The following is a 57,671-nucleotide window of genomic DNA, read 5'->3' as shown; positions in this document are numbered from 1 at the left end:
CAGCTCTGTCTTTAGACAATCTCATGTTTAAATCAGCAGAACCTGTATTATCAGTATGTCCCGCTAGTTTAAGGCTGAAGTTTTTAGTTACAAGCAGATTAGCAACACGATCCAGTGTAGGGAAAGATTTAGGTCTGATTGTAGATTTACCTAAATCAAATTCTAAGTTTTTAATTGCATCAGCAACAATACGACGATCAGATTCAGTGATGATTACTTTTTCATTCACTACCGGCGCAGGAACTTTAAGCGGACATCCGGCTCCATCTACCACCACACCTGAAGGTGTACCAGGACATTTATCCAATTTATCCGCAACACCATCACCATCAGTATCTTTTAACAAGTCGCTCATTTCAGTTCTCAACTTAGCATTTTCAGCTTTCTGAGCATCTAAATCACTTTTCAATGAAGAAGCCAATTGTTTAGCCTGTAATGCTTCATCATAAGTAGCAGCTACAGGATTATGGAATGCCAGTTGTTTTCCTTTACCTAAAGCGAATTCTAAACCTGCATGTGCATAATTGAATTTATCACTATTGTTGTTTCGGTATGTACCATCAAGGTTGTCACCATCAACAAAATAGATAGACCATCCTAAATCAAAATTAACTTTATCAGAGATCTTGAATTTAGCACCAAGACCTACAGGTATGATTAATTCACTGATTGTTTTATCATCAGCAGTGTAGTTAGCTAAATTAGCATCAGTACTACCTACTTTAGGTTTATAACCAGCTAAACCAGCACCAGCAGATGCATATAACTGTACATTATCCTGTTTTCTGAACATGCTGATATTAAACAAATTCACCTGAGCATTTAAACTACCTGCATAACTCAGGTCAGTTTCAAAAGCTCCTGCTCCGCCGGCTACAGTTGAACCACTTTCGAATGGTTCCGAATTATCACCCTTCAATTTACCTCTGATCCCGTCTAATCGTAAAGAGAAGTAGGGCGTAAGTTGTTTTTTAACGTAAATCCCGTATCCTAAACCGCTTTTCCAGTTGGAGAAGTCATTTTTTCCACCCAATGGTGAAATAGGACTAAGCACACCAGCATTAACGCCGATAGACCAGGTACTGAAAGAAGTTGAAGCTGGTGGTGTTACTGGCGCCTGAGCTTGTGCGGCTCCACCGATAAATAGAGCTGCTAAAGCTACTGGCAGGCATTTGAATAATTGTTGTTTCATAATATGAGCTTAATGTAAATTCTACTGGTAATTTTTTTTATACCTAAGCAATTTCTATACCAAGTTGTAATGCATGTATAAACACAGATTAAGCACCAGTTAACAATCAAAATGTATATATATTGATCCAAGAAACCGTTCATAATTATATACAGTGATAAATATGAAGCCATAAAAAAAGCCTGACCATTTTGATCAGGCGAATTTCACTCAGGAATTCCTACTGTTGCTCAGATCTATAATCTTCCGCATCTTTATATATCTTTTCAATCCTGTCAGAATTCTTTTCAAGGATAACCTTTCGCTTCAAACTTAATTTCGGGGTCAGTTCTCCCCCGTCAATGCTCCATTCTTTCGATAACAGCGCAAAACGTTTCACCTGCTCCCATTTACCAAAATCAACTGAGCCATGTTCAATCTCCTGATTAAATTTCTCTATAACCTGTTTATCAGCGATTATTTCTTCATTGGAAGTATAACTGATCCCTTTTTTAGCACACCAGCTTTTTAATGTCTCAAAATTGGGTACGATTAAAGCCGCAGGAAACTTTCTGTTTTCACCCAAAACCATAATCTGTTCAATTAATGGCGACTCCTTATATTTATTTTCCAGCATCTGGGGTGCTACATATTTTCCACCCGCGGTTTTAAAAATCTCCTTCTTCCTGTCCGTTATCTTCAGGAATTTACCATCTATTAACTCACCTATATCTCCCGTATGGAACCATCCTTCTGCATCGATCGTTTCCGCAGTCAGATCATCACGGTCATAATAACCTTTCATCACATTATGCCCCCTGGTAAGCACCTCACCATCTGCAGCAATTTTAACTTCTACTCCGTCAATCGCCGGACCTACTGTACCGAACATTGTATTTTCAAAATGATTCACTGTAATAACTGGTGAAGTCTCGGTTAAACCATATCCTTCAAAGACAGGCATCCCCGCAGCCCAAAAGATTCTGGCGAGACGTGGATTCAATGCTGCACCGCCTGATACAATCACAATGATTTCGCCACCCAAAGCCTCTTTCCATTTTTTGAATACCAGTTTTCTGGCAATACTTAATTTAAAATTATATAACCAGCTGTTATTAATCTCATACTTTTCTGCAAGCGCTACAGACCAGAAAAAGATTCCTCTCTTAACACCGGTCAGGGCTTTCCCCTTCTCCATGATCTTGTCATATACCTTTTCCAATAACCTCGGAACAGTAGAAAAACCATTAGGCTTCACAAATTGGATATCCGCAACAATCGTCTCCATACTCTCCGCATAATATAAGGATGCATCGGTGTACATATAGAGATAAGTAATCATTCTTTCAAAAATATGTGACAATGGCAAAAAGCTCAGTACTTTCTTCACGTCATGCGGAAAGATTACTGCCGAGTTCTTAAAATTCTGAACCAGGTTATTATGCGTCAGCATCACTCCCTTGGGCGTACCGGTTGTACCAGACGTATAAATCAGCGTTAGTACATCCTCCGGCGTCACTGCAGCACGGTAAGTTTCCAGATCAGTGGCAGCATCTTTTGCACCAGCTTCAACAAGACTCATCCAGTGCTCAGCGCCACTTACCTCATTGAATGTATAAATTTTAATGGCTGGATTCACAACAGCACATACTGCTTTCACTTTTTCATAGAGCTTATCATCAGCAACAAATACAACACTGATTCCCGCATTCTCTATGATGAATTTGATATCATGCTCTGCCAGAGTTGGATATAAAGGCACCTGATAACCACCAAACTGTGTGACAGCAAAGTCTGTGATGTTCCATTCAGGTCTGTTATGAGACATCACCGCTATTTTGGATCCCTTTGCCATTCCCAAACCAATCAAACCCTTGCTCAGATGATCTACCGTATCAGAAAATTGCTGCGTACTGTACTTAATCCACGTTCCGTTGTTCTTGCCGCTAATAAACTCTTCCTTAGGAAATTTATCTAAATTGTATTTGAGCAGATCAAATACTCTGGTTACAGTTACAGGCATATATGAGTGATTTTATTTGGTTATATATTTACATTAACAACAAATTGACCTGAAATGTGTTGCTTCCCAAAGCTAACAAATTAAAATTTTGTAATGAAACCAATTTAGGGCTGATTCCATAAGGACTGATGGTATCTTGATTACACTATTCAATTTATGGGATTAATTTAGCTCATGACAGCGTTTACCTTTCCTTCACCCCCAAGTATAGAAAAGCTGAACTTATAAGTGAACCAAATAAATAGACGATGTTAAACCATCCGGTCACCTACATGCCGCACCCTGGATTTATCTTTCCAAAATATAACAGAAACAAGAGAAGGCAGAACGGCAGGTGGATAGTGGGACGAGCATAGGACATTGGTTTGTTACAGCGTGGTGCAAACGATCTGAATCCGGCGCAACTCCGTCCAGTTTTGACTAGTTAAATCACATGGAGTTACACCTCAGCTACGTTTTAGCTGAGGTGTAGTCATTAAAAAGCGTCCTACTATCTACCCCAGTTCTATCAAGATTCAACCTGATTTGCAGTCAGATTCGTTCAAATCTGATCGAATTCAGTCATGCATGATATAAAGCTTTTTAATATCGCACATTTGGGATAAACTGCAGTAATGAAAAAACATGAGCACAAAACATGAATGATTATTTTACAGGATCTACATACGGCATAGTAATTGCTAAGTGCTTTTCATATTAAAATTTTAAATTAATCATATGAAAAAAGGATTTACTATTCTTTGCTTAACAGTAATTGCAACGCTTGCAATACATTTTTCTTCAAAAGCTCAGGGCTACGACAATGCAATCGGTGGTCGTTTCGGCGCTGCTAATGGTGTAACTTTCAAAACTACACTTGGTGGTAATAAAATGATAGACATCATCGCAAACTTCAGGTCCAACAACAACTATAACTATTTCAGAGTAACAGGTTTATACGAAATCTACAATCCAATTGATGGTGCACAGGGTCTAAACTGGTATTATGGTATTGGTGGTAGTATTGGTACTGTTAAATATAAACCATACAATTCGAGCGATTTATACCTGTCTGCTGACGGCGTTCTAGGTCTTGATTATAAATTTGCTGATGCTCCAATCAATATTTCATTAGACTGGAAGCCAGCTATCCAATTAACTCCGGATACCGATTTTGATGCTTCAGGCGTAGGATTGTCTTTACGTTTCACTTTCTAGTCACTACTATTAAATAGCAAAAAGGGCTGGTCTCCACATGGAGATCAGCCCTTTTTGCTATTTGAGTATATCCTAACGCTATAGAGTGTCCCGGGACTCTTACAGGTAACAGTGATCTGAGTGTGGTCTGACTGTGGTGAAACAGTGGTTTATGAACCACTAAATACTACAATCACATTGTTCCCGATGTTCTGTTCAGCCGCAGTCACCTGCAATCTACCCTAACGATACTATAACCCCATCCACTTCTTCATCACCTGACGCTGTACATCACTCACGCTTGCAGCCATAGATGGAGCTAACATTACATTAGGTGTTACTTTAAGCTTCACGTTGATATCCTGCTCTACACCGTCTCTTTTCACCTTAAATCTGAGCACATCGCCAACCTTTTTACCGGTCACTACTGCCATACGCTCAACAGCTCCATCTGGCGTAATGCCATCCACACTGATTACCTGATCATTTACATTTAAACCATCAGTCCATGCAGCTGAATTACGGGAAACAGCAGCAATATTAATCAGACCTTCTGTTCTCCTGGTTGAGATGCCCAGATAAGGGACGTTTTTACCGTCATTGGCATCTTTAACATCAATACCGATATAGCCAAGATACTTTGCATATTCAATAGGATGCGTACCAGTTACATATTTAGCATAAAAATCTGTAAAGTTAATACCACTGACAGCCTCTACCCTTGCCTTAAATTCAGCATCGGTATATCCTTTACCAGTGGTTTTGCACTGATCATACATAGCTTTCATTACATCATCTAAACTATGGGTGCCTTTTGTTGCATTGGTGATCTCCAGATCCATCAACATCCCAATAATCTCACCTTTACTGTAATAAGAAACAGAAGAGTTATTAGAATTCTCGTTTGGTCTGTAATATTTAATCCAGGCATCAAAACTTGCATCAGCAGCGGATTGTACAGCCGCACCAGGCGTATTGATTACGCCAGACATTGCACCGATCATCGTATTGATAAAGTTATCAGGACTTAAAAATCCTGCACGCAACATGATCTTATTTTCATAATAAGCAGTAAAACCTTCAGCTATCCACAAATCAGTAGTATAATTTTCATTATCATAATTAAAAGGACCTAAAGCTACCGGGCGTAATCTTTTTACATTCCACAGATGATGATATTCATGTGCAACAAGGCTTAAAAATCCATTATATCCTTCTGGTGTATTATAATCATCTTTTGTTGCACCCAATACGGTAGAATTTAAATGCTCCAAACCACCTCCTCCACGAGAGGTATTGTGTACAATGAAAGTATAGTTAGTGTTTGGGTTTTCGCCATAAATAGCGGTAATCTGTGTAACAACTTTCGCCATATCTACTTTCAAACGCTCTTTGTCATAATTACCTCCACCATACATAGCCACTTCATGTTTTACACCTGCAGCCATAAAGTCGAACACTTCCTGATTACCCACTTCTATAGGGCTATCAAAAAGAATGTCAAAGTTTGGAGCTGTATACGTAAATGCAGATCCGGCAACTGGTTTCATCCCTGTAGATACTTTACTCCATCCTTTGAATGGAACAATCTTTACAGTACTGGGTGAAGAGATCATTTTATCAGGATAGATAAAAATACCTGTAGGAGATAAAAATGCATGAGTAGCGTCTACAAAAGAAGTACGAACCGATAATTCGAATGCATACACTCTGTAATTCACTTTAAAAGACTTAGCATTGGCAGTATAAATTCTCCAGGTATTCTTTTTTATTTTCTCCAGCTTCAACGCCTTATTTCCAGCGCTGGCCATAAAACCTTCCACATTTTTGGCAAACTCACGTACCAGGTATGATCCTGGTGCCCATACCGGCATTTTCACATCAACATAATCTTTTAGTAAACCTGACACATTCATTTCCACTTCGGCATAATGAGCTTGCGGCTCTTTAAAGCTTACCTCGTAACCAATCTTAATTTGTGCACTAGTGGCAAGGCCGTGCGACAATAAAAGGAGTATTCCCAGAACAATTTTCTTCATCATCATATTATATAATTGCAGCAAATTTAAAACTAATCTCTTTCCGTGCCTGTTAAAATAAAAATTCAGCTGTAACATACTTAATACAAGCCTCTCCGCACGGTTTATTTAAATATTTTTGTATACTAAATTAGTATGACAACCAATTATATGAACCCGGAAGAATTGAAATAATTATTTTAATCCTCCAAGAACCAATCAGATATTTAAAAACATAACACATCTGGATGAACCCGACATGAGTAAAATAACATTTTAATCATCAAAGGCTCCATCTAACACTTAAAAAACAATCAAACAACTAGATGAAACTGAAATACGTTATTTACACACTTATCTTCCTTGGAATTGCTTATTTGATCTACTATAGGATCTCTGCTAATAAAAAAGCCGAAGGAGGGGGCGGTGGTGCTGACCGGGGTGCTAAAGGCGGAAAAGAACAAAGTTTTGCGGTGGATGGAATTATAGTTAAACCTGCTTCGTTTATCAACAAACTGGAGGTCACAGGAACAATAGAAGCAAACGAGTCAGTCGCCTTACAGAGTGAAGTTTCAGGATTGGTTACTGGCATCTATTTTAAAGAAGGTACAAATGTTGCAAAAGGGAGCTTGCTGATAAAAATTAATGACCGTGATATCAAGGCGCAGTTGCAGGAAGCTCTGACTAAACAAACCTTATCTGCTACAAATGAAGACCGTGCTAAACAGCTCCTGCAAAAAGGAGCAATCAGTCAGTCGGAATATGATACCTCTCTGGCCGATCTGAAATCCCTGCAGGCACAAGCGCAGTTGATCAGGGCACAGCTTGCGAAAACGTCTATTCTTGCACCATTTAGTGGAAAAGTGGGCCTGCGCTCCATCTCGTCGGGAGTATATATCACTCCTTCTACTGTGATTGCAAATCTCGTCAGCACAAATCCGGTAAAGATTAACTTCTCTGTACCTGAAAAATATATGGGACAGATCAAATTAAATTCTACAATCACCTTCCGTACAGATGGTTCAAGCCATATTTATTCAGGTAAAGTATTTGCGATAGAGCCGGGAATTAATGCACAGACACGAACGCTGCAAATTAAGGCACTGGCGCAAAACAGTAATAATGAGCTCTTACCAGGATCATTTGCAAAGATATCCCTTGCACTAAGTGCAGTTGATGATGCGATTATGGTACCCAATGAAGCAGTGATTCCTGTACTTAAAGGCAAGACCGTATTTATTAATAAAAACGGCAAGGCAAAACAAGTAGATGTACAATCAGGTACCCGTACAGAAGAAAATATCGTGATTACAACCGGATTAAATATTGGCGATACGGTGCTGACTACAGGAGCACTTTCGCTGAAAGATGATGCACCTGTAAAGGTTAACATAGTTAAAAACTAACCACGCGAAATGAGTATATCAACCACGAGTATAAAAAGACCCGTTTTAGCGATTGTAATGAACCTGATGATCCTGCTCTTTGGGGTAATAGGATACAATTTTCTGGGTGTTAGGGAATTTCCTAATATTGACCCAACGGTGGTATCGGTAAGAACGTCCTACCCGGGAGCAAATTCTGATATTATTGAATCGCAGATTACTGAGGTTTTAGAAAAATCAATAAATGGGATTGACGGAATCAGGAATATTTCTTCTTCCAGCAACAATGGAAGCAGTAATATTACCGTAGAGTTCAACCTAGACAAAAATATTGAAGAGGCAGCGAATGATGTAAGGGATAAAGTTTCCCAGGCAGCCAGAAGTTTACCGAAAGACATTGACGGAAATCCGGTAGTGAGCAAGGCAGATGCAAACTCTGACCCGATTATTACGATGACGATTCAGAGCGATAAGCGCAATCAGCTGGAGCTGAGTGATTATGCGGAAAATGTAATTGCAGAACGTATCCAAACGATTCCGGGAGTAAGTGGCGTGCAGATCCAGGGACAAAAAAGATACGCTATGCGCATCCGGATAGACCCGAATAAACTTGCTGCTTATGGTATGACTTCTCAGGACATTGTTACGGCACTGGACAGGGAAAACGTTGAGCTGCCATCGGGTAAGATCACGGGGCAAAGTACAGAGTTGATTGTCAAAACACTGGGTAAACTAACGGATGAGAACCAGTTCAACAACCTGATTCTTAGAAATGACAGCAACAATGTGATCAAGCTGAAAGATATCGGTTATGCTGAATTAGGACCGGAAAATGAAGAAACTATACTTAGGGAATCAGGCCGTCCCATGGTTGCAGTAGCCCTTATTCCTCAGCCAGGTGCCAATTACCTGGATATTTCGAAAGAGTTTGATAAGAGATTTGCACAGCTGGAGAATGATATTCCAAAAGATATTAAACTGAACGTATCACTTGATAATACTAAATTTATTAAAAGCTCGGTGACTGAAGTCGCGGAAACTATTATTTTGTCTTTGGTACTGGTAATTCTCATTATCTACCTTTTCTTCCGCGATTGGGCAATTGCCTTTCGACCGCTGATCGATATCCCTGTATCACTGGTATTTACATTCTTCATTATGTATATTTTTGGATTTTCCATTAATGTGCTGAGTCTGCTGGCTATCGTACTGGCAACGGGACTGGTGGTGGATGATGGTATCGTAGTCACAGAGAATATCTTTAAGAAGGTAGAAGAAGGACTCTCTCCATTTGAGGCCGCTATTAAAGGGGCGAATGAGATCTTCTTTGCTGTAGTGTCCATCTCGGTTACACTGGCCGCAGTGTTTTTACCAGTTGTTTTTATGCAGGGTTTTGTGGGCCGGCTGTTCAGGGAATTTGGTATCGTAATTGGTGCTGCGGTTTTGATCTCTGCATTTGTATCCCTGACGTTAACTCCGATGCTGAATGCCTACCTGATGAAAAAAACAGGTCACAAAAAGTCCAGGTTCTATGAAATGACTGAACCTTATTTTGTAAAACTGAATGACAATTACGCAGATAACCTGAATAAATTTTTAAATAAGAAATGGATGGTAATTCCGATTATGCTGGCCTGTGTTGGCGTAATTATATTGTTCTGGAAATTGCTTCCCAAAGAGACAGCTCCTTACGATGACAGAAGCGCCATCAATTTGAACGTAACTACGCCCGAAGGCTCTTCCTTTGCCTATACAGATAAGTTTATCATGAAGGTGGCAAAGATGATTGAAGACTCTGTACCAGAGAAAAAAGTAAACATCACAATCACCTCTCCGGGCTTCGGCGGTTCAGGTTCTACAAATAGTGGATTTATCAGAATGGGACTGGTTGATCCGGATGAACGTACACGCTCACAGGCGGAAATAGCAGCAATGCTAACACGCATTACTAAAAAATATTCCGAAGGAAAGGTTTTGGTTACGCAACAGCCTACAATATCTGTTGGTCGCAGGGGCGGATTACCGGTAAGCTATATTATCCAGGCACAAAATTTCGATAAACTGAGAGAGAAAGTGCCACTGTTTATGGACGAAGTAAGTAAGGATCCTACTTTTACTGTGTCAGACGTAAACCTCAAATTCAACAAACCGGAAATCAACCTGACTATTGACAGGGATAAGGCGAGAAACCTCGGCGTTTCTGTGGCAGATATTGCGCAGACACTGCAATTGGGACTAAGCGGTCAGCGTTTCTCTTATTTTTTCATGAACGGCAAACAATACCAGGTCATCGGACAGTTCGATGTTGGCAACCGGAAAGACCCGCTGGACCTCAGCTCTGTATACGTGAGAAGTGATAAAGGGCGACTAATCCAAATGGATAATCTGGTTACCGCAAAAGAAGAAAGTAGTCCGCCGCAATTATACAGGAACAACCGTTTTATTGCCGCAACGGTTTCTGCCGGTCTTGCACCGGGCAAAAGTATGGGCGACGGTATTGCAGCAATGGATAGAATCAGAGATAAGATACTTGATGAAACATTTTCGACTGACCTTAGTGGAGAATCACGAGATTTCCAGGAGAGTTCGTCAAATACACTTTTTGCATTTGGTCTCGCTATACTCCTCGTTTACCTGATCCTGTGTGCACAGTTTGAAAGTTTCAAAGATCCGGCTATTATTATCCTTACGGTACCAATGGCTGTGGCTGGTGCCTTTCTTTCCCTATGGCTATTCGGGCAAAGCTGGAATATTTTTAGCCAGATCGGCACAATCATGCTGATCGGTCTCGTAACCAAAAATGGAATCCTGATTGTTGAGTTCGCTAATCAGCTTAAAGAAGAAGGCAAAAGTATACATGATGCAATCAGAGAGGCTTCTGTGGCACGTCTGAGACCAATTTTAATGACTAGTCTCGCCATTGCTATAGGTGCCCTGCCTATTGCAATGGCATTGGGTGCAGCGGCAAAAAGCAGGATTGGTATGGGGGTAGTGATTGTTGGCGGTACCATTTTCTCACTTGTACTCACGCTTTTTGTGATCCCGGGTATTTACTCTTATTGGTCTAAAGAACATAAAGTGAATTCAGAATTACAGGAATCTTTAAAGGCAGCGCTGGAACAGGATCAGGAACATAAACAAACAGCTAAACTAATTACAAATGAACACTAAGAACTTTTTATGCTCCTTAGCCTTCTTTTTTGCAAGCTGTACACAAATGGTGATGGCACAGGACAGCCTGAGCTTAAGAGAAGTAATTACTATTGCATTGAAGAATAACTATGATATTAAGCTAATCAACAATGAGCTGAGTATCGCCAAAAACAATACAAACATTGGAAACGCCGGTATGTTACCTGCCTTGACGGGATCTTACAATACAGGGGGCAGCAGGCAGAATACCATACAAAGCCCTGCAACCGGTCCGGAACGCATATCAAATGGAGTAATCAGCACAAATATGGCTTATGGCGCTGCGCTGGACTGGACTATTTTTGACGGTTTCCAGATGTTTGCAAACTATGAAAGACTGAAAGAACTGCAGAAGCAGGGAGAAGTAAACCTGAAGGCTACCATCCTGAATACAGTTTCCTCTGTAATTACTACTTATTTTGATGTGGTAAAACAACAGCAGCTACTGAAGGCGACAGATAGCGCTTTAATCATCTCAAAACTGCGTGTAAAAATTGCAGATAACAAACTGGAAATCGGTCGTGGTTCTAAACTGGATGTGATTACGGCAAAAGTAGATTATAATGCAGATACGACCTTGTATTTACAACAGAAGAACCTGCTTGCAAAGTCTAAAATTACACTAAACCAGTTGGTGGCGCGGGACCTGAATATCGATTTTGTAGTGAAGGAAAGGATGTATACCAGCGATGACCTGAAACTGTCAGAGCTGGAAGTGCAAACGCTGCAACTGAATCCTGATCTGCAGAATGCATTTATCAGTAAAAAAATTGCAGAGCTTACCCTTAAACAGATCAAAGGGCAGCGTTACCCCGTTATTGGAATAAATGGCGGTTACGAACATTCAAAAAGTACAAGTCCAACCGGCTTTAACCAGAAATTCAGAGCAAACGGTCTTACTTATGGTGTTACCGCCAGTATTAACGTTTTCAATGGTTTTTTGCAAAGACAGAATGAACGAAATGCAAAAGTGCAGATCAGCTCTTCGACACTGACACTGGAGAAAACAACCCTGGATGTTAAAGCACTGCTGATGGCAAACTATCAGAATTACACCACCAATCTCGACCTGCTGAAAGTGGAAAGCGGCAATCTTGATCTTGCCAGACAAAATCTCGATATTACATTTGAAAAATACAGATTAGGAAGTATCAGTCCACTGGAACTAAGAGAGGCACAGCGTAACTCAATTAATGCGATTACACGGTTTCTGGAAGCACAGTATCAGGCTAAATTGTCAGAGATTAGCCTGAAAGAGATTAGTGGTACTTTAAATGTTCAATAAGATCATTACTTTTGATTTATGATATTAGTTGCAGATAGCGGATCTTCCAAGACAGACTGGATGGGTTATTCCCCTTCATCCGGTAAGGAAATCAGTTTTAATACAAGGGGGATTAACCCGTACTTTTTGAATGCCCAGGATATTTACAAGATCTTTTCGAAGATGAAAGAGCTGGAAGATGTTGCTGCGGAAGTTAAAGAGATTTACTTCTATGGTTCTGGCTGTTCGTCGCCAGACAAACATGAGGTCATTACAAATGGACTGTCACTCTTCTTCACAAATGCTTTTATAAGTGTTGAAAATGATCTCATTGGTTCTGCTTATGCTACATGCGGAGATAAAAAAGGAATAACCTGTATTTTAGGTACCGGCTCCAATGTTTCTTATTTTGATGGCACTGCGGTTCATGAAAGTAATTATGGCTTAGGCTATATTCTTGGCGATGAAGGTTCCGGTACTTTTTTTGGCAGAAAGATGATTACTTCCTACCTGTATCATCAGATGCCGGCAGATTTAAGTGCGTTATTTGAACAGGAATTTAAAGCGGACAAGGAAACGGTAATTACCAATGTTTATCAGAAACCATTTCCTAACAATTACCTCGCTGCCTTTAGTCGCTTCATGTATCCTCATAAGGCACATCCTTTTATCATAAAAGTACTGACTGATGGCTTCCAGGAGTTTATAGACACCAATATCAAAGACTTTAAAGCATATAAAGACATAGAGTGTCATTTTGTTGGCTCAATTGCATTTTATTACCAGGACATTTTGCGTGAAGTATGCGCCAGGAATGACATCCATGTCGGCAAAATTTTCCAGAAGCCTATTGAGGGAATCTATAAATATATATTAAAAAAAGAAGGGCTGAGCACTCAGAAACTATAAGTTTATAAGGCATTATTATCATAAAAAAGATAAGCTGATTATCTTATTCAGTTCATATAATCAGCTTATCTTTTTCTGCTTTCCATCTCCAGACGGATAAGGTCGGCTACCCACTCCAGCCTTTTCTGATCTTCTTCACAAAAGTCCCTGCTTGTAGTATCAATAATACAAACTGCACCAACATTAAATCCTTCGCTGGTCTTTATTGGTGCAGCGGCATAAAATCTTAACCCAAACTCCCCGGCTACCATAGGATTAGACAATAGAAAGGGTTCTGCAAGCGCATCTTCGAAAACAGTGACGCTGTCTTTCAATATCGCTAATGAACACAAGCTTGATCCCCGCTCCATTTCTTCATTATCATGACCTCCCTGTGTCGATTTTGTCCATACCTGGTCTTTATCAACAAAATTGATCATTGCAATCGGAGTATTGAACATGGAAGCCGTTAACGCGGACAGCTGATCAAACTTGGTTTCAGACTTTGTATATAATATTTTATAATTTTTAAGATTTTCCAGTCGCTCTTCCTCATTCTGCGGAATAAGATCTCTTCCAAATGTGTTTTCCAAGTTTCGAAATATTATTAGTAATAATCTGTTTTTAGGACTCCCTTACAATTAATATACCTGTTTTAACAAACAGACACAAGATTCATACACCTGACAGGAATACTGAATCGGACTTTTATGGACGTCGCACATAAAGGATCGTTTTAGCAAGGTATTAAAATCCGGGTTAAAAAGTTTTATTTTCTGCCTCCTCAAAGCCAGCAAACTGCCAGTTTGCCTTGACATCTTTTTTAAAAAACACCTTATAACTTGAATTTGGTGGCAGTGTAAAATGAAAGAGGAATTCTTTTGCCTCTTTGTCTTTTGGTATAAAGCTGGGTAGCAGCGTGTTGGCAATTGCCTCTATTTTTTCTTTTGAGTCCATTAAAATCTGATTATAATGCCACAAAAGTAGGATACTTTAACGGGCTTCATGGCATTAAAGTTGTATAGAGTGTTTTTAACATATGAATAGAATACTTGTTGTTGAGGACGATCCTGATTTGCTGGAAGTTGTGCAACTGATTTTAGAAGAGAACAATTATAAGGTTTTTCCATTAATGACAGGGCGACCGATATTTAAAATTATTGAAGAGTTTAAGCCTCACCTGATACTGATGGACATTAAACTTGATGGAATGGATGGCAGGGCTATATTTAAGGAAATCAGAACGAGAAAAAACACCTCTCATCTTCCTGTGATCCTTACTTCAGGTGGCTTCTCCGAGGACTACATCATGAGAGAACACTTACTGTCTGATGATTACCTGGAAAAGCCATTTGAAATGTCTGTAATGCTAGCTAAGATTGAAAAGCTGTTATAACGTGATTAGTTTTTAGTAACCTTAAATTCTGTCCTCCTGTTTAACTGACGACCCTGATAATTGTCTTTTCCACCAGGAAACTGATTTGGTGCTATAGGCTTACTAAAACCATAGCCCTTACTTTTTACTCTGTCTGCAGATACTCCCTTACTAATGAGATAGTCTATGCAGGATTTCGCCCTTCTTTCTGACAGATCCAGGTTATAAGCCTCCGTGCCTATATTGTCAGTATGCGCACTCAGTTCAATTTCTATGGTCTGATTATCTACCATAATCTGGTAAAGCTGATCTATGATCGTTTTTGATCTTGGCGTTAAATCTGCACTGTCAAAATCATACAAGATGTCATTCAGCACTATTGGTTTATCCAAGACATAAGGAGCAAGGCATATTTTAGGGTTAACCAGCGTATCTGTCTTGGCCAGCTCGTCATAGTCATAACTCAGCAGTTTGCTGAAATAGTTCTTTTTTTCAGCAACCAGTTTCAGTTTGCGGTTAGAATTAATCCTGAACCTGTATTTCCCATCGGTGCCGACTACCACATTTATTTTCTGTGTGGAATCTGATAATGTGATAGTAGCACCAGGTAATGGTTTATCCGATTGGCAGTCAAGTATTGTTCCCTGAACAGTAATGAATTCCTTTTTCACATAGAAAACCTCCAGGCAGCAGACAGACTCTCTGTCAGAACTGATATACCCCTGACTGTCATCATCATCCATAGGTGTGAAATAAACGTCGTCTTTGGATGAATTAAATGGATAACCGAGGTTTCTGGGTTCTGACCAATTGGCAAAATCACCTTCGCTCTCATAAAAATCTAATCCGCCAATCCCTACCTTACCTGCACTACTGTACAACAGCTTCTCTGTTTTAGAATTATAGTAAGGTGCTTCCTCATCTTCTTTAGTATTTATTTTACTTCCCATATTGATGGCTTGCCCCATAGAACCGTCAGACCGCAGCCTGCAGTACCATATATCATATTTGCCCGATCCACCGGGTCTGTCTGATGAAAAAACAAAATATTTACCATCCCTAGATACGAATGGCTGCATGGAATTAAAGCCGGCAATGTTGACTTCAGAACCTAAAATTTTTGGGGGAGACCATGTATTTCCGGTGCCGGATGAGATATTTACTTCATAAATTTTTCTTTCTCCTTTTGTGGTCCAGCTGGTAAGATACATAATAGTCCCGTTCGGATGAAAGGCAGGCGCAGCATATTCACGTCCTTTTTCCACAGCCCCAATACGTTTAACCGTTGTTCCTTCGTCCTTAGGATTACCTGAAGCTTCATAGATTGCATTCATGTAAGGACTTTCCTTACGGGTAACTTTGGAGTTTGTTTTTCCATCAGTAAGTACCTCAGTTTTGTTTCCTACAGATACGGGTCTGGAAGAAGTGAAATAGAAGTTATCGTTATTCAGCAATGGCGTATAATTTGAGCCCTTGTCATTAATTTCATTAAACAGTTTACTAAACTTATACAACCGTGGATAACGCATTTCATATAATGCAAAATTGCAGGAAGCAATTTCCACTTTGGCTTTACTGGCATAGCCATCATTGAGATAATACTTTGTCAGAAACTCTTCAAATGCCACAATTGCTTCAGCAAACTTCTGATTCGCACGCAGGCATTCTCCATAATAAAAAGAGCTCAGGGCATATTTTGGATCACTGAAGTTTTTGGCTACGGCATACCATGCTTCTGCTGCCCTGAAATCTTTGTATAACCGCAATGAAGAAGCCAATTGGTAAACATCATTTTCGTACTCACCACGTTTTGGGTTAGTCTCCTCCTTTTTCATTTTAGTTTCAAAGGCATAAGGCACTACAAAACCTATACTATCTGTAGAGATATTCAATGCTCTTTTATAGTAATCTGCAGCCGCATAATATTCCTTATTCTGGAAATATACATCTGCGATCCTTTTATTATTGGTAACGTACTGTGCATGGATAGCATTGCTTATCAGGCACATCAAAAGTAGTACTCTAAGTGATTTCATAACTCATCGGATTATAATCGTGGACAAAAGAAGTTGGGGCCTGAAATTCCCCCTCTGCTGGTAAAGGATACTGATAACTCAAGGCCACCCCTGCTACCGGTGGCACGGTTTAAATTGGAAGTATTAAAATCATAACTTAAACCGAAAACGGTATTCTTTAAATGAAGACCAAAAAAGGCGATAGCGGCATCTTCGTATCTGTAATTTGATCCAAAGAGAATATTAGCCTCGGGATTCAGATAGAAGGTAACATACGCACCGGTAGAAATTTCCCGCGCATTGCCTTGTTTCATGTAAAGTGCATTAGGCGTTACATCTATAGCATCACTGATTTTAACACGGGCTCCGCCATGGGCCGTAAAGCGAATCGGAATTCTGATATCATTACCGATAAAACGATCTACAGGCCTCGTTAAATGAGACCCGCTTACGCCGGCAAATGGATTCACTTTATTGTCAGAATTGCCATCAAAATACATGATCCCCGCATTTACATCGGGCACCAGCGTATTGGTAGAGCTGAAAGATTCACTGATAGGAATACTGCCATTGTATCCTGTTGAAGAATTAAACTGATCGCCCAATGTAATTTTTGAAGGATCAAAACTCTTATTCAAAATACCGGCCTGTACACCAAAATTAATCATACTGTATCCCTGCTGACCAAATCTGATCCTGTAAGCAGCAGAAGCAAGTGCATTCAGATAGTTATATCCTATCTCACCTGCGCGCTGATTAAGTACCATTCCTCCAAAGGCAAGGTTTTTAACAGGTGCCTTATCGAACGAAGCACCTGCCGTTACATAAGCATTGGAGACGGATCCCCATTGCTGTTTCGCATTTAATGAAACCCGGTAATCTCCGTCTATTACTCCCGTTAGGGCTGGATTCAGCCATAACGGATTTGCGTAATATTGTGAGAAATGTGGATCAATCTGTGCATTAACCCTGTTTGCTGCCGTGATGCATAAGATGCTGAGGCCGACGATTTTTAAAAGTTTCTTCATGATATTAATTTTCAGGTTAACGTGTATTATCGTAATAGCGTAACGGTTCCTTTTCTCATTGTAGTTGTACCGTCAGAAAGTGTCAGGTCTATGTAGTATACATATACTCCATTAGGCTGCATCTGACCTCTGAATGAGCCATCCCATCCATTTTGCATTTGCTGCGATTCGAATACAAATTGTCCCCATTGGTTATATATCCGCATCTTAACTTTCGAAATTGCATTCCCATAGGCATAGAAGACATCATTCCTTCCATCCCCGTTTGGCGTAAAAGTATTCGGTATATAGATCTCATCCGTAGTACCATCAGTTGCTGTCCCGGTAAGACTGCCTGATGCACTGGTTTCACAGGTAGTACTTCCTTTAGCTCTCACCATCAGGGTAACTTTGGTATTGTACTGCAGACCTGTAACGGTATGCGTAGTACCCGCCTGACCCGAACTCGGAATTGTCCATGTTGTACCTCCATCCATTGAGATTTCGTAGCTGGTCGCACCGCTTACCGCATTCCAGCTGAAAGTAATACTGCTGCGCGTGGCAGACTCTACAGAAAGCATAGGTGCTGTAAGTGCAGATGCCAACGTAACGGTTACCGCAGTTCTTGTGCTTTTTATACCACCAGATATTCCCTCCACATAATAAGTAGTGGTAGCAGTTATTGCAGGTGTCTGGTAGCTTGTTCCCATCTGCAGACTGGCAGTACTTGTAGCAGTGGCAAACCAATTATATGTTACTCCTGTAACTGGTGTAGCTACTGTTAAGGTTACACTGCTGCCATTACAACTTTGTGCACCTGTTGCTCCTGGTGCAGGAACGGTAACATTAAGTGTGTAATCTGCCGCGGCGGTTTGTCCGTTTGCATCTGTCACAGAAAGTGTCACAATGAATGTACCTGCAAGCGTTGGTGTACCTGTCAGCTCCCTGGTAATGGCATTGAACACTATTCCCGGCGGCAAACCTGTTGCTACATAAGTGAAAGGACCAGTTCCGCCAATTGCTGCCGGTAATGTTTGAGGTGCATAGATAGTACCAACAATACCATCCGGCAATACTGCAGGTGGAAGAGACATAGGAATCAGTACCGGTGCTTTTACAGTAAGACTAAAAGTTGCCGTTGCAGTACAGCCTTTACTGTCAGTTACGGTAACACTAAAAGTATAAGTTCCGGCAACAGTTGCTCTGCCACTAATTGTGCCGCCCGGAGATAAGGCAAGACCCGCTGGTAATGTACTTGTAGCTGTAAGGCTGTAAGTATAAACAGGAGTTCCTCCTGCAGGCGGTGGTAATTGTGCAGAGTAATTAGTAATAGTAGACGCTTCAGTAAGCGTTGTACCATTAAACACAATTGCCGGGTTTACATTAACGACTACAACATTTGCCATGCCAGCAGTATTTTCACACTTGTCAGATCCGGAAACCGTTACATAGTAAGTAGTAGTTCCTGTTAAAGGCGGAACATTAAAGGTCGCGCCATTATTGGCAACCTGCGTTAATGCGGCATCGCTGTACCAGATGAATACAGGGTTAGCTACTGAATTTGTACTGGCTGTTAATGTAGTACCAGAACCAGCACACACTACTGAAGGTAAACCTGTAATGGTGATATCACTGGCAGTCGCAGTTGGTTTAATTGTTACGCTGACAGCAGTCCTGCTGCTCACACCTGTAGCGCTAACAGCTTCCACATAATAAGTGGTATTTGCAGTTATGGGAGGTGTCAGGAAAGTTGTGCCCTCATTTAATATTGCACCTCCTGTCGCTACATTGTACCACCTGTAAGTTGTACCATTAACTGGTGATATAATGCTCAGTATAGCGCCGGTTCCAAGACAGGCCTTGCCTGCTGCAACATCAGGTGCAGGGGTAACGGCAACGATATTAAGACTGAAGCTGGTTGAAGTGGTACAGCCTTTACTATCTATCGCAGTAATCGAGAACGTATAATTACCAGTGACGGCAGGTGTACCGGTAATTGTTCCGGCAGGCGAGATTGATAATCCTGTAGGTAAGGTGCTTCCCGCAGTTAAAGTATAAGTATAACCTGGTGTACCACCTGATGCAGGATTAAGTTGCACATTGTATGCAGTACCAACAGGAGCATTGTTTAATGTAGTGGTATTAAATACCAGTGGCGCGTTTACACCAATTACTACTGTATGCGCAGTACCCGGGGTATTTTCACATTTGTTGGATCCTGAAACAGTCACATAATAAGTAGTGGTTGCTGTTAAAGGCGGAACATTAAATACTGCGCCGTTATTAGCCACCTGGGTAAGTTGTGCATCGCTGTACCAGGTAAATACAGGATTAGATACAGTGTTGCTGCTTGCAGTTAATGTAGTTCCGGAACCAGAGCATAGTGTTGATGGCAGACCGGTTATGGTGATATCACCCGCTACTGATGTTGGTTTAATCGTCACACCTACCGCAGTTCGGCTGCTCAAGGCTGTGCCTCTAACTGCTTCAACATAATAAGTAATATTTGCTGTTACAGGTGGAGTAGTGAAAGTAATGCCTTCATCTAATACTGCCCCGCCGGTTGGTGCGCTGTACCACCTGTAGAGGGTACCGGTTACTGGTGCATTTACACTGAGTATGGCAGCAGCACCAAGACATGCTTGCGCTGCATCTGCGTCCGGCGCAGGGACAATAACAGGAGGCGGAACAATAGTAAGCGTGAAGCTTGCTGTAGCACTGCATCCTCTGCTATCTAAAGCAGTAATTGTAAAGGTATTCGTTCCAGGGGTAGTTGGTGTGCCAGATATAACCCCGTTAGACGATAATGTTAATCCATCTGGCAACACACTTCCCGAAGGCAATGTATATGTATAACCAGGCGTGCCCCCTGTGGCAGGATTAATCTGCACAGCATATGGTTTTGTTGCTGCTGCATCACTCAATGCTGTGCCATTAAATACAATTGCCGGGTTTACATTGAGTACGACAATCGATGCTGTACCTGCTGCGTTCTCGCATTTATTATCACCACTAACGGTTACGTAATAAACAGCATTTGCCGTTAAGGCAGGTACATTGAATACCGCCCCGTTATTAACTACAGTTGTTAATGCTGCGTCACTGTACCAGGTAAACACAGGGTTATTTACTGTAGTGCTGCTGGCCGTTAAGACAGTACCGGTTCCTGAACAAACTGTTGTAGGAACACCCGTAATAGTAATATCTGCAGTAGTAGCCTTCGGTTTCAAATTAACCAACACAGCCACTCTTGTACTTACTGCGGTGCCAGAAGAACCTTCAACATAATAAGTCACAGTAGAGGTTACCGGCGGTGTCTGATAAATTGTACCATTGTAAATAATTGCTCCGCCAGAAGGTGTACTGTACCAGTCGTAAGTCACCCCGTTCACCGGAGTAGTTACCGTTAGGTCCAAACTATTACCTGAGCAGCTTTCCGCACCGGCAACTACCGGAGCAGGTACTGTAACGCTGATGCTGTAAGCTGTTGTTGCTGTAATCCCGTTATTATCTGTTGCGGTAATGTTGAAAGTAAAGGTACCGCCAAGAGTTGGTATACCTGTAATTTCTCTGTTAGCTGCATTAAATAATAGTCCCGGAGGCAATGTACCGCCTGATAAAACATAAGTATAAGGAGAAACTCCGCCTGTTGCAGCTGGTAAAGTCTGCGTAACATAAGCTGTGCCGACTATACCATCTGGCAGATCAGCAGGTGGAAGTACCATACCAAAGTTAGGAGGAAGTACATTCAATACGAAAGTAGCTGTTGCGTTACAGCCTTTACTATCTGCCGCAGTAATAGCGAAAGTATAGTTACCTGCTATTGTTGGTGTACCGGTAATGGCTCCTGAAACAGATAGTGTAAGTCCGGCAGGTAAACTGCTTCCTGAAGCGACCACATAATTATATCCCGGAGTACCACCCGTTGCAGGATCAATCTGTGCAGCATAAGCACTGCCTGCCGCAGCATTTGTTAATGTACTGCTGTTAAATACAACGGCAGGATTCACGTTCAGCACCACGATTTTCGCTGTGCCAGCTGCATTTTCGCATTTATTAGATCCTCTTACCGTTACATAATAAGTAGTATTGCCTGTAAGTGCAGGTGTATTGAACACCGGACCTGTAAATAATGGATTTGCCAGGGCAGCATCGCTGTACCAGGTAAATACCGGATTAATCACCGTAGCACTGCTGGCGCTAATACTCACACCAGAGCCAGAGCAGGTAGTTGCAGGAACACCAGCAATGCTGATATCTGCATCAGTAGCTATCGGGTTAACGTTCAGTGTAATCACTTTTGCATCGGCCGGAGCATTCTGGCATTTATTTGAGCCACTTACGGTCACGTAATAATTTGTCGAGACTGTGATTACAGGAGAAAAGACTGGGCCTGTAAATATAGCGGTTGACAATGCAGCATCACTGTACCAGGTGAATACCGGGTTATTTACGGTAGCACTGGTGGCTGTTAATGTTACCGCAGAACCCGCACAAACACTGGCCGGAATACCGCTGATGGTTATATCGCCAGGTAATGCCGTAGGATTAATGCGAAGGCTCACTTTCTTAGCTGTGCCAGGTGCATTATCGCAGACATTGTCGCCTTTCACTGTTACATAGTAATCTGCATCAGCTGTTAAAGGATTTATTGCAAAGGTAGCTCCTGTAAACACAGGATTCGTTAAAGCAGCATCACTGTACCAGGTAAATACCGGATTGGTTACCGTCATACTGGTTGCAGTCAATATCGCATTTGCACCCGAACAGAAAGCAGCGTCAGCACCAGTAACGGCGATATCATTTGCTGTAGCAGCAGGTTTAATTGTAATTGATATTTTTGTCCTGCCTGAGTTATTCGTACAAGAGTTGACATTTACAGCTTCTACATAAAAATCTGTAGTTCCCACAGTAAGATTGGCTGGGGTGCTGAAGGTATTGGTATTTGCAGCCAGCAAGGTTCCACCGGCCGGAGCACTATACCAGTTGTAACTAATACCTGCAACAGGTGTTACACGTAATGCCACTGGTGTGTTTAAACATGTATTTACCGGATTTGCAGGATCAGGAACCGGTGCAGCTGGTAAAGGTGCAATAGTTACAGTTATTGCGGTTCTTGCACTTTCGCAGTTATTGCGTGTGCCCGATACGAAATAGTTGTATGTGCCTGCAACAAGGTTTAGCGGAGTGAGATAAGTTGATGTGCTCGCCACAAGATCTGTTTCTCTGTACCAGTTATAGGTTGTTCCTGCAACAGGATTGGCTACAGCCAGCGTGGCAGAACTTCCCTGACAGGCGGTAACCGAAGTTGCAACAACAGTTGGTGGTGCAACGATGCGCTGTGCATAATTCAGATTAATACTGCTGAGTGCACCCAGAAGCCCGGAGTTTAATCTTACTTCTATACCATCGAATGGAGATGTTGGTGTAAATTCAATAATCGCATCTGAACCGCCGTTTAAAAGCTGCAGGTTCAGCAGCGGATTGTTAATGGCCATTCCATCGTTATTACTAACCACTCCATTATAGGTCGTGATCACAATACTTGGTGCAAGAGCCAGTGAAAGCAGTACCGCTTCTGAGGTAAGACGTATCCTTACTTTATCTCCAGCCTGAGATACACCGCTAAAGCCTACACGCTGTGAAACGAAACTGTTAATTCCAAGTGGGATAAACAATGATGAACTGGTTTCAATATCGTTATCTATCGCAAAGGTTGGGTTGTTTACACTGGCAAGGATATTATTGGTATCGGTAGTCTGACTAATCGCCGGCTCACATGGTACAGAACCCGGATTCGTTGGTCCTGCAGTTACTGTTACCACCACTGCTGTAGCTGGTGAGATACATCCGCCTATAGCATTACTCTGTGCAGTTACATAATAGGTAGTAGTGGTTGTAAGGACAGGAGTAATAAAAGCACCGTCGGTCGACGAATAGATGGCTACTGCACCAGGATTAGTAGCCGGATTTACAGCATACCAGTTATATGTTAAATTAGCAGTGGATGAACTTGCGGTAAGCAGCGTACGTTCACCAGAGATAATACTTACTGCTGGCGGGGTAACAACAGGTGCTGTTAATGAGCCAACAGTTATAGTCACGGATGCCTGTGCTGAAGCGGTACCACAGCTATTTATTGCAGCAACCGAATAGGTTGTTGTAGCCTGGATATTGGTTACGCTGAAGCTCGGGCCTGTAGCACCGGTTATTGCGCCGTTTGCATTGTACCACTGATAAGTTACACCTGTTTGTGGATTCTGCACCTGTAATAACAAGTTAGAACCCTGGCAGGTTTGCTCAGTTGCGGAAAGCAGTACAGGAACATCTGCAGCAGGAACAAGTGTTACAACAACTGCTGTTCTGGAACCTCCGCAACCTCCTCTTGAAGCTTCAGCAAAGAATCTGGTATTGGCAGTAATTACTGGTGTAATAAAAGTGGTACCATCATTACCAAGATAATTGCCTGCTGCATCGTACCATTTGTAAGTGATGCCGGACTGTGGATTTGAAACGGTAAGCGTTGCTGTTGCGTTCGCACAGGCTGTTATTGCAGTCGATGCAACAACAGGAGCCTTAATAATCCTTCTTGCGTAATTGAAGTTTACTGATGAAAGTGCCCCCAGTAACCCTGAGTTTAATCTCACTTCAGCACCATCAAACTGTGATCCCGGAACAAGGTTCAGCAAGAGTTCGGCACCGCCGCTCAATAGCTGAACGTTTGCGATCGGATTGTTCAGTACAACCGGATCGTTATTACTGTTAGCTCCGTTAAAAGTAGTTACTGTAATACTTGGCAGTACGGAGGCCGACAAGAGCTGACCTGATGTAGTTAAACGGATACGCAGCGTGTCACCAACACTGGAAAGTCCAGTGAAATTAACTTTCTGGAATACGGATGAGCCTATACCTACCGGAACTGACAGTGTAGATGCAGTTTGCTGATCAGCATCAATGGCTAAACCTGGATTGACTACACTGGCCAGTACCGAAACCAATCCGTCTACACCGTTTGTTTGACTAACCGGCGATTCGCAAAGTACTGGTATAGGAGTACCATTGCCATTAACAATGATTGTCTGCTGTACTCTTGCCGATGATGCACAACCTGTTGTGCTGGAAACTGCTTCCGCATAAAAAGTAGTAGTTACGGAAAGCGGCGGCGTTACGTAGCTTGCGCCTGTAAATACGGGTGCCGTTGCATTTGCCGAATCGTACCAGTTAAAGGTTACATTGGTTTCTGCAGAACTTGCATTAAGACTAACTGACTGACCCTGATTAACCGTTGTTGCGGATGCCTGGATCTGCGGAGCAGCCGGACGCGGATTAACAATTACGCTGGCAGTTGTGCGCGCAGGAGATAAACAATTGCCATTTGCGCCTTCTACATAATAAGTAGTATTTGCTGTCAGAACCGGAGTAGTGAAAACAGGACCAGTAAATACAGGTATTCCCCCTGTCGCAGTGCTGTACCAGGTATAGGTAACTCCAGTTTGTGGACTATCAACAGATATTACTGCTGCAGAACCCGAACAAACCGGAGATATTGTGGCCAGTACCGGAGTAATCACCGGCGGCGTAACAGTTACAGTAACCGGAATACGTATTGAGTTTGCACAGTCATTTTTGCGGACCTCAATATAATAGGTTGTGGTAGCTGTTAGTGCAGTTGTTGTATATGTATTCACATTGGTAGCAAGAGCAGCTCCGCCTGAAGCGGCAGTATACCAGCTCAGCGTAGTGCCTGTAGCGGGTGTAGCGGTTAGCGTAGCAGTAGATCCTGAACATATGGTCTGGTTACCTGCTGTTAATGTAGGGTTCGCATAAACAGCCTGCGCACCGTAAATATTAAGATTTGTTAATGCAGTTACTACAGGATTAAGTAATACCTCTACCCTGTCATATGCACCTCCTGCCCGCACCGTTGCAAGGAAACGATTTCCTTGAAGTAGTCCTAAAGTAACTAAAGAAGAATTTATAGGGTGACTGCTGACCAGTGTATTACCATTCATTACATTGAGCGTAATATTGCCCAGTACAGAAAGATCTGCAAGACCAGTTGGCGTTTCCAGGTCTATACGAAGACTATCCGTAGCGGCTCCTGTATTTGCGAAAATCAATCTTTGATATCCCGAAGCGCCAACTCCTGCCAACAGGGATATAGTGGTAAAATTATTCAGGTTTGCATCGGTAGAGTTGCCTGGGTTCTGAATACCACAACCGATACACAATAAACCTCCAACCCCACTTTGCTGTGAAGTAGCTGCATTACACCGTGGGTCTGCTGGTCCGGTTACCACCGTTACCACTACAGGTACCCTGGTTATACTTGCACAGCCAAGGTTGCTTTCTGCACCTGCATAATAAGTTGTAGTTGTCGTTAATGCAGGCGTAACGAAAGTGTTGCCAGTTGCCAGCGCAATACCACCAGTTGCAGTTGCATACCATTTAACAGTGGCCCCGCCTGTCGCACTTGCCTGTAAAGTGGCGGTCTGTCCGCTACTCACAGTCTCATTATTTGTTGCCACCACCGGCGCAGCGGGTGCCGGGTTTACCGTTACGGTTACCGCTGCCCGCGCGCTTACTGCGTTGCCGGATACAGCTTCGACATAATAAGTCGTCGTTTCTGTAAGCGTACCGGTTGTATAAGTTGTACCCGAGCCCAGCACTGTATTTCCGGTAGCTGAGTAAAAATTGTAGGTCACGCCTGTTAGCGGATTGGCTACACTAAGTGTGGCAGAGTTGCCTCCACATATTGTTGTTCCTGCAACAGATGGAGGATCAACAGTAATACTGAGGGTATAATCAGTACTCGTAGTTAGGCCACCGTTATCTGTCACGCTCATTTTCAGCGTAAAAGTACCACCCAATTGTGACGTACCTGAAATGACACGCATAGTTGGATTAAAGCCCAATCCTGTTGGCAAACCTGTCAATGTGTATACGTACGGTGCTGTACCTCCTGATACTGCCGGCAAAGCAGGAGAAGTATAGGCTGTTCCTACTACCGTAGCTGGTAAACTTGCCACTGGAAGATTCAATGTGCCGTTTACCTTCAGACTATAAGGAACAGTTAATGATTGCTGAGCGGCATCTGTTACCGTGATAAGAATTGTGAAATTACCAGATTGTGTTGGCGTACCAGAAATCACCCGTGTAGTTGTATTGAAAATAATTCCCGGAGGCAGGTTCGTCGCCACATAGATATAGGGACCGGTACCACCGCTGGCAGCCGGAATGGTTTGGCCAGGATAAGCCATCATCACCGTACCATCAGGCAATGTTCCGGCGACCAGTACCAATGGATCTTTGATCACAATACTATAGTTCCCTGTAGCTGTGTGACCTTCATTATCTGCAGCATTTACAGTGAAGTTAAAAGTTCCGGAGGCAGTTGGTGTACCTGTAATCTCCCTCGTTGAAGGATTGAAGCTCAATCCCGGAGGCAGATTTGAAGCGGCATAGGTATTCACACCACTGCCACCTGTTGCTGCCGGAATAATCTGTGTCGGATAAACCACACCGGTAGTACCAGCAGACAGTGTGGCTGCAGGCATTGCCATCGGATCTCTGACAATCACCATAAAATTAGTCATCGCCATATTACCATCTGCATCCGTTACCGTAATTGGGAAAGTAAAAGTTCCCGATGTAGTTGGTGTACCAGTGATTGTACCTGTAGACGTGTTCACTGAAAGACCTGCAGGTAGATTAGCGGCAGTGTAGATATATGGTGTTGAGCCCCCCGTAGGCGGGTTTAACGTGGTTGAAGGATACGCCGTTCCAACTGTCCCGTTAGGCAATATAGTTACCGGGAAAGTAAGTGTTGCCGTAACAAGCAGTGTATAGGAAGCCGTTGTTTTACATCCGAAACTATCGGTTGCTGTAACGTTGAAAGTGAAAGTTCCTGATGCTGTCGGCGTTCCGGTAATTAATCCTGAAGCAGAAATAGTGAGCCCTGCAGGCAGGTTGCTTCCGGCAGCAAGGGCATAAGTATAACCAGGTGATCCTCCGGTTGCTGCTGTAAGCTGCCGCGCAACAGTACTTCCTACTGTTGCATTAGCCAGCGTATTTGCCAGTAGCGACAGTACGGGTTTAACGGTAACGACCACGCTGTCGAGGTCAGACTCGCCGATACATCCGGCCTTTTGCGCACCGATATAATAAGTATAATTGCCAGGTGTCAGTCCGGCTTCGGTATAAGTGCCCGTTGCAGCCCCGCTAACCAGTACACGTACCCCTGCTGTTTTCTTGTAAAAATTATAAGTGAATCCGGCATTGGGGTTCTGCGCGGCAAGAGTGAGACTACTGCCGCCGCAAATGGATAACGCCCCGTTTAATGCGCCTCCGAACATAGGTTTGGCGACAGTCCGTTGCACCTCGTTGATTCTGAGACCGCCGGATAGTAAATTACCACCAACCGCAAGTGTATTGTCAAGTGTTATCTTAATTCTGTCAAATGCTACTCCTGGAGTGAAAAAAACTGGGAAAGTAACATTATTATTTCCTACAAGCAGGTCCAGCGTAAGCAGGTTATCAGCAGATACTGCTGCCCCGGCCGCCACGCTACCGTTGAAAGCCTGTAGCGTAATCGTTTTCAAAAGATTTAGAGAAAGTACTGTTCCCGATTCAGAAAGTACCACCTTAGCTACATCGGTAGAAGATGATAAACCATTAAGAAATATCGTTTGTGAAACCGAGGAGCCTAATCCGGCAACGCCCGGTGTCAATAGAGAGTAAGTAGTTAGGTTTCCGTCTATTGCCCTTTCCTGGTTACTCACCAGCGGTGTAAGAGAAACATTTAAGCCCGGAGTCTCACCAAGATTAGTGAATACAGCCGTTCCGCAATTGTCGGTGTCTATATTGAATGCAGTATAAACATTCATACTCAGACCGCTGTTCAGCGAGAGCTGAAGCAAGCTGCTTCTTACCCTCAATTTCACCCGTACAGCGTTATAGGCGCTCGCAGAAGTGACTGCAAAATAAGTCAGACCAGCAGCATCTTTAACGATAATACTGCTTACACCTGTTTCAATTTTAGTTCCGTCATTTGTTGATGATGCTCCCGTATAAGCTTCAAGCTCAACCAGGTTCTTACTGAACAGGCCGGTGAGTCCTCCTACCGTGTTTAGTAAATCGAGACTCAGGCCTGATGAAGGTGTAGGGGTGTCAAATCGTACATAAGTAGTTTTCCCCGCCGCCACCGGAGCAGCATATTTCAGTTCTATCCATGCTTCACCTTCCGCATTGAAGAGCCCAAGTATCGTGGCATAATTCGCGGTAAGGACTGCCGGACTTAGTGCCGGAGGTGGCACTGCTGCGGCATTACCCGGGTTTATGACACTACCAGCATTAGCAGCATTTGGCTGCGTGCTGTTGACGCCAAGAAGATTCGTGTAATAGGCAACAGTTCCACTACTTGGAGCTACCTGAGCATAATGTTTAGTTTGAGCATACGATGCCGCATAAAAAAGCGTTGAAGCAATAATACCGGCACACAATAAAAATTTTCGTAGCATTCGGGGTGTAGAAGTCCAATCCATAAAAGGGGCTTTGAGGTTAACTTAAATACTTACGGCAATTTTAAGGATAGCATTCATTCATTTGCCCGTTCAAGTCATTCATAAAAAGATAAAATAAACCACTGATTTCATTCATTTTGTTCATTTTTAATATTTTTATTCAGTTATCCTTCATCATTTCCTTTAAAGGGAGATTATGAGTATCATCGCTTAACTAATAAAAACGTTACAGTTAATTATCACATCTCATTCATTCATATACAACGTATATGTGTTATATTCAATGGATATATGTTATATTGAGTCCTGATTAAGGGCTCTGGGTTTTAACCGAATAAATAGAAAGTATGGAATATGATCACCAGCTCAGTGAGCTGAAACGCTTAATATTGCTCAAAAGCAAAATCAGGTTCATTACCCCTGCCGATTGTAAAAGAATTTCGATTGAAATCAGCAAACGCCTGAATAAGAATGTGAGTGAAACTACCGTGAAACGCCTTTTTGGTTTCGCTGCGGTTAAGCATAGGTTTTCTAATTTTACGCTGACCACACTTGCTGAATATGTTGATTCAGAAAAAAATGAACACGGGATCTTGCCTGCTGTTCAGCATAATCCTGATGAATGGAAATCTGTTAAAGAAAAAATTGATAAAATCACCAGGTTTACTTTAAAAACGATAAAAAACCGCTCCGGCATCCCTTATGAACTGACAATAAGCAGAAGATTTGCTGAACATGACTTTGATGAATTTTATAAAGGCAACTATATATTTACCAGTCTTATTTCACAGCCTGGTTATGGAAGAACTACATTACTTGCTCATCTGGCAGAAAACTTATTTTTTAAAGATGGGGCAGCTTACCAGGATTCTACACTGTTATTCATTTCTGCACCGAACTTCTTCAACCTCGATCAACTCAATCTCAACCTGGAAGATCAGATTAAACAACACCTTGGCTTAACCACGACTGAAAATATCCTGGAATTCCTGAACAGGAACCAGCAGAGTCAGAGCGGAAAGTTTATCATCATTTTTGATGGATTATCTGAACTTGTTATAAAAAGAGATCAGAAGAATGATCTTTTTGATAGTATAATCAATTTGATATGCTCACTTGAGGATTATAAAAACATCAAATTAATGATGAGCATGCGATCAACCACCTGGGTTCGCTTTTATGAGCGCATGCGTTACTCATCATTCCTGAAATCAAAGTGGTTTCCGGGAAATTATTTCAATATGCATGAACTGTCTAACGTTCCACCACTTTCAGAAAAGGAAGTGGATGTGATTATCAGCAGAATTAATACCAGTGATAACAGCCTTAATCCACGACTTAAAGCGCAGCTGAAATTTCCTTTCCACATTCAATTGTACTATCAATTAAAAGAAGAGGATCCCGACTTCAACTATTATTCTAATATCACTTTTTATGAGCTTGTATCCAGATTTATTCAGGAAAAAATTTACCGTTCCAATTACTACACAGAAAAGATACTTTTTCTGAAAAAAATAATTCAGCTAACGGGCTATGGAAAAGATTCCAGTTCGGTAGTTAAAGACCACCTCCTTACTGAACTTTCTGTTTTCAAAAATGCCTACATGGAACTGCTGTCTGACGGCATTTTAATGGAAGAAAGGCGTATAGAAAATGCACATCCTGTAGAATATGTACGCTTTCTGCATACACATATGTTCGAATATTTTCTTTTTGTGGAAATCCTCGAAAAATTCCATCTGCAGGTAAGTCTGGAATTTTTTCAATTCATCAATACGCAATATGATGCCAATCAGGTACGTTTCCAGTTGTTGCAGTGGACAGCAAGATTTCTGATAAAAACAGGCAATTTCAGCGCTATCAGGTCAATCTTTAGACTGGACCTGATTAACTATGAAGTTAATTACCTGATTCTTTTTATTGCAGAAGAAATTAAATATCGCTCAAAACATAATTCAGACATTGAAAGGGTATTGGACGATCATCTGTTTCATGAGATTATCATTGATGAACTGATCAATTTTGACTTCATAGATTCCTGCTATAAGGAAGCCGTTACCGCTTTGGTTGATATTGCACAGAAGGATGATCACCTATTAGTTTATAATTCATTGTTAGGCCTCATAGAAATATTTTCTATGGATAAACAAAGGATAATAGAAAGGGCAGATCACATGCGGAAACTGAAGGGGGAAAATTGGATGTTCAATCCTGTAGACGCTCTTGATATTATCTATGCAAAAATTAATTCTGTACCGGTTACAGACAGCAGATTGATCACACAGATTGCCGATTTTAAAGAAGGTAAAAACACATTCAATATTGATCCTTCCAGTACCCTTAGCACACAGCAAGGTATTGCCTATCTAATGATGCTCTTTGTTGATATATTTACAGGTCATCATAATTCAATACCACTTTTTGATTCTATGGCTAAACTTCAGCCCAAATTATTTACCCATAGAACGTCTTTTACCCTTTTCATTGTAAACTTATATGGATACAATCTTGCATTCTTTAATCCGGGCGGCAGAGCCAATCAAATTGAAAGACTGATGGTTCATCTGATAAATAAAAGACATACGATGCTTACAAAGTACATAGAGTCTATTACATCGATGTTACAGGCGCAGCAATCATTCAACAGGAAAGAATATGGGATTGCAATTGATCATGCAAAAGAATGCCTTTCTCTGTTCAAAAGGAACAATATGATTTTCAATGCAATGGTAATCTGCGACTTATTGATCAGCATATATATTGAATTACGTAATGAAGGGCTGGCTAATGAATACAGATATGAGCGGCTTTGTATGCTTGACGTAAATGAAATATCAAAAACTGTACTGTAGTTATCACATTTCCTCTTCTCAATCGAATTGCCATTAAAGTGGCGAGAAGAGAAAACCTCAAATCAACTATCCCTTATTTGAGGGGGTTTTATCAGCTATATTAATAATTATTGCATCCAGCTCTTTAGCTGAGTTTTCCAGATGAAGGAGAAGTTCATCGCCATCATCTCCAGGTACAAAATTCTTCAGTAAATCTACAAGTCCCATTACCCTTGCCAATGGTGCACGGACAAGATGAGACTGTATCCATGCTATTTCTTTAAATTTCTTATTCTGCTCTTCAATTTCTTTGAGGTAATTCCTGTTTTGGGTAATATCCCTTTGAATGGAAATCCAATGGGTAACCAGTCCGTTACTGTCAGCTATTGGTGCACTACTCTGGCTTACCCAGTATTCCTTCCCTTGTTTTGTATAATTGATAACTTCTATCTCACAGGGAACTTTATTCTCAATAGCACTTTTTAATTTCCTGATCTCATTGATATCCGTTTCCGGTCCCTGCGAAATACGTGGAGATGCACCAATTAATTCATGCTTAGTATAACCAGACATTTTTGTAAACGCTTCGTTTACATAGATGATAGATTGCCCGCTCCCCTCTGTATTACCAGTACAAATCTGAACTGCATCTGTGGCATTAATAACTACAGATTCGAGTAAACGCGACCATTGTTCTTCTTGTTTGCGCTGCGATATATCCTGCATACTGCCTATCATCCGAATAGAAGAGCCGTTTTCATTAAATACCATAAACCCCCTGTCGTACACATATTTATAAGAGCCATCAGCACAAAGAAAGCGGTATTCTTCTACCCATCGTTCTATTCTGTCGTTAATATGCCGACGGATATTATGAACTACCTTTTCACGATCTTCAGGATGGATATGATCGATCCACCAATCTCCACTAGTTCTATTTTTTTCTAAATTTTTATACCCAAATATCCCTTTTATACCTTTATTCCATTCGATGATATCAGTAATCAGATTCCAATCCCATATGGTATCACTTGTTGCTTTCGAGATGATATTAAATCTTTCCTCATTCAGTTTACCCTGTTCTTCGTTATAGCTCCTTTCAGCTATTTCCTTTTCTCTTCCTTCCTTATCAATGATACTGCAGATCGTGATCAGTTTAGCAACCCTTCCTTCAAAGTCTATGATGGTGCTTTCGAAATTTACATAGATGATTTCTCCTGATTTTTTGATATGCCTGGCCTCATACTCATCCTCATCATGAAGGATAGTATGGATGGTCATTGATAAAAACTCTTCCGCTGTATATCCGTAAATATTTACTGCGGCAGTATTAACAACTTTAAACTTTAACGTTTCAGCATCAAAAACCCACATAGGAACAGGGGATAGCTGAAATAAATCATGCGAGAGGATCATTCGTAATGTGCAGTGGGTAATTTGATACTTGAGCACTGTAATAATACAAAAAACTTAAAACAAAACAACCCTTCTTTTTGGGAAGGGTCATTTTTATCCGATCAGGATACAATAGTATCTTGTAATTTTATTTATAAGTTGCAGCCAGCTTTAAAGCATCATACGCATTTACAATACCTCCGGTAATACACAGATCAGAGAAAGGTACTGAAATCGCACCACTTTCTCCTTCAACTGACACATTATGATTTACTTTAACAACTGATTTTAAAATAATCTCTTTTACCTGAATAGCAGTTAATTTCGGATAATAAGACCTTATCAATGCAGCCAATCCGGCAACTACAGGAGATGCCATACTTGTACCGTCATATGCTGCATATTTAGATTCCGGAACAGTAGAATAAATTTGCACACCCGGAGCAAAAACATCTACTGTTGTTTTTCCATAGTTAGAGAAACTCGCTTTTAATGTATTATCATCCTTAGGTCCTGAAGCACCGACTACGATATATGCACCAGCTTGTCCGCCACCTTCATAATTACGATCAGGAAAGCTTTTTTCCACATCAAGGTTTTTATTATCATTTCCTGCTGCCTGAACTAATAAAACATCTTTAGAGATCGCATATTTTACTGCCTCATCAACAGTTTTTTTATCCCATGAATACGCTTTACCAAAGCTCATGTTTAATACTTTTGCACCATTATCTACTGCATAACGTATAGAGTTGGCAACATCTTTATCACGTTCATCACCATTTGGCACACTGCGTACCCCCATAATGATTACGTTGTCTGCTACCCCCTGAATTCCGATTGTATTGGTACGGTCCGCACCGATAATACCGGAAACATGTGTCCCATGACTTGCATCAGGGCCTTTCACGTCGTTACTTCCGTAACCACGTTGTTTGCTGTCAGCATAGTTATCGCCAAGTACTTTTGGTCTCGGGTTAAAGTTCAGGTTTAGATTATAGTCAAGCTGGTCCTGATAGTGGCTTATTCCTTTAGTGATCTGCGCATCGTAGAACTCTTTATAAGTAGTATTTTGCAACTGAGAGATCAGAACATTTTTCAAACGACCTTCCATAGCATTATCGGCTGTGTAGTTTTTAATATCTTCCGCAGTAGGATTTTCTTTTCCTACTCTAACGATCAAAGCATCCAGTGCCTGTTTGAAACCACCTATGTTCTGCAGTACATCCTTGGCTTCACTGGTTTGTTTATCAAAATCTGCTTTCGCAGCTGTATAAATTTCAAAAGCAGCTTTATCTGCCGGTTTAACCGTAGCAGCAGTTACATTGGCAAACTTTGCACTGTCTCTGCGAATAATCCTGGTCAATTCCAGTGTTTCCTGATTAATAGAAGAGAGAAAGTTCCATCCGTGCACATCATCTATGTAACCGTTTTTATCATCATCTTTACCGTTACCTGCGATCTCTTTTTTATTTAACCAGATTACACGTTTTAAATCTTCATGATTGATATCAACACCACCATCTAAAACACCTACTAAAACAGATTTAGATTTCTTCCCTTTTAATAATTCCGAATAGGCTTTCTCAGTACTGATTCCAAATGTAGAATCGGTCTTGAGATCAAGGTTCTGCCAGTTGCTCTTCTGAGCAAATGAATTTAATCCCAGTGCTGCGATGAATGTGATACTCATCATCCCACGCAACATAGCTTTCTTTTTTACAGTAGTCATATATATTTATTAATTTAAATTCTAAACGAAAATAAAGAGAATTAGTTACAAGTTGCAACTATTTATCCTGGAGCGTGAAAAAGAACTCAGAACCAACACCCTGTTTACTGATAACCCAGATTTCTCCATGATTTGCCAGGACAAATTCTTTACAGATAACCAATCCAAGGCTTGTACCTTTTTCATTATTAGTACCATTAGTGCTTACACTATCCGTAGTGAAAACAGAAGATAAACGTTCTTCGCTGATACCTACTCCACTATCCTTAATTGTAAATAAAACTTCAGAACTGTCTGATTTCCGCTGAACAGACAGCTTTATTGTTCCTCCCTCTGGTGTAAACTTAATCGCATTAGACAATAAATTCCTGATGATAAAATCGAGATGGTCTGCATCTGCAAAAACTGATACATCGGTACCAATACTTTTCTCAATAAGAATAGATTTATGTAACGCCGCTTCCAGGAACAGAGAGATATTACGCTCTATAATTTCTGAGGGACTGATGATCACCTGGTTGAGCATTACCCCTTTTAACTGCATCTGTCCCCATTGCAATAGCAGATCCAGGGTTTCCATAGAAGCATTACAATGTACAGCTAACTTATTCATCATCATTGTTTTTTCTTCTTCGTTTAACCAACCTTTATTAATCAAGTCCAGCAGACTAATTACTGAATTCAATGGGGCCCTTAGATCATGCGCAAGAATAGAAAATAATTTGTCCTTCACTACATTTGATGCCGATAGCGCAGTATTTGATTGGTTTAGCAGCCGGTTCAAATTACGTATTTTAAAAAAATAGGCACTGAGTACAATCAATAGCGATACACTCCCCCCGATAATCCATAACATGATGTTTTGCTCCAGGACCTGCTGGCTATTGATGAATTTTAACTGCTGAACTTTCGCTTCCGATTTATTTAATTCATATTGCGCCTGCAAATCAGATATCTTCAATGCTATATCTTTATAATAAAAGCTGTCTGCGATATTATATTGTTGATTTTTAGCCTCAAATGCCGCCTTATAATTTTCCTGTTTTGCCTGCAAACTGGCTATCGCTGTTAAAACCTCCAGCAACTGCTTATTTGAGTTTTTATATTTAGCCAGTTGCAGCGCCTGCTCCAGGTAAACCAAAGCCTTTTTTGCATCTTTCCCGGAATAACTTCTCGCCAGCCCCATCAAACTGTTAAACTCCCTGATCAGATTATTAATTTTTCTCGATTTATCCAATGCTGCCAAATGTAATGCAATGGCCTTATCAACATCTCCCGATTTAGCATATACGTCTGCAAGTCCATTGAATAACGAAATATGCAAGCCCATCATTTGTGGCGTATCACTCTGGCTGATTCCCTTTTGAAAATAAAATATCGCTTTTTCGAAATCACCCTTTGCGCTGAAAGAGGTCCCCAGATCACTGTACAGATTTAATTTCAGACTGGAAAAGGGCAATTCCAGACTGATTTTTTCTGCTTTTTGTAAATATTCAATTGCCTTATCATGCAATTTTCTGTTCGCGCTAACCTCACCCAATGTGATATAGGATTCCATGATTCCGGCCTTGTCTCTGTTCTTTTCACTAACCTTTAAAGCCTGCAGAAAGTAAGCACTTGCCTGATCATAATTTCCTTTTCTATTTTCTACTACGCCAAGTCTGATGTTCTCTTTGACAATTCCTTTTTTATGCCCCAGCCTTTTATAGATCTCTAGTGCTTCGAGGTACTTTTGCCTGGAATCATCTGCCTTACCTAAATTATCATCAATCATACCCAATTGATTCAGCATGGCAGCAATTCCTTCTTCATTATTTTTTGATCTGGCTAACTTCAGTCCGCGTTCTGCAAAATAGATAGCTGAATCCGGCTGATCATACCTGTAACGCATCACCAGCTTTTCAAGCGATGCGATATCAAGGTCTGGATCAGGATGTTGTTTGGGATATTGAAGGCCGTATGAAGAACAAGCAGTAAATACAAGAATTAAGCAGAAGATCGTTCTATAAAAAAGCATACGGGATTGGCTCTGTGCTAAATGGCTATACAAAGATAGCTTTTCAACAATTATAAATTTAAAAAGCCGGGTATTATTCCCCGGCTTTTTAAATTTATATCTTACTGAAATTACACAATACTGTTTTTTCTATTGCTCTTCGGATAAAATGTGATAAAAATCTCTGATACGGTTGAATGCCGGATGTAATGAAACTACATCGCCAAATACCAACAATGCAGGAGAAGCAATCTTATGGTCTGTTACCAACTCTTCGATTGTATCTACTATACCCACAATAATATGTTCATCAACTGTTGATCCATTTTCTATAACAGCTACCGGTAATCTGTTTTTACCTTCCTGTTGAAAGATTGAGGCAATTTCCGCAATCCGCTCAATTCCCATCATTACTACAACAGTAGCATTAGATTTTGCAGCACCTATCAGGTCAGGAGACAGTTCTCCTTTAGCGTTAACGCCTGTTAATACCCAGAAACTCTCACTAAGATCTCCATAAATCATTGGTATCTTATGTAATCCCGGTACACCTGTAGCACTTGATATACCCGGAATAATCTCTGTTTCTATACTATAAGACTCCGCAAAATTAACTTCTTCAAAACCTCTTGCAAATACGAAAGGATCACCACTTTTTAAACGAACCACGTGTCCGTAGTTAAGCGCATAATCAATCATCAGTTTATTTACAGCGTCCTGTGAGAAGGATTCATCGGCCGACTTTTTGCCAACGAAGATTTTTATTGCATTTTCCGGTGCATGGTTAAGCAAAGCACCATTAACTTGTGCATCATAGAGTACAACATTTGCTGTATTCAATGCTTTCACACCTTTTAAACTAATTAAATCAGGATCACCCGGACCAGCCCCAACCAAAGTGATTTTAGGCTCAAGCGTGCTGTTTTTTATTTTATTTAAAATCATAACCGTAATATTTAAGCTTTATTATCAATGCAATAAGCAAATATAACAAAGTCTACAGATATACTAGATATTATTTTAAAATATATTTACACCCTGAATTCTTCCCCATTATCCCGCGCAATAACATCCGCTATAGAAGTTTTGGAAAGTACCTCAAGTGTAGCATCTCTCACTTCAATAAAGGTTTTTCTAATCCCGCAGGTCACTTCATCATGACATTCATCGCATTTGCGGTAGAACTTAAGACTTGCACATGGCACCATAGCGATCGGTCCGTCAGTTATCCTTAAAATATCAGCCAGATAGATATCTGCTGCATTTTTATTCAGGCTGTAACCACCTCCGGCACCTTTTTTACTGTATAGATATCCTGCATTCCTTAAATCCAGTAAAATCTGCTCCAAGAATTTTCTGGGTATCATCTCCTGTTCTGCTAATCTTACGATTTGCATAGGAGGATTCTCAATGTTCTTACCCAAAGCGACCAGCGCCTTAATGGCATATTTAGTTTTCTTAGACAACATATTAATACAAAGCTAAGAAAAGATTCAGGTAATGGTAAATACCTGTTAAAATCATCCTACAAATTCCTCTTCATAATTATCAGGGGCCTGTTCATCTAAAGAATTGTCTTTTTTAATAGTTGCTATCAGTGCAATTATCTTTTTCTCCAGCCGCTCATATTCTGCTCTGTGTTGTTCTGTTTTATCTGCCAGAAACTCATCAGTAACAGACAGTGCTGAAATTTTTGCTTCAAGATACGATTTGTAGGTGCTGACCGTTTTATCAGCGAGGGAGTTTAAAATCTCTTTATAAGTCATAATAGCTGTAGTTAAATACAGCTCTATAACGTATATTAGTTATAATTTGTTCTACCTGATCACTCAAAATAAATTACGGGCATAGTAAAGCAGGATTGCTCCGGCTTTTGTATTTTTGCCATTATTTCAAATTGGATACTTATGGCGAAAATACTTATTATTGAAGATGATCTAACTTTCTCACAGTTGTTAGAGGGCTTTCTTAAGAAGCATGGCCATGAGCCATTCATTGTTCATGATGTTAAAAACTCATTTAAAATACTATCACAGCATACTTTTGATCTTTTGCTGGTGGATTATCGTTTACCCGATGGTACTGGCTTAGATGTATTGGCTCATGTACGTGAAATGGGATTTCATTATCCTGTTGTCATCATGACCAGTTTCAACGATGTAAGAACAGCCGTAAAATCAATCCAGCTTGGCGCAATAGATTATATCACCAAACCTGTTAATCCTGATGAGTTGTTGATGATCATTAATAATTCACTTGAAAAAAAGATAGAAAAAATAACTGTAGAATCGGTGGAGCATGCTGATTTTATAAAAGGTAAAAGTACTACTGCAGATAAGTTGTATGCCCATATTGACCTTGTTGCTCCTACAGATATGTCGGTCATCATACAAGGAGAGAGCGGTACAGGTAAAGAATATGCTGCCAGAACGCTGCACGCACAAAGTAAACGAAGTACGAAACCCTTTGTCGCTATAGATTGCGGTGCACTATCTAAAGACCTCGCTGCGAGTGAACTTTTCGGTCATATTAAAGGTGCTTTTACCGGGGCCCTTACAGATAAAAAAGGACAGTTTGAAGCCGCTGATGGAGGAACTTTATTTTTGGATGAGGTAGGAAACCTAAGCTATGAGGTGCAGGTGAAGTTGCTTCGTGCTTTACAGGAACGGGTAATACAGCCCCTGGGCAGCACAAAACAAATCCCTGTAAATGTCAGAATTATTACCGCTACAAATGACGATTTATTAAACAGCATCCAGAACGGAGAATTTCGCGAAGATCTTTATCATCGTTTGAACGAATTTAAGATCCTGCTTCCGGCATTAAGAGAAAGAGGCAAAGACCTTGAGCTATTTATAGATCATTTCATTAAGTTATCAAATACAGAGCTCAGCCGGAACGTACAGCATTTATCCCAGCCCGTAAAAGACCTGCTGTTAAAATACGACTGGCCGGGGAATTTAAGGGAACTGAAAAATGTGATCAAAAGAATGGTCTTGCTCACGCCATCAGACACTGCCGGAATAGAGTCTCTGCCTGATGAGATGATCTTGTCGATTAATCAAACACCTAAACCAAAGGGCTCTGACTTAAAAGCAATCAATGAAAGTAATGAAAAAACTCTGATCATGGAAACGCTGATTAAGGTGAAGTACAACAAGTCTAAAGCAGCTAAATTATTAAATATCGACAGAAAAACGCTCTATAGCAAAATGGAGCGCTATGAAATCGAATAGTATCATTTGATCTTTTTGTCAACCAGCGTCATCAGGAAATGTAGACCCGAAATCAGTTCCCGTATTTTCAGCTTCAGGTCATCATCCATGTTTTGCTTGCCGGCGATTTCAATTTCCATTTCCCTGAAATCAGCTGCTAACTTCCCTGAGCCCATCTGTGCTGTTCTTCCCGCAATACGATGTACAATCAAACGGGCAAGCGGCTGATCATTATCCGTCAGACTTTTTTCCAGTTCTGCCGTATCAATTAAACAATCATCTTTAAATCTGTTTAATATTTTCAACAGCAATTCCTCATCGCCAAAGGTCATTTTTTCGATAACACTTGTATCCAATTGTATGGAAGAGAAATCCTGTTTATCCGCTATAATCACCTCGCCATTATTAAATACCACAAGCAGATCACTCTCCCGGAACGGCTTCATGATTAATCCATCAAACCCCTGGTTAAGTACTTCTTCGAGTTCTTCAGGAAGTACCTGCGCGGTCATCGCATAAATTTTTACATCAGCAGGAATTTTTTCCCGCATCAGATGGCATAACTCTACGCCTGACAATTCTGGCATACGCATATCCATGAGGATAAATTTCACTGCCGGATCCCAGTCAGACTCAAGCATCTTTAACGGAGAACTAAAACACAGGTGATCAATCGCTTGCTTAGAAAAGATAATATCACAGAGATCAAGAATCAATTGGTCATCATCAACTACCCAAACTTTATCAGTGGTATAGATCGTCTGGGTTATTTGCTTAACCTTTTCCACTTTTTTACTTTCCGGCGCCACAGTAAAGGTCAGGTAAACCGTAAACGTACTTCCCCTTCCCTGCTTACTTTTCAGATAAATCCGCCCATCCTGATTCTCTATAAGCGATTTAATAATGGTGAGGCCTAATCCGGCACCGGCTTTATTGATCACTTCTTTGTCGGGCGAATCAATCTGCTCAAATTCATTGAAAACTCTTGCCGCATCGGCTTCCGACAAACCAATACCAGTATCCTTTACAATGAAAGTAAAATGCAGCTGGTCGGATTGCCGTTTATAAAAAACGGATAAGACCACTTCTCCGCTTTGCGTGAACTTAATGGCATTACTCAGCAGGTTATATAAGATTTGTTTCAGGCGAAAAGGGTCACCAACAATATGTTCTATATCATGTAATGTAACCTCCGTCCGCATTTGCAGCTGTTTCTGTTCTGCTTGTGGTCTCATGACAGAGATTACTTCATCCAGCAGGTTAACGATGTTAAAACGCTTGGTCTGGAAAGTGAATTTTCCGGATATAATCCTGTTGTAATCGAGAATTTCGTTTACAATCTGCAATAAATGCTCTGACGAATGATATATAGCCTCTATATCTTTTTGTTTGGGGTGATCCTGACTACGGATAATCTCCGCATAGCCGATAATTGATTGTAAAGGGGTTCTGATTTCATGGCTCATATTAGACAAAAAGCGTTGTTTAGCCATACCGTGGTATTCGGCTTCATCTCTGGCAGCTTCCAGATCTTTTCTGTACTTATTGCTTCTTGTAATGTCCGTTAAAATCAAATACAATAATACCACTGTGAGCAGAAAAAATCCGATCATAATGAAACTGATTCGCTCAATACCTGTATTTACAACGGCCTTTGCTTCAATACCATTTTGTTCTATCTGCGCAACAACCTCCGCTTCAACTTTTCTGATAATATCCAGCATCTGGTTAATTAACTGGTTATTTGCATTTGCCAGTTCAGCCTCGCGGCTTAGAAAACGAGCGCTTTTAATCCGCTGTTCTTTTTCAATAGTGCGGAGAGATTTTTTAAAACCCCTTGCAATTATAGTATCACCTGATAAAGCTATGGTGTCTCTTTTAATTTTTTCCTCATTGGTAAGCTGATAAGATTGATTAGCGTCAACTTCAGCTTTCTTTTTACCAAATAAGCGATTGAAGAAGCCCTTCCTTCTTTCTTCATCGCCAGGAAATATAGTAACAGTGGATGTTTTTTTTTCTGTAGTGACCACAGTACTATCCTGCTGTTGCGGACTTTGCGCTACGAGATCATTCAGTTTCTGCACTTCAGATGTAAAATACTGGTCATTTACCAGTCGCTCACGCACTTTTAAGTAGTTGACAAACTGTTTGTCCCTTTCCACTAAAAGTCGCTTAATAGACTTGATTCGCGCCAGCTGTACCGCATCATTTACATATAATCCCGAAAGTGTATCCAAAAGAGATCTTAGGTCGGAAGACTCCCTCGAATAATTATCATTTTTTCCGGGAGAGTTAAAAGCCAGTTTCTTTTGCTGCTGATCAAGACCGGATACCTTTCTCGAAATTGCATTTACAACCCTAAGTTTTGCATTAGGTGTGGAGATGGTATCTACAGTAGCCAGCATTTCATTGAATGCAATTTTACTGACGCCCCAGGCCAGAAACAGCGCAAAAAAGGCAAGTATAAAACCAACTATAATCTTACCTTTTGCCGCACTGAGAAAACTTTTCTGGGAAACACCTATCATTCTATAGTTTGAAATATATACTGTAAAGATAACAATGCCGGAAGTAAATTTGTTTATTTAAGACATTTAGCTATGGCATGATCAATGTAAGGCACTTTAAAAACGTATCCTAAATCGAGTAGTCTACTGGGCACAACCCACCTGCTTTTCAGAATCAGTTCTGTCTCCGTACGCAACGCCCATGTACCTATCTGAAGCATCCATTTTGTGGCAGGAAGACCAAAAGGCATACCTGCTGCCTTTCTGAAATGCTGCATTAGTTCAGCATTCCTGATGGCATGAGGCGAAGAAACATTTAATGTACCCTCAATTTCCTTATGTTCAATAATAAAATCAATAATTCCTTTCAGATCATCTTCATGGATCCAGCTAAAATATTGCTTTCCATCTCCTTGTATGCCACCTAATCCGTATTTGGCCAGATGGTGATAGTAAGGAAAAACACCTCCATTGCTACCGAGCGTGATGGCAATTCTCAGTGCTGACTGACGCACACCTTCTATTTGATGCGCATAAAAAGCCTTCTCCCAGGCTTCGCATACCTCTACAGAAAAGCCTTTGCCTTTCTCTCCTGTTTCCTCATCCTGAGGATGATCTTGTGCATGGCGATAAATTGTGGCAGATGCAGAATTCATCCATAATTCCGGAGGATGCTTTACTTTCTTCAAAGCCTCACCTAATACGTTAGTTGCATTGATCCTGGAAGAAAGGATCAATGCTTTGTTCTCAGCATTATACCTGCAATTCACACTTTTGCCGGTGAGATTGATGAGTACATCTGCACCTTCAAGTTCCTGTACCCATTCTCCCAGTGTAACAGCATCCCAATAGATACTTTTAACACCAGTAGAACCAGCTTGAGGAGAACGGCTGAAAACAACTACTTCATCTCCTTTTGACATAAAATGGTCGGCCAGCATAGTACCTATAAATCCTGAACCTCCTGCGAGAATAACTTTTGACATAGTTTTATCGATTAAATTATTTTACTGATTTACCTGTTTTTGTTGCTGAGCCCTCGTTCTCAGTTTAAAAAAGATCAGGAGGTTAAGAAAATGCATGCCGCCCAAAATGAGAATAATCCAGCCTACTTTACGACTAAGCACTTCTACAACCACCTGGATATCTGGTATAGTACCGGCTTCTTTTAGCGCCAGGCTCATGTAGCCAATATTAACCAAGTAAAACCCGACCAAAAGAAGACGGTTCACTGAATCGGCCAGAAGGTTATTCCCGTGAAAAATATCTACCAGGAATATTCTTCCATTTTTAAATAAAACCCGGGCTACCCAAATTGTCAGCGCAATACTGATAACCAGATAGATAGCGTAAGTTATGATAAAGTAATTCATGATATTTAGATTTAATTGTTGATATTATTATACTTTCAGTAATAATTGAAACTTATTAACAAATAAAAAAACTATTTAAATAGTTTAAAGATGGATTTCCAAAACCAGCCTTCTTCTGCTTTTAACATCATCTCTAACGTTTTATTTACATTTCCCGCCAGCTTATTGATATCAGAAACAGACTTTTTAAAAGTTTTATATGCAGGATCTTTATCATCCCCCTTAATCGTGGAGAGTTCATTTAAAACCTTTATAACAGGATCCAGTTCTCTTCTCTTTCTCTCTTTAGCTACTTGTCTGGCTATATTCCATGTATCTTTATCAGCAAAAAAGTATTCCTTTCGCTCGCCCGGCTTCAGTTGTTTATCTATAAGTCCCCAATCCATTAAGTCGCGGAGATTCATATTGGCGTTTCCTCTGGAAATATTTAATTCCAGCATGATATCTTCAGTTGTTAAAGCCTCAGGTGAAAGAAGTAACAAGGCATGCACTTGTGCCATTGTTCTGTTAATCCCCCACTCAGAGCCCAATTTCCCCCATGACTCTATAAACTTCTGCTTTGCTTCAGGTAATTCCATATACAAAGATAGTAAACTTATTAAACTTTCAAATATTATTGGAAGTTTAATAAAAAAAACAGTTGGCATTTACAGATTTAAATCTGCTGGCCAGCAGCAGACCGATATTAATTAAAAGAAATTGCAGGCACGGTTACCAAAATTTATCATTAAAATTGTCTTATGTATTGGTACGAAGAAGAAGTCAAGAGCCTGGTCGCTAAAAGGGAAAAGCTAATAGCTGAACCTGAAACTATTTTTTATGGCAGTTCCTCCATCAGGTTATGGGAAACGCTTCCTGAAGATTTCAAAAATTATGCTCCGGTAAACCTTGGTTTCGGCGGTTCTACTTTGGCTGCCTGTGTATGGTTCTTTGATAGAATCGTACGCCCCTACGCTCCGAAAAGAATTATCTTCTATGCAGGAGATAACGATTTGGGTGATGGAAGAACACCAGAAGAGGTTTTCATATTCTTCCAGGCTTTAGTGATCAAAATAAAGGAGACTTATGGAACTATTCCATGTTATTTCATTTCCCTTAAGCCCAGTATAAAGCGCTGGAATCTGCATAGTTCGTTTGAATACGCAAACAAACTGATCTCAGATGAAATAAAAGAAAAGGAAAAAAACTGGAAGTTTGTTGATATCGCCCCGCATATGTTAGGTCCTGACGGACAACCACAGTCGAAATATTTCGACACCGACGGACTTCATCTGAGTATAGCAGGTTATAAATTATGGAAAGACCTTGTTTTAAAAGAACTTACGTTATCATGACGTAGATTTAATGGACATTTAATCTTAATATGGGTTTGCTTAACTAGTTTTATTGTGCATGAAAAGAGCCTATCATAACTGGTACAGTCAATCAATCGGAAGACAAATGGAATTGCTCGTTTTCGGGCATACAGGAACGCCTGTATTATTTTTCCCCACACGCTCAGCCAGATTCTTTGATTATGAAAACTGGGGTATGATAGGCACCTTACAGGATAAAATAGACAGCGGTTTATTACAAATTTATTGTGTAGATAGTATTGATCAGGAAGCTTTTTATAATTCGCAGACTTCTCCGGAAGAGAAAATCAACAAACACCTGCAGTACGAGCGCTATATCCTTGAAGAAGTTATACCCTTTATCTACCAGCAAAACACCGATAACAATATTATCTCTGCAGGCTGTAGCATGGGTGCCTTTCATGCCGTTAATATTGCATTTAAGCATCCCAGGTTATTCAAAAAAATTGTGGCCATGAGCGGACGTTATGATCTGACACAACAAATGGGAGATTTTCAGGACTTATTAGAGGGCTACCGTAATGAAACGATTTATTTTAACTCCCCAAACCAGTATCTCTCTAATATTAGTGATCCGAACCTGCTCAGTGAACTTAGAAAACTGAGTATAACGATTGCTGTAGGAGAGCATGACGCTTTTCTGGAAAACAATCGTCAATTGGACCGTATATTATGGGACAAAGAAATACAACACGAATTTTATATTTGGGGTGGCGAAGCACACCGATCGAAATACTGGAAACAGATGCTCGCTATTTATCTATAGTTGATTCATCTCTTTTAACAGGAGTCGGAGCAGTCATAGCATCTATTTCTTTCATATATCGTATATATGCTTCTTTATAAGTCAAACCTGAATTTTGCTCCTTAGTTATCCAATCTTTAAAATCATCGAGATCACTTTGAACGAATCCTAACTTGATAAAAAGGCTTTTATCCAACTCCCAGTTTTTAATATTAACTTTTTTGTTCTCCAGTTCTTTATATAGCAATACCCCATCCACAAAATCTTTGTAGGCCGGCGTTTTTTTATAATCAATCATGAAGTCTATGATAGTACGATAAGTAGCTGTGCGTCCCTTTTCCATCTCGATAGCCATAATCTCCTTCAACACATTACCTTTCAATAATTGAAGATCCACGTTGTCAAAGCTTCCCAAATGCTTTAGAATATCTACGTCACGTAAAAACAGCGAATCTGCAGGAACAACCTGATGATCTACAAAATAAGGCCTTTCGTCCAGCATGGATTTATAATCTTTAATTTGCTGACTATATGACGCACCGGCTATAAATAGTGCAATGACTTGAAATATTAACGTGAATATATTTTTTGCAGGCAACTGAATCTTCATAAGTGAATTACAAAGGTAGATAAATGATCATCAATCACAATTTAATAGCCAACAAGTAACATAACATTAACTAACCAATAAGTTAAAACTATAAGCTTTGTTTTGTGTTAGAATTTAACATGAAAAAAATGGAAATAAATATCAGCTCAGACCTGCAAAAATTCATTGACAAATTTGAGCCAAATAAATTTAAACTGATGGCAAAAGGAATTGAGATCAGGGGCATTCGCGACATGCACCGCAACATTACCCAGGCGAAGGATCTGATCGAGAGACTAGAGCTTAACCTGATCGTTTCTCATAATGCCGAAATGCTCTCTTATGGGGGATTTGAAGTAAATAACATTTAAAGCAAATAAAATACTGATAAAATTCCTGCCAAGATGATTGAGCAGGAATTTTTCATTTTAACCATCTCCCATATAGTGGTTATTATCCTACAAAAAAACCCGCTCTACTTTCGTAAAGCGGGTTTGTGTAGCCCGTAGGGGAATCGAACCCCTATTTCCAGAATGAAAATCTGGCGTCCTAACCGGTAGACGAACGGGCCATTTCAAAGCGACTAACCCTTACAGGTTCTGCTTCTCCAGGTAGCGGGGACCAGACTCGAACTGATGACCTTCGGGTTATGAGCCCGACGAGCTACCAACTGCTCCACCCCGCACTATATTTTTAATATTGGTTTACTCAATAAATTGAGTAGCCCGTAGGGGAATCGAACCCCTGTTACCAGAATGAAAATCTGGCGTCCTCACCCCTAGACGAACGGGCCGCACTATAAAACGATTAACTGTGCATGTTAAAAGTTTTCCAGGTAGCGGGGACCAGACTCGAACTGATGACCTTCGGGTTATGAGCCCGACGAGCTACCAACTGCTCCACCCCGCACTATGTTGTTAATCAAAAACGCTAGTGTGCAACTAGCGTTTTTATGTAGCCCGTAGGGGAATCGAACCCCTATTTCCAGAATGAAAATCTGGCGTCCTAACCGGTAGACGAACGGGCCATTTGAAGCGACTCACCTTTGCAGGTTATGCTTCTCCAGGTAGCGGGGACCAGACTCGAACTGATGACCTTCGGGTTATGAGCCCGACGAGCTACCAACTGCTCCACCCCGCACTATTTATCAAGTTAAAACGCTTAAAGAATTAATCTTCGTTTGTTTTAAATTGGTCTGCAAAGATATATTTCGTTTCTTTGCAATGCAAATTTATTTTTAAAAAAAATTCAATGTCACATAAAGCAGGTTTCGTAAGCATAATAGGTAAACCAAATGTGGGGAAATCCACGTTAATGAATGCCCTGGTGGGGGAAAAGCTATCGATCATCACTCCAAAGGCCCAGACAACACGTCACCGTATTTTAGGAATGGTCAATGAAGAAAGTTATCAAATTGTTTTTTCGGACACGCCTGGCATCATAAAACCGCGTTATGGACTGCAGGATTCTATGATGAATTTTGTGAAAGGAGCACTAAGTGATGCTGATCTTATTTTGTTCGTCACAGATATCAATGAACAGTACGATGAAAACGATGTACTCGAAAAAATAATCAACTCTACTATCCCTATGATTGTACTGATCAATAAGATTGATGGTGCTACACAGGAGCAGGTAGATGAGAAGCAGGCGTACTGGCAGGAACTGCTTAAACCTAAACATATTTTCGCTATCTCTGCGCTGCACAAATATAATCTGGAAGGAATTATGGAGATGGTACTTGATTACCTTCCTGAGCATCCACCCTATTATGATAAAGAAGATCTGACGGACAAGACTCAGCGTTTCTTTGTCTCAGAAATTATCAGGGAAAAAATCTTCAATAATTATCAGAAAGAAATTCCATATAGTACCGAGGTGCTGATCACGTCCTTTAAAGAGGAAGAAAAAATTACGCGCATCAGTGCCGAGATCATTGTTGAACGGGATTCACAAAAAAATATCCTGATTGGCAAGGGCGGTGCAATGCTGAAAAAGGTTGGAACTGAAGCACGTAAGGATATTGAAAAGTTTTTAGACCAGAAAGTGTTCCTTGAAACGTTCGTAAAGGTACTTCCTGACTGGAGAAGTAAAAAGAACTATTTAAAAAGTTTCGGGTACGAAAATTAAACCTACCTTTGCAACCCCTTAATAATTAATACAATTCAATAAAAACACATGAGTAACATTATAGCAATCGTCGGAAGACCGAACGTAGGCAAATCTACCCTTTTTAACCGCTTAACTGAAAGTCGTAAAGCTATTGTTGATGATTTCAGTGGTGTAACACGCGATCGTCATTACGGCGTTGCGGAGTGGACAGACAAGCAATTTACGGTAATCGATACCGGCGGTTATGTAGCAAATTCTGAAGATGTTTTTGAAGCAGCTATCCGTGAACAGGTAGTAATCGCCATCGAAGAGGCTTCAGTGATTCTTTTTATGGTTGATGTAGTGACAGGCATTACCAACCTGGACGATGATATCGCCCAATTGCTCCGCAGAAGTAAAAAACCTGTATTTATCGTTGTAAATAAAGTAGATAACACTTCTCTTGAAAATGATGCTGCTGTATTTTACGGCTTCGGACTTGGAGAAATCTATACCATATCGTCTATGACGGGTTCCGGTACAGGTGATCTGCTGGATGAAGTGATCACTCATTTTGAAGATATTCCTCTTGAAGATAACGGACTACCTAAATTGACTATCGTAGGTCGACCTAATGTAGGTAAATCATCATTGATCAATGCCCTGATGGGTCAGGAAAGAAATATCGTTACACCTATTGCAGGTACAACACGTGATTCAATCCATATTCACTACAACCAGTTCGGCCATGAGTTCATGTTTATTGACACGGCTGGTCTGCGTAAAAAAACAAAGGTAAAAGAGAACATTGAGTTTTATTCTGTAATGCGTACAATTAAAGCCCTTGAAGAGGCTGATGTTGTGATCCTGATGATAGATGCAGTAGACGGCTTGGAGTCGCAGGACGTGAATATTTTCCACCTTGCAGAGAAAAACAAAAAAGGTATCGTCATCCTGGTGAATAAATGGGATTTAGTAGAAAAGGACAATAAAACAATGAAGGCATTTGAAGAGCAGATCCGTCAGAAATTACAGCCTTTCACTGATGTGCCGATTGTCTTTACTTCGGTGATTTCAAAACAACGTATTTTTAAAGCCGTTGAAACGGCTCTTGAAGTATTCAAGAACAGAGGAAAGAAGATTCCAACTTCTAAATTGAATGACGTGATGTTACCTATCATTGAAAATTATCCGCCACCAGCTTTAAAAGGAAAATACATCAAGGTCAAATATGTAACACAGATCAACGCGACATCTCCAATGTTTGCTTTCTTCTGTAACCTGCCTCAATACATTAAAGAGCCGTATAAACGTTTCATTGAGAACAAATTACGTGAAAACTTCGATTTTTCTGGTGTACCGATACAGATTTATTTCAGACAGAAATAAGACATCAAATGAGTATGGTTATTGCAGACTTGATAAAGCTTGCTTAACCATACTATCATTTAAATTTAATGCCTTATAATATCCGGCATCTCCTAAATGATACTTATAAAGTAAAGCTTTAAGATCATTGTATATTACAGGTTTAGCAGCGACAAGCTGTTTGTTATCCACCTGAATATTCCTTCCCTGTACAAACTTGACAAAATCCTTATAATCAGTATCGCTGATGGTAAATGAGGAGAGATTCTGCTCCAGATAGTCCGCTGTATAACGATTTGCCAGGACATCAAACACATAGTCCACCAATACTTTTTTGGTCAGCAATGCCCCATAGAATTTATTCATCCCTGTGGTATCCATCTTCACATAAATATCCGGTTGTATACCGCCTCCTGCAAACACCTTCTTTCCCGATCCGGTAATAAAAGCAGCATTTTTTTTCAGGCTATCTTTTGAACTCAATACTTTTTCTGTCAGTTCCCCATCATTAAAACGGTCATCTATTTCATTCTGATAAGCAGTGTATCCCTTTTTGTACGATTTTTGAATACTACGCCCTAAAGGCGTGTAATAACGTGCTATTGTCAGATTCAATGCAGATCCGTCACCAAATGGAAACTGCTCCTGAACCAATCCTTTCCCAAAAGAACGGCGACCGATAATAATTCCCCTGTCCAGATCCTGCACAGCGCCAGCAAGAATTTCACTTGCAGAAGCGGAATTTTCATTAATTAATACAGCCAGCTTTCCATCTTCAAACTCTCCACCGCCTGTCGCGATATAGTCTGTGCGGGGTTCATGTTTACCCTGAGTATATACAATGAGTTTATTTTCAGGAAGAATCTGATTGGCAAGCCCCGTTGCCGCAGTAAGATACCCTCCCCCGTTGTCACGGAGATCAAGTATTAACTTTTTCATTCCCTTAGTTTTGAGCGTTCTTACCGATTCCACAAAATCCTTATCCGTATTTGCACCGAATTCACTAATCCGTATATATCCCGCTTCATTACTAATCATATAGGCAGCATCAATACTACTTACGTTTACACGACCACGTTTGACTGTAAGCAGCGAAGGATGGTTATTTCCGGCACGCACGATCAGGAGCTGTACAGGAGTACCACTCCTGCCTTTGATCTTACCGATCATTTTTTCACGCGGTAATTTTTTACCACTTACAAAAACACTGTCAATTTTGAGAATTTTATCTCCAAGCTTCAGACCGGCATTAGCGGCAGGTCCGTCTTTTATCACATTGACAACCAACAGGGTATCCTTCAGGATGTAATACTCGATTCCTATTCCGTCAAAACTGCCTTCCAGCACTTCTGTTTGCTCGCTTGCCTTAGCTGGTGGTAAATACACACTATGCGGATCCAGTTGGTGCAATAAGCTGTCAATCTCGGTATGACTTAAGGTATCTGCATCAATTTCATCAACATAATTTCTATTAATCAGATTGATGATCTGATCAACTTTTTCTGCGTTGTTATCTGCATACTGTACATTCCTCTGAAAGGTGAAACCCTGATCCTTTAAAAACTTATAGCCCAGGAACATCCCGCCAATCAAAGTAGCTGAATAAGTAAGCGCAATAAGAAGATTCTGGCGGGTAGTTGGTTTCATGTAAAAGTTGTTGCACAAAGCTATAAAATTACCCTGTCAATTATTCATTAACGTGCCTGATTTCTATTTGTTTTTTATAAATTCATATCAATTGTCTGATAGCTTCGGAAGATTTTACCATTTTTTGAATTAATAGCAGTCGTTAAAAAGAAATTGCTGATTTTTACGTCATCTTACCCGTCGCTTTGCAGAAGATCTGTTTAAGGCAAAAATAGTAACAATGTAAATTTTATCATATGATACGTGTAACCGAACAAGAATCAAAGTACAACAACATTGATAAAATGGAAGTCCTGGAAATTCTTAAAGGCATCAATAATGAGGATAGAACAGTTCCTTTAGCAGTAGAAAAATCTCTCCCGCAAATAGAGAGACTAGTTGTAGCTGTTGCTGAACGGATGAAAGCCGGTGGAAGGCTTTTTTATATTGGCGCAGGCACCAGCGGCAGGCTGGGTGTAGTTGATGCATCAGAATGCCCTCCTACTTTCGGTGTTCCTTTTGACGAGGTAGTGGGTATTATTGCAGGGGGAGATAAAGCCATCAGGCGAGCAGTAGAAAATGCAGAAGATGACGCCCAACAGGCATGGGCAGACCTTAAAGAATTCAATATTAATGAAAAGGATTGTTTAGTCGGACTTGCAGCTTCAGGAACAACACCTTATGTAGTTGGCGGCTTATTAACAGCCAAGGCGCATGGGGTATTGACGGGATGTATCGTTTGCAATGAAGGCGGGCCTGTAGCTGAAGCCAGTGACTTTCCTGTAGAGGTAGTTGTAGGTCCGGAGTTTCTAACCGGCTCAACGAGAATGAAATCGGGCACTGCACAAAAATTAGTACTGAATATGCTGAGCACCACTGTCATGATCAAACTTGGACGTGTTAAAGGCAATAAAATGGTAGATATGCAGTTAACCAATCATAAGCTGGTAGACAGAGGTACGCTGATGGTCATGACGGAATTAAACATTGATTATAAAGAAGCTGAAGACTTGCTCATCCGCTACGGAAGCGTAAGAAAAGCTGTAGAAGCCAGCAATAAATAAAGGGCAATGCACGAAATAGAACCATATTACCGCTGGCGGGATGATTACATCGCCGCTGAAGATCCGCGATCCCCATTTTATAACACAGAGTATTCGGAGTTTTACTACGATAAACAGTTATACAACTTTCTGATTCACCCGCAATGGGATGATTTTGGTTCCAGTACGCTGTATATTAAAGTATTATATGTGGACTACGACCATAATTATGCGATTATAGAATTTATAGGCGAATGGAACGATGCGATATCTAATGATATCATGTTACTGAAACGGGAGATACTTGAGCTCATGATAGACGAAGGGATAAATAAGTTTATCCTGATTGGCGAGAATATTCTCAACTTTCATTCCTCTGAAGACAGTTACTATGAGGAATGGTTTCAGGATGTGGATGAAGGCTGGATTTCCGGAGTTAATTTTATGCCGCATGTAATCGAAGAATTCAGAAGCAGCAATATTGACTATTATATCAACTTTGGTGGACAGCTTGACGATTTGGCATGGAGGACCCTCAAACCTATCCAGATCTTCCATAAAGTTGAAGAAATTCTGACAAAAAGACTAGGGGCATAACTTTTGCTTGGTTAAAATAACTTGTATATTTAATTAAAATTTAAACACAAATGGATAACAATAATGATTACAACTGGTCTCAAAAGTCAGTCTTTGTAGAGAACCAGACTGGTGCTGTAGCAAAGAAGTTCTTTGCAAGCGTATTCTTATGGATGTTCGTGGCTTTGGGTATTTCGACACTTTCATCATTGTATATGGCTAATACGCCTGAAATGTTACAATACCTGATTAATCCTGAAACACGCGGACTTTCTATACTGGGTTATATAGTGATGTTTGCTCCACTCGGACTTGTCTTATTGATGAGCGCAGGTTTAAGTAAGCTATCATATGGTGCTTTAATAGGGGTTTTCATCTTATATTCGGTACTAACAGGGGTCAGCCTGAGTTTTATCTTACTGATTTATACTTCGGGTTCAGTGATCGGCTGTTTTGCAGCTGCTGCCGGAATTTTTGGTTTAATGGCTGTATTGGGTTATACTACGAATACCGACTTAAGTAAATTCGGACCAATCCTTATGGTTGGTGTGATTGGATTGGTTATTGCCAGTCTGATCAATATGTGGTTAAAAAGTCCTGGATTTGATTATGTAATGAGTTTTGTAGGTGTAGCAATCTTCACCGCATTAACGGCTTATGACGTACAGAAATTGAAACGTATCGGTGCAGGAATTGAAGAAAACGGAGATGCTATCGCTGCTGATGATACTAAGAAATTAGCTATAATGGGTGCGTTATCATTGTATCTTGACTTCCTGAATATCTTCTTGTTCCTATTAAGAATATTTGGCGGAAGAAAATAGTTAATCCCGGAATTTCAGAATATTATATCGAAGGCTACGCAAAACTGCGTGGCCTTTGCAATTTTATTGGGTTTACACAGCAATTCCTTGGAATTGATTTTTCTTTATTGCATTTTTGTATCCGCTTATAAAGAAAGACGGAGGGATTAGACCCTGCGATGTCTTAGCAACCTGTGCTTACAAGGTGCTACATTCTACTAGAACGTTACGTACGTTCCTGAAAGATAAGTTAGAAGTCGATCCACCCGGATTTTCGAATAAGCCCGTTTAATAACCTTTTTTACATCTGTTAAAATATTCTGTAGAGTAGTTTAAGATATGTCCCGAAGGGTTACGCATCAACATACACAATGAGCATTAGAGAAGAATTAGAAAAAAGAATATTAATTATAGATGGTGCAATGGGTACAATGATCCAGCGCTATATCCTGACGGAAGAAGATTTCAGGGGTGAGCGCTTTAAAGATCACCCATGTGATGTAAAAGGAAATAACGACCTGCTGAATATCACACGTCCGGATATCATCAAAGCTATACATACGGAATACCTAAAAGCAGGTACCGACATTATTGAGACCAATACTTTTAGTACTCAGCGTATTTCACTGGCAGATTACCAGATGGAAGAATTGGATTATGAAATGAGCTATGAGGGCGCCAAAATAGCCAGGGAGGCGGTTGATGAATTTATGATTGCTAATCCTGACCGCAGATGTTTTGTCGCAGGAGCCATTGGTCCCACAAACCGCACATTATCACTTTCTCCTGATGTGAACGATCCGGGCTACCGGGCACTTACGTTCGACCAGCTGATGGATGCTTACTATGAACAGGTAAAAGGTTTGGTTGATGGCGGTGCAGATGTATTATTAATAGAAACGATTTTTGATACGTTAAATGCCAAAGTAGCCATATTTGCCATTAAAAAATATGAAGAAATCATTGGTCGTAAACTAGAGATTATGATCTCGGGAACGATTACTGATGCTTCCGGCAGGACCTTATCAGGCCAGACAGTAGAAGCTTTCTTAAATTCGATTATCCATGCAAAACCATTGAGCATCGGGTTTAACTGTGCTTTAGGTGCGAAAGATATGAGGCCGCATATTGAGGAGCTCTCTTCAAAAGCAGGCTGTTATGTTTCTGCTTATCCAAACGCAGGTTTGCCGAATGAATTTGGCGCATACGATGAAATGCCAGGTGAAACTGCGCTACTTGTGGGAGACTTTATTGAGCACGGTTTTGTGAATATTGTTGGTGGTTGTTGCGGAACTACACCAGACCATATTGCTGCCATCGCAGCTAAGGCCAAAAATATTACCCCAAGAAAAATACCTGTTCTGGAACGCTATCTGCGTTTAAGTGGCTTAGAGCCCGTAACGATCACTCCTGAAAGTATGTTCGTTAATATTGGTGAAAGAACGAATATCACCGGATCACCTAAATTCTCCAAATTGATTTTGAGCGGCGATTATGAAGCTGCACTAGCTGTAGCCAGACAACAGGTTGAAGGCGGGGCTCAGGTAATTGATGTGAACATGGATGAAGGGATGCTTGATTCTGAAGCTGCAATGACTAAGTTTTTAAACCTGATTGCTTCAGAACCTGACATTTCTAAACTACCAATCATGGTAGATAGCTCAAAATGGAGCGTAATTGAGAACGGATTGAAGTGTTTGCAGGGAAAAGGAATTGTCAACTCCATTTCTTTAAAAGAGGGTGAGGATAAATTCCGGGAAAGTGCCCGAAAAATTATGAACTATGGCGCTGCCGTAGTAGTCATGGCTTTTGATGAGGACGGACAAGCTGATAATTTTGAACGCAGAAAAGAAATATGCAAGCGTTCCTACGATATCCTGGTTGGAGAAATAGGTTTTCCTGCAGAAGATATCATCTTTGATCCGAACATATTAACCGTTGCAACCGGACTGGAAGAACATAATAATTATGCAGTAGATTTTATCAATGCCGCCAGATGGATTAAAGAAAATCTGCCCTACGCAAAAGTGAGTGGTGGTGTTTCTAATATATCCTTCTCTTTTAGAGGTAACAATACGGTTCGTGAAGCGATGCATTCCGCATTTTTATACCATGCGATTAAAGCTGGTCTGGATATGGGAATTGTAAATGCAGGGATGCTGGAAGTTTATGAGGCTATCCCAAAAGATCTGCTGGAACGGGTGGAAGATGTATTGCTGAACCGAAGAGAAGATGCAACAGAACGACTTGTAGACTTTGCCGAAACAGTGAAGTCGAAAGGAAAAGAACTGGTCAAGGATGAAGAATGGAGAAAAGAATCGGTAGAATCCCGCCTCTCCCACTCACTTGTTAAAGGGATTATTGAATACCTGGATGATGATGTGGAAGAAGCAAGACAGCAATACCCGCGACCAATTCATGTAATTGAAGGTCCTTTAATGGACGGAATGAATATTGTTGGTGATCTCTTTGGTGCCGGAAAGATGTTCCTGCCACAGGTAGTGAAGTCTGCCAGGGTAATGAAAAAGGCGGTAGCTTATCTTCTTCCTTTTATTGAACAGGAAAAACTGGATAATCCGGACGGAGATCAGAGTTCATCTGCCGGAAAAATTCTTCTGGCCACAGTAAAGGGTGATGTACACGATATCGGAAAAAATATTGTAGGTGTGGTCTTGGCCTGTAATAATTTTGAGATTGTAGATATGGGTGTAATGGTTCCTGCCCAGGAAATCATCAAAAAAGCAAAAGAGATCAATGCTGATATTATCGGCCTTAGCGGATTGATTACTCCTTCTCTGGATGAAATGGTACATTTTGCTAAAGAAATGGAACGTGAAGGTTTTACGGTACCACTGCTGATAGGTGGCGCCACTACGTCCAGAATTCATGCAGCCGTTAAGATCGCTCCTAATTATTCTGGTGCAGCAATTCATGTGCTGGACGCATCAAGAAGTGTAACGGTCTGCAGCACCCTGATGAACCCGGATACCCGAGGCGCCTATATCGACAATATCAGGTTGGAATACGATAAAGCACGGGAGGCACATTTAAATAAAAGATCAGACAAACGCTTTAAGACAATTGAAGAGGCCAGAACCGATAAATTCCAGATAGATCCGGAGCTGGTAGCTCCCGCTCCTGCGTTTACGGGAACAAAAACTTTCGAAGATTATTCGCTGGAGGAACTTGTTCCTTATATTGACTGGACTCCATTTTTTCATACCTGGGAACTCAGAGGAAGTTACCCTAAAATATTTAACGATAAGCTGGTGGGTGACGAAGCCAGAAAACTATTTGATGATGCGCAGGTATTATTAAAAAAAATCGTTGCAGAGAAATTGCTTACGGCGAAGGCAGTAATTGGCTTCTGGCCGGCAAATGCTGTTGGTG

Annotated in this window: 37 protein-coding genes, 6 tRNA genes and 1 riboswitch (2 of these 44 cut by a window edge); of the genes, 17 read left to right on the top strand and 26 right to left on the bottom strand. The window is 40.7% G+C overall.

Going from position 1 to position 57,671, the window contains the following annotated elements; genetic code table 11:
- Together OQX62_RS18025 and OQX62_RS18020 are read right to left on the bottom strand one after the other, a co-directional pair.
- Positions 1-1,192 carry the 5' portion of an OmpA family protein gene (locus OQX62_RS18025; RefSeq protein WP_265833013.1) on the bottom strand. It extends 146 nt beyond the left edge of the window, so 1,192 of the gene's 1,338 nt are visible here — the first part of the coding sequence; the start codon lies at positions 1,190-1,192; its stop codon lies beyond the left edge, outside the window.
- Positions 1,193-1,412: 220 nt separating this feature from the next.
- Positions 1,413-3,194: an AMP-dependent synthetase/ligase gene (locus OQX62_RS18020; RefSeq protein ID WP_265833012.1), complete on the bottom strand. Its 1,782-nt coding sequence runs from the start codon at positions 3,192-3,194 to the stop codon at positions 1,413-1,415.
- A gap of 717 nt (positions 3,195-3,911) precedes the next feature.
- On the opposite strand from OQX62_RS18020, the gene OQX62_RS18015 reads away from it, so the two are divergent.
- Positions 3,912-4,391: a hypothetical protein gene (locus OQX62_RS18015; protein WP_265833011.1), complete on the top strand. Its 480-nt coding sequence runs from the start codon at positions 3,912-3,914 to the stop codon at positions 4,389-4,391.
- Positions 4,392-4,621: 230 nt separating this feature from the next.
- Here the strand turns inward: OQX62_RS18015 and OQX62_RS18010 are convergent, their stop codons facing one another.
- Positions 4,622-6,415 (bottom strand): M61 family metallopeptidase, encoded by a 1,794-nt coding sequence (locus OQX62_RS18010; RefSeq protein ID WP_265833010.1) that lies wholly within the window; start codon positions 6,413-6,415, stop codon positions 4,622-4,624.
- 299 nt (positions 6,416-6,714) lie between these two features.
- On the opposite strand from OQX62_RS18010, the gene OQX62_RS18005 reads away from it, so the two are divergent.
- The 4 genes from OQX62_RS18005 to OQX62_RS17990 are packed head-to-tail and all read left to right on the top strand — an operon-like array spanning position 6,715 to position 13,138.
- Positions 6,715-7,794: an efflux RND transporter periplasmic adaptor subunit gene (locus OQX62_RS18005; RefSeq protein ID WP_265833009.1), complete on the top strand. Its 1,080-nt coding sequence runs from the start codon at positions 6,715-6,717 to the stop codon at positions 7,792-7,794.
- A 9-nt stretch (positions 7,795-7,803) separates the two neighbouring features.
- Positions 7,804-10,944, top strand: a complete 3,141-nt coding sequence (locus OQX62_RS18000) for an efflux RND transporter permease subunit (RefSeq protein WP_265833008.1) — start codon at positions 7,804-7,806, stop codon at positions 10,942-10,944.
- The gene (locus OQX62_RS17995) at positions 10,934-12,250 is read left to right on the top strand and encodes a TolC family protein (protein ID WP_265833007.1); all 1,317 of its coding nucleotides are present in this window, start codon (positions 10,934-10,936) and stop codon (positions 12,248-12,250) included. The genes OQX62_RS18000 and OQX62_RS17995 overlap by 11 nt, the downstream gene beginning before the upstream one ends.
- 18 nt (positions 12,251-12,268) lie before the next feature.
- Positions 12,269-13,138 (top strand): N-acetylglucosamine kinase, encoded by an 870-nt coding sequence (locus OQX62_RS17990; protein ID WP_265833006.1) that lies wholly within the window; start codon positions 12,269-12,271, stop codon positions 13,136-13,138.
- A 65-nt stretch (positions 13,139-13,203) separates the two neighbouring features.
- Here the strand turns inward: OQX62_RS17990 and OQX62_RS17985 are convergent, their stop codons facing one another.
- A complete protein-coding gene (locus OQX62_RS17985) occupies positions 13,204-13,710 on the bottom strand; it encodes a GAF domain-containing protein (RefSeq protein ID WP_265833005.1) in 507 nt (168 codons plus the stop codon).
- Between the two features lie 166 nt (positions 13,711-13,876).
- Positions 13,877-14,074, bottom strand: a complete 198-nt coding sequence (locus OQX62_RS17980) for a hypothetical protein (RefSeq protein ID WP_265833004.1) — start codon at positions 14,072-14,074, stop codon at positions 13,877-13,879.
- An 82-nt stretch (positions 14,075-14,156) separates the two neighbouring features.
- On the opposite strand from OQX62_RS17980, the gene OQX62_RS17975 reads away from it, so the two are divergent.
- Complete coding sequence (locus OQX62_RS17975; RefSeq protein WP_265833003.1) at positions 14,157-14,513, top strand: response regulator; 357 nt, start codon at positions 14,157-14,159, stop codon at positions 14,511-14,513.
- A gap of 5 nt (positions 14,514-14,518) precedes the next feature.
- On the opposite strand, the gene OQX62_RS17970 is transcribed toward OQX62_RS17975, so the two are convergent.
- The 3 genes from OQX62_RS17970 to OQX62_RS17960 are packed head-to-tail and all read right to left on the bottom strand — an operon-like array spanning position 14,519 to position 29,033.
- The gene (locus OQX62_RS17970; RefSeq protein ID WP_265833002.1) at positions 14,519-16,528 is read right to left on the bottom strand and encodes an OmpA family protein; all 2,010 of its coding nucleotides are present in this window, start codon (positions 16,526-16,528) and stop codon (positions 14,519-14,521) included.
- Positions 16,529-16,539: 11 nt separating this feature from the next.
- Complete coding sequence (locus OQX62_RS17965; protein ID WP_265833001.1) at positions 16,540-17,535, bottom strand: PorP/SprF family type IX secretion system membrane protein; 996 nt, start codon at positions 17,533-17,535, stop codon at positions 16,540-16,542.
- Between the two features lie 26 nt (positions 17,536-17,561).
- Positions 17,562-29,033 carry a putative Ig domain-containing protein gene (locus OQX62_RS17960; RefSeq protein WP_265833000.1) on the bottom strand — a complete coding sequence of 3,824 codons (11,472 nt, stop codon included), beginning with the start codon at positions 29,031-29,033 and terminating at the stop codon, positions 17,562-17,564.
- Between the two features lie 350 nt (positions 29,034-29,383).
- On the opposite strand from OQX62_RS17960, the gene OQX62_RS17955 reads away from it, so the two are divergent.
- Complete coding sequence (locus tag OQX62_RS17955; protein ID WP_265832999.1) at positions 29,384-31,888, top strand: NACHT domain-containing protein; 2,505 nt, start codon at positions 29,384-29,386, stop codon at positions 31,886-31,888.
- A gap of 66 nt (positions 31,889-31,954) precedes the next feature.
- Here the strand turns inward: OQX62_RS17955 and OQX62_RS17950 are convergent, their stop codons facing one another.
- From OQX62_RS17950 to OQX62_RS17925, 6 genes are all read right to left on the bottom strand, one after another.
- Complete coding sequence (locus OQX62_RS17950; RefSeq protein ID WP_265832998.1) at positions 31,955-33,283, bottom strand: PAS domain S-box protein; 1,329 nt, start codon at positions 33,281-33,283, stop codon at positions 31,955-31,957.
- Positions 33,284-33,410: 127 nt separating this feature from the next.
- Positions 33,411-34,994, bottom strand: a complete 1,584-nt coding sequence (locus OQX62_RS17945) for a S8 family peptidase (RefSeq protein ID WP_265832997.1) — start codon at positions 34,992-34,994, stop codon at positions 33,411-33,413.
- A 58-nt stretch (positions 34,995-35,052) separates the two neighbouring features.
- Positions 35,053-37,011 (bottom strand): tetratricopeptide repeat protein, encoded by a 1,959-nt coding sequence (locus OQX62_RS17940; protein WP_265832996.1) that lies wholly within the window; start codon positions 37,009-37,011, stop codon positions 35,053-35,055.
- Between the two features lie 129 nt (positions 37,012-37,140).
- Complete coding sequence (gene cobA / locus OQX62_RS17935; protein ID WP_265832995.1) at positions 37,141-37,935, bottom strand: uroporphyrinogen-III C-methyltransferase; 795 nt, start codon at positions 37,933-37,935, stop codon at positions 37,141-37,143.
- An 86-nt stretch (positions 37,936-38,021) separates the two neighbouring features.
- Positions 38,022-38,459 (bottom strand): RrF2 family transcriptional regulator, encoded by a 438-nt coding sequence (locus tag OQX62_RS17930; RefSeq protein WP_265832994.1) that lies wholly within the window; start codon positions 38,457-38,459, stop codon positions 38,022-38,024.
- A 51-nt stretch (positions 38,460-38,510) separates the two neighbouring features.
- A complete protein-coding gene (locus OQX62_RS17925) occupies positions 38,511-38,756 on the bottom strand; it encodes a hypothetical protein (RefSeq protein WP_265832993.1) in 246 nt (81 codons plus the stop codon).
- A 141-nt stretch (positions 38,757-38,897) separates the two neighbouring features.
- Between OQX62_RS17925 and OQX62_RS17920 the strand changes: the two genes are divergently transcribed.
- Complete coding sequence (locus tag OQX62_RS17920) at positions 38,898-40,226, top strand: sigma-54-dependent transcriptional regulator (RefSeq protein WP_265832992.1); 1,329 nt, start codon at positions 38,898-38,900, stop codon at positions 40,224-40,226.
- A gap of 2 nt (positions 40,227-40,228) precedes the next feature.
- Here the strand turns inward: OQX62_RS17920 and OQX62_RS17915 are convergent, their stop codons facing one another.
- From OQX62_RS17915 to OQX62_RS17900, 4 genes are all read right to left on the bottom strand, one after another.
- A complete protein-coding gene (locus OQX62_RS17915) occupies positions 40,229-42,733 on the bottom strand; it encodes a hybrid sensor histidine kinase/response regulator (protein WP_265832991.1) in 2,505 nt (834 codons plus the stop codon).
- A gap of 53 nt (positions 42,734-42,786) precedes the next feature.
- Entirely contained in the window at positions 42,787-43,698 is a 912-nt protein-coding gene (locus OQX62_RS17910; RefSeq protein WP_265832990.1) for a TIGR01777 family oxidoreductase, read from the bottom strand.
- Positions 43,699-43,719: 21 nt separating this feature from the next.
- Positions 43,720-44,085: a hypothetical protein gene (locus OQX62_RS17905; protein WP_265832989.1), complete on the bottom strand. Its 366-nt coding sequence runs from the start codon at positions 44,083-44,085 to the stop codon at positions 43,720-43,722.
- Between the two features lie 71 nt (positions 44,086-44,156).
- A complete protein-coding gene (locus OQX62_RS17900; protein WP_265832988.1) occupies positions 44,157-44,663 on the bottom strand; it encodes a GbsR/MarR family transcriptional regulator in 507 nt (168 codons plus the stop codon).
- Between the two features lie 162 nt (positions 44,664-44,825).
- Between OQX62_RS17900 and OQX62_RS17895 the strand changes: the two genes are divergently transcribed.
- Both OQX62_RS17895 and OQX62_RS17890 read left to right on the top strand, forming a co-directional pair.
- Positions 44,826-45,419 (top strand): GDSL-type esterase/lipase family protein, encoded by a 594-nt coding sequence (locus OQX62_RS17895; RefSeq protein WP_265832987.1) that lies wholly within the window; start codon positions 44,826-44,828, stop codon positions 45,417-45,419.
- A gap of 58 nt (positions 45,420-45,477) precedes the next feature.
- Positions 45,478-46,206 (top strand): esterase family protein, encoded by a 729-nt coding sequence (locus tag OQX62_RS17890; protein WP_265832986.1) that lies wholly within the window; start codon positions 45,478-45,480, stop codon positions 46,204-46,206.
- On the opposite strand, the gene OQX62_RS17885 is transcribed toward OQX62_RS17890, so the two are convergent.
- Positions 46,193-46,795, bottom strand: a complete 603-nt coding sequence (locus OQX62_RS17885) for a hypothetical protein (protein WP_265832985.1) — start codon at positions 46,793-46,795, stop codon at positions 46,193-46,195. The genes OQX62_RS17890 and OQX62_RS17885 overlap by 14 nt on opposite strands.
- A gap of 128 nt (positions 46,796-46,923) precedes the next feature.
- Here OQX62_RS17885 and OQX62_RS17880 point away from each other — a divergent pair, with 128 nt between their 5' ends.
- Positions 46,924-47,145, top strand: coding sequence for a hypothetical protein (locus tag OQX62_RS17880; RefSeq protein WP_265832984.1), 222 nt, complete (start codon positions 46,924-46,926; stop codon positions 47,143-47,145).
- Positions 47,146-47,273: 128 nt separating this feature from the next.
- Here OQX62_RS17880 and OQX62_RS17875 read toward each other — a convergent pair.
- The 6 genes from OQX62_RS17875 to OQX62_RS17850 form a co-directional block, all read right to left on the bottom strand.
- Positions 47,274-47,345, bottom strand: a tRNA-Glu gene (locus OQX62_RS17875).
- Between the two features lie 41 nt (positions 47,346-47,386).
- Positions 47,387-47,459: transfer RNA gene (locus tag OQX62_RS17870), tRNA-Met, on the bottom strand.
- Between the two features lie 36 nt (positions 47,460-47,495).
- Positions 47,496-47,567 (bottom strand) — tRNA-Glu (locus tag OQX62_RS17865).
- A gap of 43 nt (positions 47,568-47,610) precedes the next feature.
- Positions 47,611-47,683, bottom strand: a tRNA-Met gene (locus OQX62_RS17860).
- Between the two features lie 46 nt (positions 47,684-47,729).
- Positions 47,730-47,801: transfer RNA gene (locus tag OQX62_RS17855), tRNA-Glu, on the bottom strand.
- Between the two features lie 40 nt (positions 47,802-47,841).
- Positions 47,842-47,914 (bottom strand) — tRNA-Met (locus OQX62_RS17850).
- 111 nt (positions 47,915-48,025) lie between these two features.
- Here OQX62_RS17850 and era point away from each other — a divergent pair.
- Together era and der are read left to right on the top strand one after the other, a co-directional pair.
- Positions 48,026-48,904: a GTPase Era gene (era, locus tag OQX62_RS17845; RefSeq protein ID WP_265832983.1), complete on the top strand. Its 879-nt coding sequence runs from the start codon at positions 48,026-48,028 to the stop codon at positions 48,902-48,904.
- 48 nt (positions 48,905-48,952) lie between these two features.
- A complete protein-coding gene (gene der, locus OQX62_RS17840; RefSeq protein ID WP_265832982.1) occupies positions 48,953-50,254 on the top strand; it encodes a ribosome biogenesis GTPase Der in 1,302 nt (433 codons plus the stop codon).
- A gap of 18 nt (positions 50,255-50,272) precedes the next feature.
- Here the strand turns inward: der and OQX62_RS17835 are convergent, their stop codons facing one another.
- On the bottom strand, positions 50,273-51,880 hold the full coding sequence (locus tag OQX62_RS17835) for a S41 family peptidase (protein ID WP_265832981.1): 1,608 nt from the start codon (positions 51,878-51,880) through the stop codon (positions 50,273-50,275).
- A gap of 236 nt (positions 51,881-52,116) precedes the next feature.
- Here OQX62_RS17835 and murQ point away from each other — a divergent pair, with 236 nt between their 5' ends.
- The 4 genes from murQ to metH all read left to right on the top strand — a co-directional run.
- A complete protein-coding gene (gene murQ, locus OQX62_RS17830) occupies positions 52,117-52,923 on the top strand; it encodes an N-acetylmuramic acid 6-phosphate etherase (protein WP_265832980.1) in 807 nt (268 codons plus the stop codon).
- Between the two features lie 6 nt (positions 52,924-52,929).
- Positions 52,930-53,499 (top strand): hypothetical protein, encoded by a 570-nt coding sequence (locus tag OQX62_RS17825; protein ID WP_265832979.1) that lies wholly within the window; start codon positions 52,930-52,932, stop codon positions 53,497-53,499.
- A 50-nt stretch (positions 53,500-53,549) separates the two neighbouring features.
- Complete coding sequence (locus OQX62_RS17820) at positions 53,550-54,302, top strand: Bax inhibitor-1/YccA family protein (RefSeq protein ID WP_265832978.1); 753 nt, start codon at positions 53,550-53,552, stop codon at positions 54,300-54,302.
- A 122-nt stretch (positions 54,303-54,424) separates the two neighbouring features.
- Positions 54,425-54,533: riboswitch (SAM riboswitch) on the top strand.
- 119 nt (positions 54,534-54,652) lie between these two features.
- A protein-coding gene (gene metH, locus OQX62_RS17815) for a methionine synthase (protein WP_265832977.1) crosses the window boundary here: on the top strand, positions 54,653-57,671 show its 5' portion. The gene runs 641 nt beyond the window's last position; 3,019 of the gene's 3,660 nt are visible here — the first part of the coding sequence; its start codon is at positions 54,653-54,655; its stop codon lies beyond the right edge, outside the window.

The organism is Pedobacter sp. MR2016-24 (genome assembly GCF_026239655.1).
In the GTDB taxonomy this organism is placed as follows: Bacteria; Bacteroidota; Bacteroidia; order Sphingobacteriales; family Sphingobacteriaceae; genus Pedobacter.
This window is presented reverse-complemented; position numbering and strand designations above follow the sequence as displayed.

Coding starts and splice junctions, on each gene's coding strand:
- OQX62_RS17925 (WP_265832993.1), bottom strand. CDS start 38,756: ATGACTTATAAAGAGATTTTAAACTCCCTCGCTGATAAAACGGTCAGC.
- OQX62_RS18000 (WP_265833008.1), top strand. CDS start 7,804: ATGAGTATATCAACCACGAGTATAAAAAGACCCGTTTTAGCGATTGTA.
- OQX62_RS18005 (WP_265833009.1), top strand. CDS start 6,715: ATGAAACTGAAATACGTTATTTACACACTTATCTTCCTTGGAATTGCT.
- OQX62_RS17950 (WP_265832998.1), bottom strand. CDS start 33,283: ATGATCCTCTCGCATGATTTATTTCAGCTATCCCCTGTTCCTATGTGG.
- murQ (WP_265832980.1), top strand. CDS start 52,117: ATGATACGTGTAACCGAACAAGAATCAAAGTACAACAACATTGATAAA.
- OQX62_RS17910 (WP_265832990.1), bottom strand. CDS start 43,698: ATGTCAAAAGTTATTCTCGCAGGAGGTTCAGGATTTATAGGTACTATG.
- OQX62_RS17955 (WP_265832999.1), top strand. CDS start 29,384: ATGGAATATGATCACCAGCTCAGTGAGCTGAAACGCTTAATATTGCTC.
- OQX62_RS17905 (WP_265832989.1), bottom strand. CDS start 44,085: ATGAATTACTTTATCATAACTTACGCTATCTATCTGGTTATCAGTATT.
- cobA (WP_265832995.1), bottom strand. CDS start 37,935: ATGATTTTAAATAAAATAAAAAACAGCACGCTTGAGCCTAAAATCACT.
- OQX62_RS17885 (WP_265832985.1), bottom strand. CDS start 46,795: ATGAAGATTCAGTTGCCTGCAAAAAATATATTCACGTTAATATTTCAA.
- OQX62_RS17825 (WP_265832979.1), top strand. CDS start 52,930: ATGCACGAAATAGAACCATATTACCGCTGGCGGGATGATTACATCGCC.
- OQX62_RS17980 (WP_265833004.1), bottom strand. CDS start 14,074: ATGGACTCAAAAGAAAAAATAGAGGCAATTGCCAACACGCTGCTACCC.
- OQX62_RS17880 (WP_265832984.1), top strand. CDS start 46,924: ATGGAAATAAATATCAGCTCAGACCTGCAAAAATTCATTGACAAATTT.
- era (WP_265832983.1), top strand. CDS start 48,026: ATGTCACATAAAGCAGGTTTCGTAAGCATAATAGGTAAACCAAATGTG.
- OQX62_RS18010 (WP_265833010.1), bottom strand. CDS start 6,415: ATGATGATGAAGAAAATTGTTCTGGGAATACTCCTTTTATTGTCGCAC.
- OQX62_RS17995 (WP_265833007.1), top strand. CDS start 10,934: ATGAACACTAAGAACTTTTTATGCTCCTTAGCCTTCTTTTTTGCAAGC.
- OQX62_RS17820 (WP_265832978.1), top strand. CDS start 53,550: ATGGATAACAATAATGATTACAACTGGTCTCAAAAGTCAGTCTTTGTA.
- OQX62_RS17930 (WP_265832994.1), bottom strand. CDS start 38,459: ATGTTGTCTAAGAAAACTAAATATGCCATTAAGGCGCTGGTCGCTTTG.
- OQX62_RS17970 (WP_265833002.1), bottom strand. CDS start 16,528: ATGAAATCACTTAGAGTACTACTTTTGATGTGCCTGATAAGCAATGCT.
- der (WP_265832982.1), top strand. CDS start 48,953: ATGAGTAACATTATAGCAATCGTCGGAAGACCGAACGTAGGCAAATCT.
- OQX62_RS17900 (WP_265832988.1), bottom strand. CDS start 44,663: ATGGAATTACCTGAAGCAAAGCAGAAGTTTATAGAGTCATGGGGGAAA.
- OQX62_RS17915 (WP_265832991.1), bottom strand. CDS start 42,733: ATGATAGGTGTTTCCCAGAAAAGTTTTCTCAGTGCGGCAAAAGGTAAG.
- OQX62_RS17945 (WP_265832997.1), bottom strand. CDS start 34,994: ATGACTACTGTAAAAAAGAAAGCTATGTTGCGTGGGATGATGAGTATC.
- OQX62_RS17960 (WP_265833000.1), bottom strand. CDS start 29,033: ATGCTACGAAAATTTTTATTGTGTGCCGGTATTATTGCTTCAACGCTT.
- OQX62_RS17965 (WP_265833001.1), bottom strand. CDS start 17,535: ATGAAGAAACTTTTAAAAATCGTCGGCCTCAGCATCTTATGCATCACG.
- OQX62_RS18015 (WP_265833011.1), top strand. CDS start 3,912: ATGAAAAAAGGATTTACTATTCTTTGCTTAACAGTAATTGCAACGCTT.
- OQX62_RS17835 (WP_265832981.1), bottom strand. CDS start 51,880: ATGAAACCAACTACCCGCCAGAATCTTCTTATTGCGCTTACTTATTCA.
- OQX62_RS18020 (WP_265833012.1), bottom strand. CDS start 3,194: ATGCCTGTAACTGTAACCAGAGTATTTGATCTGCTCAAATACAATTTA.
- OQX62_RS17920 (WP_265832992.1), top strand. CDS start 38,898: ATGGCGAAAATACTTATTATTGAAGATGATCTAACTTTCTCACAGTTG.
- OQX62_RS17890 (WP_265832986.1), top strand. CDS start 45,478: ATGAAAAGAGCCTATCATAACTGGTACAGTCAATCAATCGGAAGACAA.
- OQX62_RS17895 (WP_265832987.1), top strand. CDS start 44,826: ATGTATTGGTACGAAGAAGAAGTCAAGAGCCTGGTCGCTAAAAGGGAA.
- OQX62_RS17940 (WP_265832996.1), bottom strand. CDS start 37,011: ATGCTTTTTTATAGAACGATCTTCTGCTTAATTCTTGTATTTACTGCT.
- OQX62_RS17975 (WP_265833003.1), top strand. CDS start 14,157: ATGAATAGAATACTTGTTGTTGAGGACGATCCTGATTTGCTGGAAGTT.
- OQX62_RS17990 (WP_265833006.1), top strand. CDS start 12,269: ATGATATTAGTTGCAGATAGCGGATCTTCCAAGACAGACTGGATGGGT.